The 57671-nt window shown below is 72.2% G+C and carries 49 protein-coding genes and 1 other RNA gene (1 of these 50 running past the window's edge); 28 read left to right on the top strand and 22 right to left on the bottom strand.

The window, feature by feature from the left end; genetic code table 11:
* On the bottom strand, window positions 1–264 hold the beginning of the coding sequence (locus tag AB0J72_RS30350; RefSeq protein ID WP_363404462.1) for an RDD family protein. 663 nt of this gene lie to the left of the window's left edge; the window shows 264 of its 927 coding nt (coding positions 1–264); it begins with the start codon at window positions 262–264; its stop codon lies beyond the left edge, outside the window.
* Window positions 265–362: 98 nt separating this feature from the next.
* Here AB0J72_RS30350 and AB0J72_RS30345 point away from each other — a divergent pair, with 98 nt between their 5' ends.
* Entirely contained in the window at window positions 363–1358 is a 996-nt protein-coding gene (locus AB0J72_RS30345; RefSeq protein ID WP_363404460.1) for a stage II sporulation protein M, read from the top strand.
* Here the strand turns inward: AB0J72_RS30345 and AB0J72_RS30340 are convergent.
* The 5 genes from AB0J72_RS30340 to AB0J72_RS30320 form a co-directional block, all read right to left on the bottom strand.
* Window positions 1355–2698 (bottom strand): DUF58 domain-containing protein, encoded by a 1344-nt coding sequence (locus AB0J72_RS30340; protein WP_363404589.1) that lies wholly within the window; start codon window positions 2696–2698, stop codon window positions 1355–1357. The two genes, AB0J72_RS30345 and AB0J72_RS30340, sit on opposite strands and share 4 nt — an antisense overlap.
* A 93-nt stretch (window positions 2699–2791) precedes the next feature.
* A complete protein-coding gene (locus tag AB0J72_RS30335) occupies window positions 2792–3787 on the bottom strand; it encodes a MoxR family ATPase (protein ID WP_363404587.1) in 996 nt (331 codons plus the stop codon).
* 17 nt (window positions 3788–3804) lie between these two features.
* Window positions 3805–5148 carry a DUF4350 domain-containing protein gene (locus AB0J72_RS30330; RefSeq protein ID WP_363404458.1) on the bottom strand — a complete coding sequence of 448 codons (1344 nt, stop codon included), beginning with the start codon at window positions 5146–5148 and terminating at the stop codon, window positions 3805–3807.
* Window positions 5145–5705: a DUF4129 domain-containing protein gene (locus AB0J72_RS30325; RefSeq protein WP_363404456.1), complete on the bottom strand. Its 561-nt coding sequence runs from the start codon at window positions 5703–5705 to the stop codon at window positions 5145–5147. Before AB0J72_RS30325 ends, AB0J72_RS30330 begins: the two co-directional genes overlap by 4 nt.
* Window positions 5702–6550: a hypothetical protein gene (locus AB0J72_RS30320; RefSeq protein WP_363404454.1), complete on the bottom strand. Its 849-nt coding sequence runs from the start codon at window positions 6548–6550 to the stop codon at window positions 5702–5704. The genes AB0J72_RS30325 and AB0J72_RS30320 overlap by 4 nt, the downstream gene beginning before the upstream one ends.
* A gap of 120 nt (window positions 6551–6670) precedes the next feature.
* Between AB0J72_RS30320 and mtrA the strand changes: the two genes are divergently transcribed.
* The 5 genes from mtrA to raiA all read left to right on the top strand — a co-directional run bounded on the left by mtrA (window position 6671) and on the right by raiA (window position 12580).
* Window positions 6671–7360, top strand: a complete 690-nt coding sequence (gene mtrA, locus AB0J72_RS30315; RefSeq protein WP_033364613.1) for an MtrAB system response regulator MtrA — start codon at window positions 6671–6673, stop codon at window positions 7358–7360.
* Window positions 7361–7446: 86 nt separating this feature from the next.
* Window positions 7447–9045, top strand: coding sequence for an MtrAB system histidine kinase MtrB (gene mtrB / locus AB0J72_RS30310; protein ID WP_363404585.1), 1599 nt, complete (start codon window positions 7447–7449; stop codon window positions 9043–9045).
* Window positions 9046–9074: 29 nt separating this feature from the next.
* Window positions 9075–10943 carry an LpqB family beta-propeller domain-containing protein gene (locus tag AB0J72_RS30305; RefSeq protein ID WP_363404452.1) on the top strand — a complete coding sequence of 623 codons (1869 nt, stop codon included), beginning with the start codon at window positions 9075–9077 and terminating at the stop codon, window positions 10941–10943.
* Between the two features lie 9 nt (window positions 10944–10952).
* Window positions 10953–11627 carry a phosphoribosyltransferase family protein gene (locus AB0J72_RS30300; RefSeq protein WP_363404450.1) on the top strand — a complete coding sequence of 225 codons (675 nt, stop codon included), beginning with the start codon at window positions 10953–10955 and terminating at the stop codon, window positions 11625–11627.
* Window positions 11628–11956: 329 nt separating this feature from the next.
* Complete coding sequence (gene raiA, locus AB0J72_RS30295; RefSeq protein ID WP_360559541.1) at window positions 11957–12580, top strand: ribosome-associated translation inhibitor RaiA; 624 nt, start codon at window positions 11957–11959, stop codon at window positions 12578–12580.
* 45 nt (window positions 12581–12625) lie between these two features.
* Here the strand turns inward: raiA and AB0J72_RS30290 are convergent, their stop codons facing one another.
* Genes AB0J72_RS30290 through AB0J72_RS30280 form a run of 3 tightly spaced genes read right to left on the bottom strand, consistent with a single transcriptional unit; the run spans window position 12626 to window position 15949 of the window.
* Window positions 12626–13711 carry a glycerophosphodiester phosphodiesterase gene (locus tag AB0J72_RS30290; protein WP_363404448.1) on the bottom strand — a complete coding sequence of 362 codons (1086 nt, stop codon included), beginning with the start codon at window positions 13709–13711 and terminating at the stop codon, window positions 12626–12628.
* A 40-nt stretch (window positions 13712–13751) separates the two neighbouring features.
* On the bottom strand, window positions 13752–14804 hold the full coding sequence (locus AB0J72_RS30285; protein ID WP_363404446.1) for a GNAT family N-acetyltransferase: 1053 nt from the start codon (window positions 14802–14804) through the stop codon (window positions 13752–13754).
* The gene (locus tag AB0J72_RS30280) at window positions 14801–15949 is read right to left on the bottom strand and encodes a GNAT family N-acetyltransferase (protein WP_363404444.1); all 1149 of its coding nucleotides are present in this window, start codon (window positions 15947–15949) and stop codon (window positions 14801–14803) included. Before AB0J72_RS30280 ends, AB0J72_RS30285 begins: the two co-directional genes overlap by 4 nt.
* A 172-nt stretch (window positions 15950–16121) precedes the next feature.
* Between AB0J72_RS30280 and secA the strand changes: the two genes are divergently transcribed.
* The gene (secA, locus tag AB0J72_RS30275) at window positions 16122–19028 is read left to right on the top strand and encodes a preprotein translocase subunit SecA (RefSeq protein ID WP_363404442.1); all 2907 of its coding nucleotides are present in this window, start codon (window positions 16122–16124) and stop codon (window positions 19026–19028) included.
* Between the two features lie 1168 nt (window positions 19029–20196).
* On the opposite strand, the gene AB0J72_RS30270 is transcribed toward secA, so the two are convergent.
* On the bottom strand, window positions 20197–20925 hold the full coding sequence (locus AB0J72_RS30270) for an Rv3235 family protein (RefSeq protein WP_363404440.1): 729 nt from the start codon (window positions 20923–20925) through the stop codon (window positions 20197–20199).
* Between the two features lie 164 nt (window positions 20926–21089).
* Window positions 21090–21323, bottom strand: a complete 234-nt coding sequence (locus tag AB0J72_RS30265) for a helix-turn-helix domain-containing protein (RefSeq protein ID WP_344501604.1) — start codon at window positions 21321–21323, stop codon at window positions 21090–21092.
* Between the two features lie 115 nt (window positions 21324–21438).
* Here AB0J72_RS30265 and AB0J72_RS30260 point away from each other — a divergent pair, with 115 nt between their 5' ends.
* On the top strand, window positions 21439–21945 hold the full coding sequence (locus AB0J72_RS30260; protein WP_363404438.1) for a hypothetical protein: 507 nt from the start codon (window positions 21439–21441) through the stop codon (window positions 21943–21945).
* 62 nt (window positions 21946–22007) lie between these two features.
* Here AB0J72_RS30260 and AB0J72_RS30255 read toward each other — a convergent pair whose 3' ends face one another.
* The gene (locus AB0J72_RS30255) at window positions 22008–22859 is read right to left on the bottom strand and encodes a hypothetical protein (protein WP_363404436.1); all 852 of its coding nucleotides are present in this window, start codon (window positions 22857–22859) and stop codon (window positions 22008–22010) included.
* A 106-nt stretch (window positions 22860–22965) separates the two neighbouring features.
* On the opposite strand from AB0J72_RS30255, the gene pruA reads away from it, so the two are divergent.
* Window positions 22966–24585, top strand: a complete 1620-nt coding sequence (gene pruA / locus AB0J72_RS30250; protein ID WP_363404434.1) for an L-glutamate gamma-semialdehyde dehydrogenase — start codon at window positions 22966–22968, stop codon at window positions 24583–24585.
* Here the strand turns inward: pruA and AB0J72_RS30245 are convergent.
* Window positions 24582–26177, bottom strand: a complete 1596-nt coding sequence (locus AB0J72_RS30245) for a hypothetical protein (RefSeq protein ID WP_363404432.1) — start codon at window positions 26175–26177, stop codon at window positions 24582–24584. The two genes, pruA and AB0J72_RS30245, sit on opposite strands and share 4 nt — an antisense overlap.
* A gap of 26 nt (window positions 26178–26203) precedes the next feature.
* Here AB0J72_RS30245 and AB0J72_RS30240 point away from each other — a divergent pair, with 26 nt between their 5' ends.
* From AB0J72_RS30240 to AB0J72_RS30190, 11 genes are all read left to right on the top strand, one after another.
* A complete protein-coding gene (locus AB0J72_RS30240) occupies window positions 26204–27025 on the top strand; it encodes a tryptophan 2,3-dioxygenase family protein (protein ID WP_363404430.1) in 822 nt (273 codons plus the stop codon).
* Window positions 27026–27157: 132 nt separating this feature from the next.
* Window positions 27158–29641 carry a protein kinase gene (locus AB0J72_RS30235; protein WP_363404428.1) on the top strand — a complete coding sequence of 828 codons (2484 nt, stop codon included), beginning with the start codon at window positions 27158–27160 and terminating at the stop codon, window positions 29639–29641.
* Window positions 29642–29723: 82 nt separating this feature from the next.
* The gene (locus AB0J72_RS30230) at window positions 29724–30239 is read left to right on the top strand and encodes a PadR family transcriptional regulator (protein WP_363404426.1); all 516 of its coding nucleotides are present in this window, start codon (window positions 29724–29726) and stop codon (window positions 30237–30239) included.
* A 43-nt stretch (window positions 30240–30282) separates the two neighbouring features.
* Window positions 30283–31398, top strand: coding sequence for a peptide chain release factor 2 (gene prfB, locus AB0J72_RS30225; RefSeq protein ID WP_363404424.1), 1116 nt, complete (start codon window positions 30283–30285; stop codon window positions 31396–31398).
* 229 nt (window positions 31399–31627) lie between these two features.
* Entirely contained in the window at window positions 31628–32308 is a 681-nt protein-coding gene (ftsE, locus tag AB0J72_RS30220) for a cell division ATP-binding protein FtsE (protein ID WP_344501596.1), read from the top strand.
* A gap of 67 nt (window positions 32309–32375) precedes the next feature.
* Window positions 32376–33251, top strand: coding sequence for a permease-like cell division protein FtsX (gene ftsX, locus AB0J72_RS30215; RefSeq protein WP_363404422.1), 876 nt, complete (start codon window positions 32376–32378; stop codon window positions 33249–33251).
* A gap of 153 nt (window positions 33252–33404) precedes the next feature.
* On the top strand, window positions 33405–34709 hold the full coding sequence (locus tag AB0J72_RS30210) for a M23 family metallopeptidase (RefSeq protein WP_363404420.1): 1305 nt from the start codon (window positions 33405–33407) through the stop codon (window positions 34707–34709).
* 95 nt (window positions 34710–34804) lie between these two features.
* Entirely contained in the window at window positions 34805–35284 is a 480-nt protein-coding gene (gene smpB / locus AB0J72_RS30205) for an SsrA-binding protein SmpB (protein WP_363404418.1), read from the top strand.
* 69 nt (window positions 35285–35353) lie between these two features.
* Window positions 35354–36766: an SRPBCC domain-containing protein gene (locus AB0J72_RS30200; RefSeq protein ID WP_363404416.1), complete on the top strand. Its 1413-nt coding sequence runs from the start codon at window positions 35354–35356 to the stop codon at window positions 36764–36766.
* 67 nt (window positions 36767–36833) lie between these two features.
* Window positions 36834–37207: a transfer-messenger RNA gene (gene ssrA / locus AB0J72_RS30195) on the top strand.
* A 1525-nt stretch (window positions 37208–38732) separates the two neighbouring features.
* Window positions 38733–39071, top strand: coding sequence for a hypothetical protein (locus AB0J72_RS30190; protein ID WP_363404414.1), 339 nt, complete (start codon window positions 38733–38735; stop codon window positions 39069–39071).
* A gap of 238 nt (window positions 39072–39309) precedes the next feature.
* Here AB0J72_RS30190 and AB0J72_RS30185 read toward each other — a convergent pair whose 3' ends face one another.
* The 6 genes from AB0J72_RS30185 to AB0J72_RS30160 form a co-directional block, all read right to left on the bottom strand.
* Complete coding sequence (locus AB0J72_RS30185) at window positions 39310–41202, bottom strand: carboxypeptidase-like regulatory domain-containing protein (RefSeq protein ID WP_363404412.1); 1893 nt, start codon at window positions 41200–41202, stop codon at window positions 39310–39312.
* Window positions 41203–41262: 60 nt separating this feature from the next.
* Window positions 41263–42018 carry a hypothetical protein gene (locus AB0J72_RS30180; RefSeq protein WP_363404410.1) on the bottom strand — a complete coding sequence of 252 codons (756 nt, stop codon included), beginning with the start codon at window positions 42016–42018 and terminating at the stop codon, window positions 41263–41265.
* A 98-nt stretch (window positions 42019–42116) separates the two neighbouring features.
* On the bottom strand, window positions 42117–42761 hold the full coding sequence (locus AB0J72_RS30175; protein WP_363404408.1) for a response regulator transcription factor: 645 nt from the start codon (window positions 42759–42761) through the stop codon (window positions 42117–42119).
* A gap of 12 nt (window positions 42762–42773) precedes the next feature.
* Entirely contained in the window at window positions 42774–44030 is a 1257-nt protein-coding gene (locus tag AB0J72_RS30170; protein ID WP_363404406.1) for a sensor domain-containing protein, read from the bottom strand.
* Complete coding sequence (locus AB0J72_RS30165) at window positions 44027–45346, bottom strand: ABC transporter permease (protein WP_363404404.1); 1320 nt, start codon at window positions 45344–45346, stop codon at window positions 44027–44029. The genes AB0J72_RS30170 and AB0J72_RS30165 overlap by 4 nt, the downstream gene beginning before the upstream one ends.
* Window positions 45343–46065, bottom strand: a complete 723-nt coding sequence (locus tag AB0J72_RS30160; protein WP_363404401.1) for an ABC transporter ATP-binding protein — start codon at window positions 46063–46065, stop codon at window positions 45343–45345. The genes AB0J72_RS30165 and AB0J72_RS30160 overlap by 4 nt, the downstream gene beginning before the upstream one ends.
* Before the next feature lie 319 nt (window positions 46066–46384).
* Here AB0J72_RS30160 and AB0J72_RS30155 point away from each other — a divergent pair, with 319 nt between their 5' ends.
* A complete protein-coding gene (locus AB0J72_RS30155) occupies window positions 46385–48394 on the top strand; it encodes a glycoside hydrolase family 6 protein (RefSeq protein ID WP_363404399.1) in 2010 nt (669 codons plus the stop codon).
* A gap of 53 nt (window positions 48395–48447) precedes the next feature.
* Here AB0J72_RS30155 and AB0J72_RS30150 read toward each other — a convergent pair whose 3' ends face one another.
* Together AB0J72_RS30150 and AB0J72_RS30145 are read right to left on the bottom strand one after the other, a co-directional pair.
* Window positions 48448–48957, bottom strand: coding sequence for a hypothetical protein (locus tag AB0J72_RS30150; protein WP_363404397.1), 510 nt, complete (start codon window positions 48955–48957; stop codon window positions 48448–48450).
* A gap of 66 nt (window positions 48958–49023) precedes the next feature.
* Window positions 49024–50022: a DUF5937 family protein gene (locus tag AB0J72_RS30145; protein ID WP_363404395.1), complete on the bottom strand. Its 999-nt coding sequence runs from the start codon at window positions 50020–50022 to the stop codon at window positions 49024–49026.
* 124 nt (window positions 50023–50146) lie between these two features.
* Here AB0J72_RS30145 and AB0J72_RS30140 point away from each other — a divergent pair, with 124 nt between their 5' ends.
* From AB0J72_RS30140 to AB0J72_RS30110, 7 genes are all read left to right on the top strand, one after another.
* Window positions 50147–50875 (top strand): metallophosphoesterase, encoded by a 729-nt coding sequence (locus AB0J72_RS30140; RefSeq protein ID WP_363404393.1) that lies wholly within the window; start codon window positions 50147–50149, stop codon window positions 50873–50875.
* Between the two features lie 11 nt (window positions 50876–50886).
* Window positions 50887–51492 carry a pentapeptide repeat-containing protein gene (locus AB0J72_RS30135; RefSeq protein WP_363404391.1) on the top strand — a complete coding sequence of 202 codons (606 nt, stop codon included), beginning with the start codon at window positions 50887–50889 and terminating at the stop codon, window positions 51490–51492.
* A gap of 1386 nt (window positions 51493–52878) precedes the next feature.
* On the top strand, window positions 52879–53400 hold the full coding sequence (locus AB0J72_RS30130) for a SigE family RNA polymerase sigma factor (protein WP_363404389.1): 522 nt from the start codon (window positions 52879–52881) through the stop codon (window positions 53398–53400).
* Window positions 53397–54587, top strand: coding sequence for a hypothetical protein (locus AB0J72_RS30125; protein WP_363404387.1), 1191 nt, complete (start codon window positions 53397–53399; stop codon window positions 54585–54587). Before AB0J72_RS30130 ends, AB0J72_RS30125 begins: the two co-directional genes overlap by 4 nt.
* Window positions 54588–54621: 34 nt before the next feature.
* On the top strand, window positions 54622–55605 hold the full coding sequence (locus AB0J72_RS30120; protein WP_363404385.1) for an aldo/keto reductase: 984 nt from the start codon (window positions 54622–54624) through the stop codon (window positions 55603–55605).
* A 42-nt stretch (window positions 55606–55647) separates the two neighbouring features.
* Window positions 55648–56136, top strand: coding sequence for a sigma-70 family RNA polymerase sigma factor (locus AB0J72_RS30115; protein ID WP_363404383.1), 489 nt, complete (start codon window positions 55648–55650; stop codon window positions 56134–56136).
* A complete protein-coding gene (locus AB0J72_RS30110) occupies window positions 56126–57409 on the top strand; it encodes a hypothetical protein (protein WP_363404381.1) in 1284 nt (427 codons plus the stop codon). The genes AB0J72_RS30115 and AB0J72_RS30110 overlap by 11 nt, the downstream gene beginning before the upstream one ends.
* Here the strand turns inward: AB0J72_RS30110 and AB0J72_RS30105 are convergent.
* Window positions 57399–57512, bottom strand: coding sequence for a PASTA domain-containing protein (locus AB0J72_RS30105; RefSeq protein ID WP_363404583.1), 114 nt, complete (start codon window positions 57510–57512; stop codon window positions 57399–57401). The two genes, AB0J72_RS30110 and AB0J72_RS30105, sit on opposite strands and share 11 nt — an antisense overlap.
* Window positions 57513–57671 lie beyond the last annotated feature (159 nt).

Here is a 57671-nt window from a genome sequence, read left to right as displayed (position 1 = left end):
CGGGTAGCCCAGGGCCGTGACGACCAGGATGACGGTGAAGATGGCCTGGCCGAGGCCGTCGTCGAAGAGGCCGGCGGCGTCGGTCACGAGGCGGAGGAACGAGGCCGCCACGAACAGGACCATGAACAGGACGGCCTGGCCGAAGGCGTCGATGATGAGCGCGACGGCCCGCGAGCCGATCCTGGCGACCCGCACGTCCAGCTCGACGGCCTCGCCGCTGACCAGGCGGTCTCCTGGACTTTCGGGGGCCGTGGCGATGCGCATGCGCAACAGTGTCCTACACGGCCGCACCACCGCGCGTCCCCGCGCGCACCCCGAAGGACCGGGCCACCGGGGGTGCCCGCGCCGTCTACGCTGCCGTCGTGGATCTGGACGCATACGTCGCCGAGCATTCCGCCGAGTGGAGGCGGCTGGACGAGCTGGCGCGCCGGCGGCGGGTCAGTGCTGCCGAGGCCGACGAGCTGGTCGCGCTCTACCAGCGGGCGGCGACGCACCTGTCCGCCGTGCGTAGCCGGTCGCCCGACCCGGCGCTCGTCGCCCACCTGTCCCGCCTGGTGCTGGCCGCCCGCAACGCGATCACGGGGGCGCCGGCGTTCTCGTGGCGGACCGTCGGGAAGTTCTTCACGGAGACGTTCCCGCTGGCGGTCTACCGGGCCTGGCCGTGGTGGTCGGCCGTGGCGACGGTGTTCAGTCTGGTCACGTTCGGGATCATGGCGTACGTGGTGGCCAACCCGGAGGTCGCCGACCTGTTCATGGACGACGCGACGATCACGAAGTTGGTCCAGAGCGAATTCGTCGGCTACTACAGCGAGTTCCAGGCGCAGAACTCGACGCTGCGCGTCTGGACCAACAACGCGGTGCTGACCGCGGAGTGCCTCGCCGGTGGTGTGCTGCTCCTGCCGGTGCTGATCGTGCTGTTCAACAACGCGCTGAACATCGGGCTGACCGGCGGCGTGATGATCACGTACGGGCGCGGCGACGTGTTCTTCGGCCTGATCATGCCGCACGGCCTGCTGGAGCTGACCGCCGTCTTCGTCGGTGCTGGGGTGGGGCTGCGGATCGGGTGGGCGTGGATCGTGCCCGGGCCGCTGCGGACCCGCGGCCGGGCGCTGGTGGCGGCGGCCCGGGAGGGGATGCTGGTCGCCCTCGGGCTCGTGGTGGTGCTGCTGGTCAGCGGCGTCCTGGAGGGCTTCCTGACGCCGTCCGAGCTGCCGATGCTGGTCAAGGACGTGATCGGCGCCGTCGTGTGGCTGGGTTTCCTGGCGTACGTCGTGATCCTCGGCCGGGCCGCGGAACTGCGTGGCGTGTCGACGGACCTGCCGGAGGAACTGACCGAGGCCGCGGTCCCGGTGGCCTAGAGCCGGCCGCTGGTCTTCAGGGCGAGGTAGTGGTCGGTGACCCGGGACGCGAACACGTCGGCCGGGGCGTCGACCACCTCCACGCCGTGGCGGCGCAGGGCGGCGCTGACCCGCTCCCGCTCGGCGAGGGTGCGCTGCGCCGCGGCGGCCGCGTAGACGTCGGCCGGGGTCGCGCCGGGCCGGACCTGGGCCATGCGGCTCAGCTCCGGGTCGTGCACCGCGGCGACGACGACCCGGTGCTTCGCGGCCAGCTGCGGCAGGACCGGCAGCAGGCCGTCGCCGAGCGCGCCCGGCTCCAGCGCGGTGAAGAGCACCACGAGGGCCCGCTTCCGCTCGCGCCGCAGCACCTCGCCGGCGACCAGGCCGAAGTCGGTCTCGACGAGCGCCGGTTGGAGCGGGGCCATCGCGGTGACGAGGCGCCACAGCAGCGTGCTCTTGTCGACGTTCGTCACCGAGGCGCGGACGGTGGTGTCGACGGCGAGCAGGTCGACCCGGTCGTCGGCGCGGGCGGCGACGGAGGCGAGCAGCAGCGCGGCGTCCATCGCCGCGTCGAGCCGGGGCTCGTCGCCGATCCGGGTCGCCGACGTCCGTCCGGTGTCCAGGACGCAGACGAGCCGGCGGTCGCGCTCGGGCCGCCAGGTGCGGACCACGACGTCGGAGCGGCGGGCGCTGCCGCGCCAGTCGATCGAGCGGACGTCGTCGCCGACGACGTACTCGCGGAGGGTGTCGAACTCGGTGCCCTGGCCCCGCCCGCGGGTCACCACCGACCCGTCCAGGACCCGCAGCCTGGCGACCTTCTCGGGCAGGAACCGCCGGGACGCGAACGCCGGGTAGACCCGGAGCCGCCACGACGGGGTCATGGCGTCCGCGGTCCGGCGCGTCGTCTGGCGGTACATGAGCCGCAACGGCCCATGGGAGCGCAGGGTCACCCGGACGGCGGGCCGGTCGCCGCGGCGGGTCGGGGTCAGCGACGTCGTCAGCTTCACCGCCCGGCCCGGCTCGATCCGGACCTCCTGCTCGGCGGGGAACGCGCCGGCGGACGGCACCCACGCGTCGCGGACGCGCCCCACGAACGGCCGGTCGGCGCCGTTGCGGATGGTCAGCTCGACGCTGCCGGTGTCGCCGAGCCACAGCGACTGGTGCCCGGACCGGGACAGCGTCAGCGCGCGCGGCGGCACGGCGGCGAAGTAGTCCACGGCGCACGCGGCGGCGACGCCGGCGAGCAGGACCGCGGCGCCGAGCCACAGCCAGCCGCCGCCGACCGCGTCCCCGGCGGCGATGCCGACCAGGGCGAGCAGGAGCGTGCCGGCGGCGACGAGCGCGGCCGGCCGCCAGGTGATCACGAATCCACCCCCACGCGAAGGCAGGCGGTCACGAAGCCGCTCCCGCACGGAAGACCGCACGGAAGACAGGCGGTCACGCGGACACCGCGTTCATCGCGGGGCCGGCACGGTCGCGAGGACCGAGTCGAGCACCGCGTCGGCGGTGACGCCCTCCAGCTCCGCCTCGGCCCGCAGCCGCACCCGGTGCCGCAGCGTCGGCCGGGCGAGGGCCTTCACGTCGTCGGGGGTGACGTAGTCGCGGCCGGTCAGCCACGCCCACGCCTTCGCCGCGGCGAGCAGCGCCGTCGCGCCGCGCGGCGAGGCGCCGAGCTCCAGCGACGGCGACACGCGGGTCGCGCGGCAGAGGTCGACCACATACGCGAGGACCCCGTCGGCGACCGCGACCCGCTGCACCGCGGCACGCCCGGCGGCGAGGTCGGCCGCGGTCGCGACGGCGGTCACCCCGGCGTCGCGCAGCCGGCGCGGGTCGAAGCCGCGGTGGTGCGCGCGCAGCACGCCGAGCTCCTCGTCGCGGGTCGGCAGCGGCACGGTCAGCTTCAGCAGGAACCGGTCGAGCTGCGCCTCCGGCAGCGGATAGGTGCCCTCGTACTCGATCGGGTTCTGCGTCGCGGCGACCAGGAACGGGTCCGGCAGCGGGCGGGCCCGGCCCTCCACCGACACCTGCCGCTCCTCCATGACCTCCAGCAGCGACGCCTGGGTCTTCGGCGGCGTCCGGTTGATCTCGTCGGCGAGCAGCAGGTTGGTGAAGACCGGCCCCTCCCGGAACTCGAACTCGGCGGTGCGGGCGTCGAAGATCAGCGAACCGGTGACGTCGCCGGGCATCAGGTCGGGGGTGAACTGGACCCGCTTGGTGTCCAGGTCCAGCGCCGCGGCGATGGTGCGCACGAGCAGCGTCTTCGCCACGCCCGGCACGCCTTCCAGCAGCACGTGCCCGCGGGCGAGCAGGGCGATCACCATGCCGGACACGACGGCGTCCTGGCCGACGACGACCTTGCCGACCTCGGCGCGCAGCCGGCCGAGGGCGGCGCGGGCCTCCTGCGGGTCCCCGACCGGCCCCGCTGTCGGCTCTGGCGCCGGCTGTGCCAGCGGGATAGCGGTGTCGGTCACCGTCGTGCTCCTTCTGCGTGGGGTTGTTCGTTGGTCACGGCCTCGGTGAGCATTTCCAGCCGGACGGCCGCGGCGACCAGCGCCTCGTCGTCCGCGGGCGGCGGGCCGAACAGCGTGTCGTCGACGACCTCGGGGGGCCAGCCGCTCCACGCGGCGACCGTGGCCACGAGCACCCTGCGGTCGGTGCCGGGCTCCAGCCGCAGCAGCCGCGCCATCCGGGCCACGGCGGCCGCCCGCAGCGTCCGTAGCGACTCGTCGCGCGCCCGGGCCCGCTGGTACAGCCGGCCCCGGCCGGTGACCGTCTCGCCGGCGCGCACGACCACCGGCAGCGGCTCCACCACCGGGCCGCCCATCCGGCGCGCCCTGGCCAGGGCGTACAGCAGCAGCGTGACGACGAGCAGCACCGCGACCACGTAGACCCACGCCGGGAAGGCCTCCCACAGCGGGTTGGCGGGTTCGCCGCGACCGCCGGCCTGCGTCGCGCCGGGGACCGGGCTGGGGGTCCCGCCCCTGGTCCGGCTGGGGCCGGTGCTGGGCAGGTCCTGGTCGCGGGTCGTCGTGGCGGTCGGCTCGGCGCTGGCGGTCCGCGTCGCCGTCGGCACGGGAGGGGCGGGGTCCCGCACCGGCTCCGGCGGCGACTCGTGCCGGTGCAGGTCGACCCAGACGAGCCGCGGCCTGGTGGTCAGCAGGCTGGTGGCGAGCCTCGCGTTGCCGGCCTCGCCGATGCGGTCGTTGCGGAACGGGTCCGCGGAGCCGGCGATCGTCGTGGTGGTCCAGCCCCGGCTGAACACGATGAGCGAGTCGTCGTAGCAGCGGGCGAACTCCTCCTCGGCGACCGGGTCGACGGGCCCGTAGCTGGTCCGGTGGATCCCCGCCGGGCCGGCGTCGGCCGCGGGCCGGTAGTCGCACCCCGGCGCGCTCACCGAGCCGGCGAGGGCCCGCCGGCCGGTGGTGAGCGGCATCTGCGCGCGCAGCAGGGTCTGCTTGCTGGGCTCGACGAGCACGACCCGGGTCGAGCCCGGCAGCAGCGCCATGCGCTTCAAGTACTCGGGGTGCACGAACTGCGGGGTGGTGAGCAGGATCGTCACGTCGCCGCGGTTCTCGGCCAGGAACGCGTCGGCGGTGCTGCCGACCCGGGCGATCGTGACCCCGGCCGCGCGGACGCGGTCGGCGAGGGTGCTCGCGCCGATGGCCGCCGTGCTGACCGGCGACAGGTAGGCGGCGTCCTCCTCGTCGGGCTGCTCCCACTGGTACAGCACCAGGCCGGTGATCACGACCAGCAGGGCGGCGACGGGTGGGACCACGACCCGCAGCCACCGCCGGGAGCGCGCCTTCTTCATGCGTCGACCTCCGCCGCGTACCGCCGCATCAGGGTGTCGTGCTCCTCGGTGGCGGGGATCTGCCCATACCAGATGTCGGAGAAGATCCCGGTCGCGCCGCGCAGCGCCGGCTCGGCGGCCGGCACCACGGCGGACGCGGCGTGGGCCACCTCGGTCACGGTCATGCCGGGCAGCACCTCGACGGCGCGCCTGTCGGCGAGCCCCCGCACGATCGCCCGGAGCCGCTCGCGGACCGCCTCGGCGTAGCGGCCCTCCGCGGCCAGCCGGTCGGCCAGGCTCAGGAACACCTTGGCCGGCAGGTCGGGCAGCGTGTCGCCGCTCGACGGCTCGGCGGTCTCGATGTCGACCTCCTCGGGCGCGGCCGTCTTCGGTTCCTCGGCGTCCCTCTTCTTCCGCTTCCGCAAGCGCAGCCGCGGGAAGCGCTTCGGGACCCAGCGCGGGAAGAAGTAGTACAGGACGCCGCCGACGACCGACAGCAGCAGCAGGAGGAACACCAGCAGCGGCAGCCCGACCGCCGCGGACAGCCGCTCGAGGAACTCGGCCCAGCCGCGGGTCATCGCTGCACCGCGCCGGAGAGGGCGGCCTGGGCCAGGTCGACGGGGCGGCCGAGCCGGCGGGACCGGCCGACCGCGACGTCGAGCCCCTCGACCCGCATCCGGCTCTCCAGGTACAGGACGGCGTCGACGCTGGCGAGCGCGGCATACACGACGGTGTTGGCCAGCACCCACACCGCCACCGTCACGATCTCGTAGACCAGCGCGTCGCTCGGCAGCACGGTGTCCAGCAGCGCGGCGGTGCCCATGCCGATCGCCACCCGGATCGCCGCCCACCCGCCGTAGCCGCCCAGCCGGATCGCCACGCCACGCATCCCGACCGGCGCCAGGTTCAGGGAGCGCACCAGCGCCGCCCCGGGCCCGACCCGGTCGACCACGAGCGCGGGCGCGGCCAGGCCGATCGCGCCGAAGAAGTAGAACCACGGCAGCGCCACGATCGCGCTCGGCAGCAGGATCAGGCCGACCGAGAGGGCGAGGAGGATCAGCGCCGGCGCCCGCCGCCCCCACGCGCGCAGCAGGTCGCGGGCCGGCGCGGGGGTCCCGAGCAGGGCCGGCCCGACGGCCGCTCCGGTCAGCCCGCCGAGCAGCGCCAGCACGACGCCCTCCGTGGCCAGGCCGCAGCAGAAGACCAGCCACCACATCCCGGTGTCGGCGTCGAAGATGTCCGTCGTGCCGTCCACGCCGGCGACGGAGCGCAGCGGGAACAGCACGGCCTGCTCGCACACCGCCAGCACGAACGCGGCGACCAGGAACAACCGGGCATTGGCGCGCAGCAGCAGCACCCCCGCGTCGAGCAGCTCACCGAAGGTGAGCGGACGCAGTGGGATCACCGGGCTGTGCTGGTCCACGCGGACACCGTAGTCGGCAGGCGCGAACCCGGCGGCCCGCCCTGACCAGATGGCCGGAAACTGACCAAGATCGGGCATCGGGTTCCCATCTTCGGGCGTCGAGGTGAAATATTGGACCGCATGAGAGCCCGCGTCCTGGTGGTCGACGACGACCCCGCCCTTGCCGAGATGCTCGGCATCGTCCTGCGCAGCGAAGGCTTCCTCCCGTCCTTCGTCGCGGACGGCGAGCGTGCACTCGGTGCGTTCCGGGACAGTCGGCCCGACATCGTCCTGCTCGACCTGATGCTGCCGGGCATGAGCGGCATCGACGTGTGCCGGTCCATCCGCGCCGAGTCCGGCGTGCCGATCGTGATGCTCACCGCCAAGAGCGACACGGTCGACGTGGTGCTCGGGCTCGAGTCGGGCGCCGACGACTACGTGATGAAGCCGTTCAAGCCCAAGGAGCTGGTCGCGCGCATGCGGGCCCGGCTGCGCCGCGGCGAGGACGTCGCCCCCGAGCTGCTGACCATCGGCCCGCCCGGCAACCAGATCACCATCGACGTGCCGGCGCACACCGTCATGCGCGACGGTGAGGAGGTCAAGCTGACGCCGCTCGAGTTCGACCTGCTGGTGGCCCTGGCCCGCAAGCCGCGCCAGGTGTTCACCCGCGAGGTGCTGCTCGAGCAGGTCTGGGGCTACCGGCACGCCGCCGACACCCGTCTGGTCAACGTCCACGTCCAGCGGCTGCGCGCCAAGATCGAGCCCGACCCGGAGAAGCCGGAGATCATCCTGACCGTGCGCGGCGTGGGCTACAAGGCCGGCACGGGCTGAGGTCTGCCTTGGTGCGTATCGACCCGATCGTCGTGCAGGTCCGCCGCTTCAGCCGCTTCCGGCCGAAGCGGCTGATCCCGCACGTCGTGAGCCGCCGCCTGCGCCGCTTCTACGCCGCCGCCCGACGGCAGTGGCGCCGGTCGCTGCAGTTCCGCGTCGTGGGCATCACGCTGCTGCTCTCGGCGATCCTGGTGTCGGCGTTCGGTTACACGGTCGCCTCCCTGATCAGCCAGGGCGTGCTGCGCACCCAGGTCGACACCTCCGAGGACCAGATCCTGCGCGGCGCCCGGGAGGCGACCAAGCAGCTGGAGGGCTACACCCAGGCCGACGATCCGGGGCTGCCCGGGAAGATGCGGAGCGTGGCGTTGGACCTGGCCACCTCCATGGACAACCCCGATTCCGAGGTCGTCATCCTGCGGCAGGGCACGCCGGGGGCCGCGTCGCCGGACAACGGCACGGCCACGGTGATGCAGCAGAGCTCGATGCGCCAGCTCCGCGAGTCGGTCGTCAGCGGCCGCAAGCCCGGCACGTGGCAGCAGATCGAGACCCTCGACGTCGGGCGGGGGCCTACCCGCTTCCTGGTCATGGGCACCCCGATCATCACCGGTGGCCAGCCGTTGGAGCTGTACTACCTGCTGCCGCTGAAGGCCGAGAACGACCTGGTCGAGTTCGTCGCGCTGGTGGTCACGGCGACCGGCGTGGCGCTCGTCGCGCTGCTCGCCCTGATCGCGGCGACCATGACCCGGCTCGTGGTGAAGCCCGTGCGGGTCGCGGCCCGCACCGCGCAGCGGCTCTCCGCCGGCCTGCTCGACCAGCGCATGCAGGTCAAGGGCGAGGACGACCTGGCGCGGCTGGCCGCCGCGTTCAACCAGATGGCGGCCAACCTGCAGCGGCAGATCGTGCGGCTGGAGGAGATGTCGCGCCTGCAGCGGCGCTTCACCTCCGACGTGTCGCACGAGCTGCGCACCCCGCTGACCACCGTGCGGATGGCGGCGGACCTGCTCTTCGCCTACCGCGACGACTTCGACCCGGCCGCCGCGCGCAGCGCGGAGCTGCTGCAGGCCGAGCTGGACCGGTTCGAGGACCTGCTCACCGACCTGCTGGAGATCAGCCGCTTCGACGCCGGGTTCGCCGCGCTGGACGCCGAGCCGACCGACCTCGCGCCGATCGTGCGCCGGGTCGCGGAGCGGCTCGAGCCGCTCGCCGAGCGCTGCAAAGTACCGTTGCGGGTCGAGGCGCCGGAGGACGGGGCGATCGCCGAGGTCGACCCGCGGCGCGTCGAGCGGGTGCTGCGCAACCTGCTGGGCAACGCCGTCGAGCACGGTGAGGGCAAACCGGTCGTGGTGACCCTGGCCATCGACGAGGCCGCGGTGGCGGTGACCGTCCGAGACCACGGGGTCGGGCTGAAGACCGGCGAGGAGAAGCTCGTGTTCAACCGCTTCTGGCGGGCCGACCCGTCCCGGGCGCGGCAGACCGGCGGCACCGGGCTCGGCCTGTCGATCAGCCTGGAGGACGCCCGGCTGCACGGCGGCTGGCTGGAGGCCTGGGGCGCGCCCGGCAAGGGCGCCCAGTTCCGCCTCACGCTGCCGGTGCGCTCCGGCGACCGTCTCGTCTCCTCGCCGCTGCGCCTGGTGCCCGACGACGCCCGCGCCGACGAGGCCGCGCTGATCGGGGAGACGCCATGAGCGGGCCGGAGCGCAGCGGAGGTGTCGGCATGACCGCCCGGTTCCGGCGGCTCACCGCGGGCGTGGCCGTGGTCGCGCTGGCGCTCGGCGGGTGCGGGCTGCCCGACCGCACCGACCCGAGATACGTGGGCCCCGCCGTCGAGCCGAGCCGCGCCCAGGACCGGGCCGACCCGCCCGAGAAGCCCGACGGCGCCACCAGCCTGTCCGACCTGGTCAACCGCTACCTGAAGACGTCGGTCGGCGGCAACATCACCAACTCGGACCAGCAGGACGCGGCGTCGGAGACCCAGACCCGCATGAAGACGTTCATGACCGAGCAGACCGCGGCGACCTGGAAGCCGACAGGAAACCTGACGGTCGTCGCGCAGGGGAAGAGCGAGATCGTCCAGGACGGCACCAGATCGACCTACAAGGTCGTTCTGACGCGCGTCGGTCAGCTCGACTCGTTCGGCCGGTTCACGGCCTGGCCCACCGACAGCGACCGGACGTTCCCCGCCGTGTTCGAGAGCGAGGAGGTCGGCGGACAGGTCCGGTTCTCCCAGGTGCCCCCGTACATGCTGCTGAGCACCGCAGGGCTCCAGGACCAGTACATCCGCCAGCCGATCTACTTCTGGGAGAAGGACGTCGAGAAGCCGAAGCTGGTGCCCGACCTGCGGTACATGCCGAAGGTGCTGCAGCCGTCGAAGCGGGTCGACGAGGTCGTGCGATGGCTCGTCGAAGGGCCGTCGGCGTGGCTGACCCCAGCCGTCGACAGGCTGTCCGGCATCGAGACGAAGGGCAGCGCCACGGTCAACGCCGACCAGAGCGTGAACGTCAACCTGATCTCGAAGGTGGCCGGCAAGAGCCCCGACGACCTGCGCAAGCTGGCGAGCCAGATCCGCTGGTCGCTCATCCTGCACCCGCCCGTGTCGCTGTCCTTCGAGAACGCCAGGGACACCACGAACGACTCCGGCGGCTACCTCGGCGACAACTCCGCCGTCGTGCAGGGGGACCTGGACCAGGAGAGGTTCGCCATCGTCAACGAGTCGGTCCGGCAGCTCAGCACGGCGACCGACGGTCCCGCGCTGTTCGGCCCGAGCGAGTGGAACAAGGCGGTCGTCTCGGCGACGATCAACCGGGCGCGCACGAGGGCGGCGCTGGTCCGCAAGGTCGGCAACAAGGAGCAGCTCTTCGTCAACGCCGACAACCGGGTGCCCACGTACGTCGAGGTCCCCGGCATGACCGCCGCGACGCTGAGCCGGCCGGTGTGGATCGACCGCCCGGCGCCGCGGTTCCTGATCGCCGACGGCGCCAGTCTGTGGGCGGTCACCCCGCCCGGCGCCGCGGGCGAGCCGCCCGTGCGGGTGGCGGTGCCCGGCCCCAACGACACGGAGCTGACCAACGTCTCGGCCTTCTCGGTGTCGCCCGACGGCCGGCGGGTCGCCCTGGTCATCGGTGGCAAGGAGACCAAGGTCGCGGCCCTGAAATTCGAGAACGGCAAGCTCACGCTCGGCGAGCAGCACGCGGTGCCCAACTCCCTCGGCGCGAACAGGGCCGTCGGCTGGCTTACCGAGACCTCGCTGGTGATCGGCGGCGAGCCGAACCCCGCCAACGGGCCGCCGGAGGCCAACTACTCGCTGGTGCGCACCAGCCTCGACGGCACCGGCGAGGAGCCCCTGCCGCGGAAACCTGAGAAGCCCAGCGCCTTCCCCGTCACCGAGCTGTCGGCGCGCACCAACGACGCGGCCAAGTCGCTGGAGCTGGTGCTGGTCATGTTCCAGGACAAGGATCAGGCGCGGGGCGTGTACGCCACGTCCGTCGACCCGATCGAGGTGGATGCCCCCGGCGGCGGGACCCCCAGCCCGTCGGCGACCCAGACGCCGAAGCTGATCGCCAAGTCGCCCTTCTACGCGGACTGACGGGGCGTCATGCTGCTCGCCGACCTGCTGGACCTGGTGCTGCCGGCGACCTGTGCCGGGTGCGACAAGCCCGCCACCGGGCCGCTGTGCGAGCCGTGCCGCGCGGCGCTCGCCGCCGTCCGGCCGGGGCGCACGCGGCCGGTGCCCGAGCCGCCGGGGCTGCCGCCGGCGTTCGCGCTGGCCGCGTATGCCGGCTCGCTGCGGCGGATGCTCATCCAGTACAAGGAGCGCAACCGCCACGAGCTGGCGCCGGTGCTCGGCGGGCTGCTCGCCAGGGTCGTCGCCGCGTCCGTGCCGGCCGGTGCCGGGCCGGTGACGCTGGTGCCGGTGCCGGCCACGAGCGCGGCGGCCAGGCGGCGCTTCGGCGACCACGTCGACCGGCTCGCGGTCGCCGCGGCCGCGACGCTGCGCCGGCGGGGCGCCGAGGTGCGGGTGGAAGGGCTCCTGCGGGCGCTGCCGAAGCGGGAGGACTCCACCGAGCTGTCGGCCACCGAGCGGGCCCGCGCGGCCGCGCAGGCCTTCGCGGTGCGGGGCCGGGGAAGGCCGGCCGCCGGTGCCGTGATCCTCGTCGACGACATCATCACCACCGGGTCGACCCTCGCCGCGTCCACGGCGCGGCTCGCCGCCGAGGGTGTGCGGGTCCACCGCGTGGCCGTTCTGGCCGCTACGCAGCGTGCCGCGTAGCTAACGCCCTTCGTCCCGGTTTGTGCGGAACGTTACTTCGTGCGCCACTCGGGGTAATCCGCGAGGAGGGATTCAGAAGTTGATCGGAGAGTTCTTGTGAACCGGGGGTGACTAGCGGCTGTCCTCGGTTTAACGTCGAGAGACGACCTGACCGAAGACCTTGCCGGCGTTCGCGAAGCGCCGGTTCGGAAGGGAGGACTCTGCCCCATCCGTTTCGGTCGCGTGCCGCGAAGGCTCAGCCTCTGGGGAGGCGCGATCCGGCCGAGCAGTCCGGACAACAACCGAACCCAAACCCGTTTCTTTTGTTAGACCCGTGGGGGAGGCCAGGAGTGGACATCGTCGTCAAGGGCCGCAACGTCGAGGTGCCCGACCATTACCGGCAGCACGTCGCAGACAAGCTGCAGAAGGTCGAGCGATACGACCACAAGCTCATCCGCGTCGACGTCGAGTTGTTTCACGAGCGCAATCCGCGCCAATCCGATCACTGCCAGCGTGTGGAGATCACGTGTGTCTCCAGAGGGCCGGTGATCCGGGCGGAGGCCTGCGCCGCCGACTTCTACAGTGCGCTGGACGCCGCCATCGCCAAGCTGGACAGCAGGCTGAGCCGGGCCGCCGACCGCCGGCGCGTCCACCGGGGGCGGCACGCGCCGGTCTCCGTCGCCGCGGCGACCGCGTCGCTGGCGTTCACACAACCTGAGCGCGCGAGCGTCGCCACACTCGCCGACGTCGAGGCCGAGTCCTTCGACCTGATCGACGAGCAGGACGACCAGCCGTGGCACATCGTCCGGGAGAAGGAACACCCGGGCGAGCCGATGACCGTGGACGATGCGCTGTTCCACATGGAGCTGCTCGGCCACGACTTCTACCTGTTCAACGACAAGGAGTCGGGCCGGCCCAGCGTCGTCTACCGCCGCAAGGCGTACGACTACGGGGTCATGAGCCTGGGCACCTGAGCCGTTGCCGAACGGCGGGCCGGTGCGAACCGGCCCGCCGTCAGCTCACAGGTCGCGGGCGAGGACCGCGGTGTCCGGGTAGTCGGCGAAGACGCCGTCGAGCCCGGCCGCCAGGAAGGTCCTGATCTCGCCGATCACGTCGCCCCACGCGTTGGGGTCGGTGCCCTTGCGCAGGTTGAGCGGCAGGAATTGGTTCTCGTTGCGGAACGTCCAGGAGTGCACCTTCAGGCCGCGCGCGTGGGCGTCGCCGATCAGCGCCGTCGGCTGCAGCAGGTTGCCGGCCGCGTCCCGCGCGATGACCAGGTTCTTCGTCGCGCCCACGCCGTTGGTGAAGGTCTTGAGCCAGTCCAGGCCGGCCGGCTTGGCGAGGTCCGCCCACGTGCGCGGGTCGCCGCTGCTGCGGAAGTCGAAGGGCGAGCCGACCGCGTCGAGCAGCACCACCGACGGCGTGTCCACCAGGCCGCGCAGCTTCTTGATGCTGGTCGGCTCGAAGGACTGCAGGAAGACGTGCGCGTTGCGGCCGGCCAGCCCGTTGCGCTTGAGGATCCGGGCGAGCAGCGGCTCCAGCGCGAGCCCGACGGACGCGAAGTACGTGGGGTGCTTCGTCTCCGGGTAGATGCCCACGCCGGCGGAGCGGGCGAGGTCGATGACCTCCTGCAGGGTCGGGATCTCGAAGAGCCCGTCGTAGATCGTGTTGTGCGGGCGGACCGCGGGCAGCCGCTCGACCGCGCGCAGCGTCTTGAGCTCGGCGAGGGTGAAGTCCTCGGTGAACCAGCCGGTGACGCTGACCCCGTCGATGGACTTCGTGGTCCGCCGGCCCGCGAACTGCGGCTTCGACGCCACGTCGGTGGTCCCCGAGATCTCGTTCTCGTGCCGGGCGACGAGCTGGCCGTCCTTGGTGGGCACGAGGTCGGGCTCGATGAAGTCCGCGCCCATCGCGATCGCCAGGCGGTACGCCGCCAGGGTGTGCTCGGGCCGGTGGCCGCTCGCCCCGCGGTGCCCGATGACGAGCGGCCGGGCCGGCCGCGGCTTCGTGGTGTGGGCGGAGGCCGCGGGGCTGACGAGGGCCTGTGGAAGGACCGCCGCCCCGGCGGCCACCGAGATGCCGGAGATCACTGCACGTCGACGCATGCCCAGACTGTCTCGGGCACACGGCAACGCCACATGACGCCTAGGTTGCCGCCGGGCGCAGCTTGGCGAACTGGATGTTGTCGATCCGGGTGCCGTCCGGCCCGGGCAGCCGGCTGCGCTGCAGGCCCTCGCGGTGATACCCGGCCGCCTCCAGGACCCGCTGCGACGCGACGTTGTCCGGGGCGGTGCCGGCGGTCATCCTCGCCATCCCGATCTCGAAGCCCCACGCGGTGACCAGCCGGGCGGCGCGGGCGGCGTACCCCTTGCCGCGCGCCTCCGGGGTGAGGCTGTAGCCGATCATCGCCTCGCGCAGGAGCGGCTCGAAGTAGAACAACGCGATCTCGCCCAGGTAGGTGCCGCCGGCGGCGTCCCGGATGGTCATCTCCGCCCGCTGGCCGGCCAGCCACTTCGACACCGACTCGGCGCATTGACGGGTCACGACGGCCGGGTCCATCGGGGTGCCGACGACGGACCTGCCGCTGACGTCCGGGCGGCTGCGCATCTGGTACGTGCTGGGCCCGTCCTCCTCGCCGATCGGGCGCAACGCGACGACGCCGTCGGTCAGCACGCCACCGGGCAGGTCCGGCAGGGCGCGGGCGCTGGGGCCGGGCGGGTCGCCGGCGGTCCTGGCCCACACGACCATGTCCTGCCAGCTGCCGTCCGCGGCCTGCGAGGCGGCCCGGGCGACGCCCTCCCGGACGTACCCGCCGGCGACGGCGACCCGCTGGCTGGCGCCGTTGGTCAGCGCCGTCACCAGGTACAGCCGCCGCAGCCCCTGCGCGAACAGCCCGGCGCTGAACTGCTCCAGCGCCGCTGACGCCACCCCCTGCCGGCGGGCCCACGGCGCGACCCAGTAGCCGACCTCCACGGTGCCGGTGCCGCGCGGCGTCGACCCGATCGCGCCGAGCACCCGGTCCGTCGCCGCGTCGACGATCGCGGGGTCCTCGGGCTTCTGCCGGAAGAACGCCAGGGCGTCGTCGCGGGTGTACGGCTGGGGCAGGAACGGCAGGTAGTGCGCGATGACGGGGTCACTGCACGCCTCGGCGACCGCGTCGGCGTCCTCGTCCCGGAACGGCCTGAGCGCGACGGTCACTTCAGGTCCCGCTTGAGCAGGGTCGCCACCCAGCCGTCGACCCGCGTGCCGCGCTGCTCGCAGCTGTCCCGCTGGACGCCCTCGATCACGAATCCCACCTTCTCCGCCACCCTCCTCGATCCGATGTTGCCCACGTGCGCGCGCCAGACGATCCGGCCCAGGCCGAGCCGGTCGAACCCGAAGCCGCAGATCGCGCGCGCCGCCTCGGTCATGAAGCCCTTGCCCCGCATCCACGGCGCGGAGGAGAAGCCCAGCTCCGCGCTGACCGGGTCCATCGGGTTGATCCGCAGGTCGATGGTGCCGGCGAACCGGTCGTCGGGGTCCGCGACCACGAACCCCACCCCCGTGCCCTGCAGCCAGCCGTTCGGGTAGCGGTGGTGGATGAAGTCCATGGCGTGCTCCGGGCCGTAGTCCAGCGGGACCGACGTCCACTGGACGGTCTCCGGGTCGCGGAACGTCATCACCAGGTCGTCCAGGTCGCCGTCGCGGGCCAGCCGCAGCGTGCCCGGCCCGGCCGGCAGGCGGACCGGCGGGGTGCAGAACGTGTGGGCGCGCAGCGAGCCCGGGCCGCCCGGAGCGACCCACGCCGGGGGTGTGTCGCAGACCTCGCCGGGCAGCATCACCCCGTGCCAGCCGTCGACGAACCCGCCCTCCTTCGCCGGCAGCAGCGCCCGCACCACGCCGTCGAACGTGAAGCCGATCCGCTCGGCGGTGAGCTTCGACGCGTGGTTGCCGACCTCGGCGCGCCAGACGAGCTTCGTGAGCCCCAGCACCTCGAACGCCCAGTGCGCGACGGCCCGGCCGGCCCGCTCGGCGACCCGCCGCCCGCGCGCCCACGGCGCCACCCAGGTGCCGAGCTCGCCCTGCCGGTTACGCAGGTCGAGGGTGACGAGGCCGGCGGAGGCGAGCAGTTCACCCGTGCGGGCGTCGAACACCCCGAGCGGCGCCGACGTCTCGGTGACCCACGCGGCCCGCGACATCTCCCGCACGTAGGCCGCGGCCTGTTCCCGCAGGTAAGGCACGGGCACCATGGTCCAGCGCTGAATCAGGGGATCCTGGCAGGCGAGGAAGACGTCCTCGGCGTCGTCCTCATGCCAGGCGCGCAGGACGAGCCCGTCGCCGGTGGTCAGTTCGATCGGCTCCATGACCGCCGATCCTGCCCCAAATGTGCCCGCTGTCGGCGGATATTTCTTCGGTACATCGAAGCGATTTGTACGGCTTTGTCCATCAGTGTCCGTAGAGTGGGTGGGCGGGGGCGGCAGTTCGGGCAAGAAGCCGCCTACGATGGGTCGCAGACGTTTAAGGGAGCGCTGACCCGTGTCGATTTTCGAGAAGATCCTCCGCGCCGGCGAAGGTCGCCAGGTGCGGCGGTTGAAGGCTGTCGCAGATGCCGTCAACTCGCTGGAGGAGGAGTACACCGACCTCTCCGACGAAGAGCTGGCCGACATGACGAACCAGTTCAAGGAGCGGCTCGCCGACGGTCAGACGCTGGACGACATCCTGCCCGAGGCGTTCGCGGTCGCCCGCGAGGCCGCCTCCCGGGTGCTCGGTCAGCGACACTACGACGTGCAGGTCATGGGCGGCGCCGCCCTGCACTACGGCAACATCGCCGAGATGAAGACCGGTGAGGGCAAGACCCTCACCTGCGTGCTCCCCGCATATCTCAACGCGCTCTCGGGCAAGGGCGTGCACGTCATCACGACCAACGACTACCTCGCCCAGCGCGACGCCGAGTGGATGGGCCGCGTGCACCGGTTCCTCGGCCTGACCGTCGGCACCGTGCTGCCCAACCAGCCGTCGTCGGCGCACCGGGCCGCGTATGACTGCGACATCACGTATGGCACCAACAACGAGTTCGGCTTCGACTACCTGCGCGACAACATGGCGTGGTCGCGGGACGAGCTCGTGCAGCGCGGCCACAACTTCGCGATCGTCGACGAGGTCGACTCGATCCTGATCGACGAGGCCCGCACCCCGCTGATCATCGCCGGCCCGGCCGAGCAGTCCGCCCGGTGGTATCAGGAGTTCGCCCGCGTCGTCGGCCGCCTGAAGCGCGGCAAGGACGGCGACGGCGACTACGAGGTCGACGAGTCCAAGCGCACGATCTCCGTCACCGAGCGCGGCGTCGGCAAGGTCGAGGACCAGCTCGGCATCGACAACCTCTACGAGTCGGTCAACACCCCGCTGGTCGGCTACCTGAACAACGCCATCAAGGCGAAGGAGCTCTACAAGCGCGACAAGGACTACGTCGTCAACGACGGCGAGGTCCTCATCGTCGACGAGTTCACCGGCCGTATCCTGCACGGCCGCCGCTACAACGAGGGCATGCACCAGGCCATCGAGGCCAAGGAGAGCGTCGAGATCAAGCAGGAGAACCAGACGCTCGCGTCGATCACCCTGCAGAACTTCTTCCGCCTGTACTCGAAGCTGTCGGGCATGACGGGCACCGCCCAGACCGAGGCCGCCGAGTTCAACAAGGTCTACGGCGTCGGCGTCATCAGCATCCCGACCCACCGCTCCATGGTCCGCGTCGACCACCCCGACGTGATCTACAAGACGGAGAAGGCGAAGTACAACGCCGTCGTCGACGACATCGTCGAGCGGCACGCCCTCGGCCAGCCGATCCTCGTCGGCACCGTCTCCGTCGAGAAGTCCGAGCTGCTGTCGCAGCTGCTGCGCAAGCGCGGCGTCGCGCACTCCGTGCTCAACGCGAAGTTCCACTCCAAAGAGGCGGAGATCATCGCGCAGGCCGGCCGCAAGGGTGCGGTCACCGTCGCCACCAACATGGCCGGCCGTGGCACCGACATCCTCCTCGGCGGCAACGCCGAGTACCTCGCCGCCGCCGAGCTGCGCCAGCGCGGCCTCGACGAGGACGAGACCCCGGACGAGTACACGGTCGCCTTCGAGGACGCACTCCCGCGCTGGGAGAAGCTCGTCGAGGACGAGTCCGACGAGGTCACCGACGCCGGCGGCCTCTACGTCCTGGGCACCGAGCGGCACGAGTCCCGCCGCATCGACAACCAGCTCCGCGGCCGCTCCGGCCGTCAGGGCGACCCCGGCGAGTCCCGCTTCTACCTGTCCCTGCAGGACGAGCTGATGCGCCGCTTCCGGGCCAGCGCCGTCGAGGCGGTCATGGACCGCTTCAACATCCCCGAGGACGTGCCCATCGAGTCCAAGATGGTCACCCGCCAGATCAAGAGCGCGCAGACCCAGATCGAGGCGCAGAACGCCGAGATCCGCAAGAACGTCCTCAAGTACGACGAGGTCCTCAACAAGCAGCGCAAGGTCATCTACGCCGAGCGCAAGCGCGTCCTGGACGGCGAGGACCTCAGCGAGCAGGTCCGCAACATGATCGACGGTGTCGTCGGCGACTACGTCACCTCCGCCACCTCCCTCGGCGAGACCGCCGAGGACTGGGACCTCGAGCAGCTGTGGACGAACCTCAAGCAGCTCTACCCGGTCGGCGTCACCATCGAGGACCTGGAGGAGGAGGCCGGCGGCTCGCTGGACCCCGAGTTCCTCAAGAACCAGCTCATCGACGACGCCCACGCCGCGTACGACCGCCGCGAGGAGGAGCTCGGCGCCGAGGCCGTCCGCGAGCTGGAGCGCCAGGTCCTGCTCAACGTCATCGACCGCAAGTGGCGTGAGCACCTCTACGAGATGGACTACCTGCAGGAAGGCATCACCCTGCGGGCCTACGCGCAGCGCGACCCCGTGGTCGAGTACCAGCGCGAAGGCTTCGACATGTTCCAGCAGATGCAGGAAGGCATCAAGGAAGAGGCCGTCGGCTTCCTCTTCAACCTGGAGGTCCAGGTCGAGGAGGCTCCGGCCCCGGTGCTGGACGTGGCCGCGGCCGCCGAGACCGGCGCCAACGTCCCGCTGCCCGAGCCGCACGTCGAGATCCGCGCCAAGGGCCTCGGCGGCAACCGCATGCCGCGTGCGCTGCAGTACTCCGCCCCGACCATCGACGGCGAGGCGGGCGTGCACATCGAGCAGCAGGAGGAGGCACCGGCCCTCGGCCTGGGCGGCGGCACCACCCGCCCGGCCCCGTCGTCGTCGCCGTCTCCCGGCGTGCGCCGCTCGGGCCCGGCCGCACCGTCGGCGGCCCGCAAGCCTTCCCCCGGCCAGGCGGTCGCCAGCAACGGCCCGTCCCGCAACGCCCCCTGCCCCTGCGGCTCCGGCAAGAAGTACAAGCGCTGCCACGGCGCCCCCGGCGGCGCCTGACCCGCGCAGCCACCCAGCCCCACCGGACGCCCGCCGCACTGCTGATTTCTTTCCGCAGCCCGGCGGGCGTCCGCCTGTCCGCACCTGAACCACCGCCCCTCACGAGCGCACAAGGGATCGGAGTCCCAGTGCGCCCGCCGCCGCCCAAGACGGGGACTTCGAGTTGGCGGATGAGTGGCGTCTGGTGCGCTCCGCCGCTGCTGAAGATGGGCGCACCGGGAGCTTTGGGTTGAGGGTGGGCGGTCGCCCGGTGTGCCCACTGCTGCTCAAGATGGGCGCGCCAGGACTTGGGATTGGCGGGTGGGCGGAGTCCGGTGCACCCCGCCGCTGCTCAGGTTGGGTGCACCCCGGGGCTTGGGATTGAGGGGTGGGTGGAGTCTCAGCGCGCTCGGCGCCCCTCCCGCGGGCGCCGGGTTGCGGGCCAGGGCGTTCGGTGCGCTCCGCCGCTGTTCAAGACGGGCGCCGGGTGCCTGGGGCTGAGGGGCGGGTGGAGTCCTGATGCGCTGGCCGTTGCCCAAGACGGGTGCCCAGGGCTTGGGATTGGTGGGTGGCGTTCGGTGCAGCCCCGCCGCTGTTCAAGGCGGGCGCCGGGGATCTGGAGTTGGCGGGCGAGTGGAGTGCCCCGTTGCGCCCGCCGCTGCTTGGGTTGGGTGCACCCAGGGACTGAGTGGGAGGAGTCCCAGTGCGCCCGCCGCCCCTCCCGTGGGCGCCGGGGCACGGGGTTGAGGGGAGTCCTGGTGTGCTCGCCGTTGCTCAAGGCGGGTGCCTGGGGCTTGGGTGGGTGGAGTCCGGTGCGCCTCGCCGCTCTCAAGACAGGTGCCGGGGATCTGGAGTTGGCGGGTGGGTGGAGTGCCCCGGGGAGCCTGCCGTTGCTCAGGCTTGGTGCACCCGGGGCTTGGGGTTGAGGGGTGAGTGGAGTCCCAGTGCGCCCGCCGCCCCTCCAGCGGGCGCACCGGGGGTCAATGTGGACCTCGGTGGTGGGTCTCGGTGGTGAGTGGGGTGCCGGGCAGCGGGAGCCGTACCCGGTCCGCGAGGTTGACCGGGTGAGGGGCTCCCGCTGCCCTGTCGGGGCCCGTCCTGCCCCGTGCCGGGACGGGCGGTGTGGCGGGGGGATCGGGGATTGGCCGGTGCCGCCTGCCGCCCTCCCTCGGCGGGCGGCACCGGGGCTTCAGACCACCTGGACCAGGGTGCACAGCCAGGTGGGGTGGCCCGTGGTCCGGTGGGGCAGGCGCTCCAGGCGGACGGCCATCGCCCAGGTGGCGGAGCCCTGCTCGAGGATGGCGACCAGCTCGGCGATGCCGGGCAGGGGTTCGGTGACGAGCATGCGCCTGACGCGGACCAGGTGGCCCTGGCGGGCGGCGTGCGACGGGGTCATGCGGACGCGGACGGTCCGGCGGATCAGCTGGTCGGTGATGGCGGTGCAGTGCTTCGGGTGGGTGACCTGGCGCAGGTGGGACGCCGGGCGGTAGCCGTTGAGGATCTCGACGCACATGCCGACGAACCGCTGGGCGGACGGGTGTGGTGGCGGCAGTGCGGGCGCGCCGGCCGAGAGTGGTGCCGGTGGCTGGCGGGCGGAGGCGGGGGGCGTCCTGGTGGGGAACGCCACCCAGTCGCCAGGCAGGAAGTCCATGCCACCGGTCGGCTGCGAAGGCCGGCGGACCACGGCCTCCTCGCACGGCGGGTCGAGCGGAGGGGCGGGACGGGCCAGGACGGCCGCATCGCCGGCCGCTGCCGCCGAGTGACCAGCGGCGTCACCGGCCAGAGCCGCCGAGCCGTCGCTGGGTGGGCGGGCGGCCGTGGCTGCGCGGCGGGACGGCGAGGTGGTGGCCGCGGTGCCGGGGCGGGACGCCGACGTGCGGGCGCGGCGTGGGCGAGCGGGCGTCGTGGTGGGCGCCATGACTTCCCCCGATCCTTGCGTTTGCCTACGTTTGCCTCCTCCTTTCTAAGACCCTACCGAACCTCGGTCAAGGCAAACGCAAGCAAACACAAGATCAACTCGACCACAAAGAGATGATAAATCCGGACAAGGGGCTAGCGTCGCTTTGCGCGGGTGGACCGGGGCTACAGCGCGTCGTCGAAGCGGTCGGTGAGCGGGTTCGAGCGCACCCATTCCGCCGTCTCCGCGTACTTGCGCTCGATGTATTCCTCCAGCTTGGAGCGCTCGATCCGCCACTGGCCCCGGCCGCCGACCTTGATAGCGGGCAGTTCGCCGCTGCGGACCATGTGGTAGACCTGCGACGTCGACACGTTCAACTGCTCGGCGACGTCGGCCATGAGCAGGAATCGCGGCTCCATGACCTCAGTTTGCCACCGTTAGGCCCCGACAGCCCCGGACGGCCCCCCACGAGCGCTGAAGGACACATGGGCGTTTCCGCACCGAAAACGCCGATGAGGGTGTAGTACAGGTGGCGTGACGAGTGACCTCACCCGTGTGTACCTGCCCGCGACCCTCGCCCAGCTGGCCGTCCTGCGGGAGAGCGGCGAGCTGCCCCCGCCGTCCGAGGCGCACGCCGTCACGCCCGCGCTGCGGGAGTGGTACGCGGAAGGCGACGAGGAGGAGCTGGAGTACGTCGCGTTCACCCGGGCGGCGCAGAGCGCGCTGCGGCTGCTGCGCCACGATCCCAAGGCGCCGCGGCGCAGGGTCGTGCTCTGCGTGGACCTGCCGGAGAAGACGCTGAAGATGGCCGGGCTGGACCTCGGGTCGAGCCAGGTCGAGGTGTCGGGCAAGGTGCCGCTGCGGGCGGTCGCCGCCATCCACGTCGACGGCCGCGACGCCGAGCCGGAGGTGTCGGCCGCCGCGGAGGTGGTGGAGGAGGCCGCGGCCGGCGACCCCGACGCGCAGTTCACCGTCGACGGCGCCGAGGACCACGAGCTGGAGTGGTACGACCCGTCCGAGCTGGACCAGCTCATCCAATAACAGCGAAGCCAACAAACAGCGAAAAGCCAACAAACAGCGAAAAGCCAACAAACAGCGAAAAGCTAAGCGCGCCGGATCGTCCGGCCGACCAGGATCATCGCCGTGAAGGCGCCCGCGAAGAGCACGATCATCCCGTGGTTGATCTGCTCCGGCAGCCGGCTGTAGATGATCTGCGCGTCGAAGGCGCTGTAGTCCTCGACGACGGCGGTCAGCGGCAGCCGCCCCAGCCAGCCCAGCAGCGTCGCGACCAGGGTGACGACACCGGCCGTGGCGCCCGCCGCCGGGTACACGGGCCACGGCAGGGCGGCACCGGTGCGCCGCAGGGCGATGAACGCGACCACGCCGGCCAGCACGCCACTGAGGATCGACGTGGTCAGCTGCAGGCGGGACGCGGCCTCGGCCATCGTGCCGACGGTCTCCTGGTTGCCGAAGAGGTCGACGAGGTCGTTCTGGAAGTAGGCGACGACCAGCCCCAGCGCGGTGGCCGCCACGCCACCGGCGATCCCGGCCGTGACCGCCTCCGGGAAGCGGAACGCGGCCGCCGCGCCGCCCAGCGCACCCGTCACGGCCACGACCGCCGCGACGTACGGCACGGCCGGCCCATGGTGATACGCCAGCAGCATCCCGCCCGTCGCGAGCAGCCCCACGACCAGACCACCGGCGGCGCCCGCGAACAGCCGGCGCCACGGCAGCAGGCCGACGGCCAGGACCCCGGCGGCGCCACCGGCGAGGGCCGTGGCGAGCAGGATGCTCGGCAGCACCAGGGCGGCCAGGGTGGTGACGAGGAACTCACTCGCGGCGTTGGCGATGACGCTGTAGGTCGACCAGAGGGTCAGCGCGAGCAGCATGAGCGCGACGACGAGCACCGTGTAGGGCCGGCGTTCCACCTGAGACGAGACGACCTTTGTTGCCACGAGCTAGCAGCGTACGCGGAAGCGACCCGAACGACGGTTCAGGGGACCGTGGGAAGATGAGAGGAAACCTCGCCGACGTTGCCGAGTAGAGATCTGGAGTCCCGTGATGGATGGCCTGTTCGCTGTGCCTGACCCGACCAACGAGCCGGTCCGCGGCTATGCGCCGGGGTCGGCGGAGCGCGAGAGCCTGCAGCGCCGCCTGGCCGACCTGGCGGGCGAGCGGTTCGAGCTGACGATGACGATCGACGGCAAGGAGCGCATGGCGTCGGGCGAGCCGATCGACGTCGTCCAGCCCCACAACCACCGGCATGTGCTCGGCGTCACCCACAACGCGACGACCGCCGACGCCGCCGACGCCGTCGAGGCGGCGAAGCGGGCCGCGGCCGGCTGGCGCGACCTGCCGTTCAGCGAGCGGGCCGCGGTGTTCCTGCGCGCCGCCGACCTGCTCGCCGGCCCGTGGCGCGACACGCTCAACGCCGCGACCATGCTCGGGCAGAGCAAGACCGCGATCCAGGCCGAGATCGACGCGGCCTGCGAGCTGATCGACTTCCTGCGGTTCAACGTCCACTTCGCCCAGCAGATCCTCGCCGAGCAGCCGAAGTCGTCGCCCGGGGTGTGGAACAGGTTCGACCACCGGCCCCTGGAGGGGTTCGTCTACGCGATCACCCCGTTCAACTTCACCGCGATCGCCGGCAACCTGCCGTCCGCGCCCGCGCTCATGGGCAACACCGTCGTGTGGAAGCCGTCGCCGACGCAGCAGCTGGCGGCGCACCTGACGATGCGGCTGTTCGAGGCCGCCGGCCTGCCCGCCGGCGTGATCAACCTGGTGACCGGCGACGGGCTCGCCACGTCCGAGGTCGCGCTCGCCGACCGCGACCTGGCCGGCATCCACTTCACCGGCTCGACCGCCGTGTTCCGCACCCTCAACCGGACCGTCGCCGAGCGGGAGTACCGCTCCTACCCGCGGATCGTCGGCGAGACCGGCGGCAAGGACTTCGTGATCGCCCACCCGTCCGCCGACCCGGCCGCGCTGACGACGGCGCTGATCCGCGGCGCGTTCGAGTACCAGGGCCAGAAGTGCTCGGCGGCGTCCCGCGCGTATGTCCCGGCCAGCATCTGGGCGAAGATCAAGGACCAGCTCACCGGCACCGCCGACGAGCTGGTCTACGGCGACGTCACCGACTTCAGCAACTTCGGCGGCGCCGTCATCGACCGGCGGGCGTTCGACCGGCACGCCCAGGCGCTCGACCGGATCAAGAACTCGCCGTCGTGCACCGTCGTCGCCGGCGGCACGACCGACGACAGCGAGGGCTTCTTCGTCAGGCCGACGGTCGTCGAGTCCACGGACCCCACGCACGAGGTCTTCACGACCGAGTACTTCGGCCCGATCCTCGGCGTGCACGTCTACCCCGACGCCGACTACGACGCCGTCGTCACGCAGGCCGAGTCGGTCGCGCCCTACGCGCTCACCGGCTCGATCTTCGCCACCGACCGGCAGGCCGTCGAGCGGGCGACGCACGCGCTGCGCTTCGCCGCCGGCAACTTCTACGTCAACGACAAGCCGACCGGCGCGGTCGTCGGGCAGCAGCCGTTCGGCGGCGGGCGCGCCTCCGGCACCAACGACAAGGCCGGATCGTGGCACAACCTGCTGCGCTGGACGTCGCCGCGGACGATCAAGGAGACGTTCGTGCCGCCGACCGACCACCGCTACCCGCACATGGGCTAGACCCGCACGGGTGCGACCGCGACGATCTTGTCCAGGGTGAAGGCACGGTCGTCGCGGCGCAGCCGGCACCACGCGTCGATGGTGGAGCCGGACAGGTGCGCGTTGTCGATGACCCGCTCGGAGGCGCGGCCCTGCGCGTCGACGTAGCGGATCCACACCGGCGAGCCGTCCTCCACCGCGGTCGCGAGGAGCTGGGCCTGGTCGGCGCGCAGCTGTGGCGCCCGCTGCCGGATCAGCTCCAACGGATCGGGCGTCCGCTGCGTCGGCACGAGCAACCGCGCCGCCAGCTCACCCGGGTCCACGGTGGCCCGCGCGGGTGGGCGGCGCGCGTGGTCGACCCGCGCGCGGTGCAGCCGGACCGGCCCCGGGCCGGCGTCGCGGGCCGGACGGTAGCCGGCGGCCCGCAGCGCGGCGAGGGTGTCCACGGGTGACAGCGCCGACCCGGCGACGGTCGGCGCGACCCGGCGCAGCTTCAGCGCCGCCAGCGTGCCGTCGGCGACCAGCGAGTCCAGCAGGTCGGTGTCCTCGCTGACGATCACGCTGCCGACCCCGCGCACGTGCAGGGCGTCCGCCGGCGGGCCCGCGGGCAGCAGCCGCGCCGCGACCTCCGCGACGCCCCGCCCGTCGGCGAGCGCCCGGCCGAGCGGGCTCAGCGCCCCGGCCGCGCACACGCCCAGCAGGGTGGCCTCGTCGACGATGCCGGCCACCACGGACCCGAGGTCGTCCAGGGCCCTCGTCTGCAGCGGCGCGGTCCATCGTACGAGCGGCGCCAACGACACCACGTCGGCGACGGCCGTGTCCGGGGGCAGCTCGTGCAGCGCCCGCACGACGACCTGCCGCAGCGGCTCGCCCGACCACCACTGCGTCAGCAGCCTGGCGAGCCGGTCCGCGGGCGCCCGGTCGGCCCACTCGTCGTAGGCGAGCGTCGGCACGAAGCGCACCCCGTCCGGCCCGAGCAGCCGCGCCGCGACCGCGAGGTCCGCCAGCAGCGCCACCGTCGGCTCGTCGAGGCCCGTCGTGAACGCGAGCCGGCGTCGCTCCCGCACCGCGACCTCGCCGGAGCGCTGCCGGCTCAGCGGGCGCGCCGCCGCCGCGTCGAGGAGCACCGGAAGTCGCTCCAGCAGCAGCGTCGCCGCCTGTACCGCCGCGTCGCGCACCTCGGTCCGGTCGGCGGGCCGCAGCGACGGCGCCGGCGGCACCGGCTCGAACGCGTCATGCCCGGAAGGGGCGGGCAGCTGCGCCGCGGTGAACAGCGCGGTGTCGTCCTCCGACGGCCACACCAGCGCCCGCTGGAGCAGCACCTGCAGGGTCGCGTCGAGCGCCGGGTCGTCGGCGGCGACGCCGAGCCGGTCCGCCAGCTCCGGCAGCGGTACCGGATTCGGTCCGCCCAGCGCCTCCAGCACCTGCACGGCCGGCAGCGGCAGCCGCGCCACCACCTCGTCGACGCCGGTCCGGGCGGTCAGCCGCGCGGCCAGCTGCACCAGGTCCTCCGGCGGTGGCGCCCCGAGCGCGTCGGGACGGCGGCGCAGCACCGCGCCCAGCTCGTCCGCCGCCAACCGACCCAGCCAGCCGACCAGTGCAACTCTCGTCACGACTGGTGACCTTATAGGTTTGGGAGGTGACCAACCCATCGCCCGGCAACGTTGCCGGCAACTGGCAGGACACGCATTTCGGGGAGCAGGGCGGCCGCCTCACCTACGGTGACTACCTGCAACTGGCAGGCCTGCTCGACGCGCAGGTCCCCGAGTCGGACCCGGCCGCGCACGACGAGCTCCTCTTCATCACCATCCACCAGGTGTACGAGCTGTGGTTCAAGCTCATCCTCCACGAGCTCACCGACGCCCGCGACCGCCTCCTCGCCGGCGAGACCTATCTGCCGAGGGTGCGCCTGGAGCGCTGCCTGTCGATCCAGCGGGTGCTGGTCGGGCAGGTGGACGTGATCGACACGATGACCCCGCAGGACTTCCTGCGCTTCCGCAACAAGCTGTCCCCGGCCTCGGGGTTCCAGTCGGCGCAGTTCCGGGAGATCGAGTTCCTCTCCGGGCTGAAGGATCCGACGTACCTGCAGCGCTTCCGCGGCCTGTCCGACGCCGAGCAGGCGCGGCTCAACCGGCGCCTGGAGGAGCCGAGCCTCTGGGAGGCGTTCCTCGCCACCCTGGAGAAGGCGGGCTTCGCCGTCGCCACCAAGGAGGACCGGATCGCGTCGCTGCTCACGATCTCCCGCGACCGGGAGCACCACGGCCCGTTCTGGGACCTCGCCGAGACGATGGTCGCGCACGACCAGGCGTGGGGCATGTGGCGGGCGCGGCACGTCCTCATGGCCGAGCGGCAGATCGGCACCAAGGCCGGCACCGGCGGCAGCGCCGGCGGCGCCTACCTGCGCTCCCGGGTCGAGCTGCGCTTCTACCCGGAGCTGTGGGAGCTGCGCTCACACATGTAGCACCGGCGCCGGGGGAGCCGCGTTCGGAATATGTAGTCTGGCTACTCCTTTCTTTGTGCCAACCGGCCCACCCGGGCCGTCCAGCCGCATCGATGCGGGCCTACCGTCCTAGGTGATGGGGAGGGGTCCGCAATGAAGACGAAGACCATGCTCGGCGACCGGTACCGGCTGGAGACCGAGGTCGCCCGCGGCGCCATCGGCGCGGTCTGGCGGGCGTACGACGAGCAGACCGGCCGATGGGTCGCGGTCAAGGTCATGCGCGCCGAGGCCGCCGAGGTGCCCGAGCTCGTCGACGGGTTCCTCGGCGAGGCCGAGCTGCTCGCCGGCCTCGACCACCCGTCCGTCATCCGGGTCCACAACCTGATCACCGGCAAGGGCCTGCTCGCCATCGCGATGGAGCTCGTCGGCGGGCCCGACCTGCGGCGCCGGCTGCGCGCCGACGGCCCGCTGCCGCCCGCCGCCGCGGCCGAGGTCGTCGCCCAGGTCGCCGACGCGCTCGCGTACGTCCACGCCGCCGGCATCGTCCACGGCGACGTCAAGCCCGGCAACCTGCTCGTCCCGCTCGACGGCGGCCCGGTGCGCCTCGCCGACTTCGGCGTCGCCCGCCGCCTCGACCAGCCCGCCGGGCCGACCCACGCCACGCCCGAGTACGTGGCGCCCGAGGTCGTCGCGGGCGGCCTGCCCAGCCCCGCCTCCGACGTCTACGCGCTCGGGGTCGTGCTCTTCGAGCTGATCTGCGGCCGGAGCCCGTACCGCGGCGGATCCCCCAACGACGTCCTGCGCCGCCACGCGGACTGCGTGCCCGTGCCACCGCCCGGGATGCCGGCCGCGCTGTGGCCGATCATCGAGGGCTGCATGGAGCTCGACCCGCGCATGCGCCCGGCGGCCGCCTCGATCATGGGCCGGCTCAGGGTCGCCGAGGGCGCGCTGGACGGCTTCGAGCCGCTGCCCCGGCTGCCCGCCGAGGCGGTCACCTTCTGGGCCCGCTCCGCCGAGCAGACCGCGCCCGTGTCCGCCCCGGTCCGCCGGGTCGACTGGGTGCCGCTGCCGACCGCCCCGACCTCACCGGCCGCGGCCTCGGCGGCGCTCATGGTGGCCGTGCCGATCAAGGACCTGCCGACGGAGCCGAACGGGCTGCCGCTCTCCGAGCTGCCCACGCAGGCGCGGGGGGCGGGCGCGTTCGCCGCGTCGGTCCGCCAGGACGTCGCCGAGCTGCCCACCGTGCCGTCCCAGCTGCCGGCTGCCGATGTGCCGGCTGCCGATGTGCCGGCTCCCCAGCTGTCGGCTTCCCCGCCGGAGGAGCCGCCGGCGGACGCCGTCCCGCCGGCCTCGGACCCGGAGCCGCCGACCGAGGTCATCGCGCTCGCTCCCGAGGTGGAACCGCCGACCGACGTCATCGCGCCCGTTGCCGAACTGGAGCCGCCCACCGAGGTCATCGCATCTGCGGCCGAGGTGACATCGCCCAGCGAGGTCGTCGCGCCCACTTCCGCGGCGGAACCGCCCACCGAGGTCATTGCGGTCGCTCCCGAGGTGGAACCGCCCACCGAGGTCGTCGCGCCCGCTGCCGAGGCGGCGGAGGCGGAGGCCGTGGTGCTCGCCAAGCCGGCGCAGAGCGTTCCCGGCGGAGCCCTTGCGGCGCTGCAGGAGGCCCTCGCGGCGCCGGCCGAGTCCGCCACGCCCGTGGAGGCCGCCGCCGACGTCGTCGCCGAGGATGCCGCGGTACCGGCTGAGACCGAGCAGTCTGAAGACTCCGACGAACCGGTCGATACCGGAAATGCCGGACCCGAACTGGTGACCGACGTCCCGCTCTGGGGCGGCGACACACCCGGCGGGGGTGAGCCCGCCGCGCCGCCGGTCGAGGAGGACCCGAACCCGGACGCGTTCACCGTGGTGCTCACGCCCGCGGTCCCTCAGCAGCGGGAGGCCTCCGCCGAGGCGGCCCCCACCGCCGAGGGGGAGCGGTCCACCGATGTCGTCGTGCCCGCGGCCTGGCCCGTGCTCCCCGACCGGCCCACCGGCCCCATCCCCGGCCCCTCGCTCGTCAAGCCCGACGCGCCGGTGGACCTGGTGGACCCGGTGGACCTTGAGGATGCCGCCGAGCCGCCGACCGAGGTCCTGGCGTCCGCCGCGGACGCGCCGCCGGCCGCCGCCGACCCCGACTCCGGCGCGCTGACCTGGCTGCGTGCCCCCGACGACGCGTCCGACGCCGCCGCGCCGCCCGCCGGCGAGCGCCGGTCCGACCGCCGGGTCCTCGCCGGTGTCGGCGGGGCGGTGCTGCTGCTCATCCTGCTCGGCGTCGGCGCCGTGCTCATGAGCGGCGCGTTCGACGGCGGCGGGCGGCAGCCCACGCGGGTGAACGGCACCACGCCCGCGGTCGTCCCCAGCGACTCGCCCGCCCCCTCGGGCGCCACGTCCCCGGAGCCGTCCAGCGCGCCGCCGGTCGAGGAATCCACCGCACCGGGCGGCGGGGACAACGGGGGCGGTGGCGGGAAACCGCCCACGAAGCGTCCGACAGCGGTGCCGTCGCCGGGGCGGAGCCTGCCGGGCATCGGTGATCCGCTGCCGCCGTTCCCGACGATGCCGTCCTTTCCTTCACCGCCGAAGTTTCCGTCCTAACTCGACAGTCGCGAAGCGACAGTCGACAGTGGATTTGTCGAAATCCTGGACTGAGCCGGAGAAAGATGACAGCGTAGGGTTCATGGCGGAATCTGGAGTCAACGCGACGGCGGCGGCCCTGCTCGGTCTGCTGCACGAGGGGCCGATGACCGGTGGGCAGCTCATGGCCGCCGCCCAGCGACGCCTCGGCGCCTACTGGTCGATGACCCGCAGCCAGGTCTACCGCGAGCTCCCCGCGCTCGCCGCCGCTGGCTATGTCAGGCTCGGCAAGCCCGGCGCGCGTTCGAGCCAGCCTTATGCGATCACTCCCGCCGGCAAGCGGGCATTCACCCGATGGCTGTCGGAGCCCGCGGGCCGGGAGGCGCTGCGCAATCCTGTCGCATTGCGTGTCGCCTTCGGCGTGCAGCAGACGGGCGCGCAACTGCAGCAGGTGTATGCGCAGGCGATGGAATACCACAATGCGGCGCTGACCGAGGCCCGGGAAATGGCCAAAGAGGCGAAGAAGTCCGGCGACGAGTTCTTCGCCGCGTCGCTGGACTTCGCGGTCGGCTATCACAAGGCCGCCCTCACGTGGCTCAAGAGCGCCCCCACCAAATAGCGCCCGCCCGTTAGCGCCCGCCGGTTCGGCGTAGTCTTTGAGGGTGACCGCTCTCGACCACGCCGAATCGCTGAAGCACCTTGATGGCATCCTGCGCAACATCGAGGCCGTCCTCGACCTCAACCGGCTCCGCAAGGAGAAGGCGGACCTCGAAGAGGCGGCGGCCGTGCCCAACCTGTGGGACGACCAGGCGGCCGCGCAGAAGGTGACGTCCCGCCTGTCCTACGTGCAGGGCGAGATCGGCAAGCTGGAGCGGCTGCGGGCCAGGCTCGACGACGCCGTCGTCCTCCTGGAGCTCTCCCAGGCCGAGGACGACGCTGGGTCGCTCGGCGAGGTCGCCGACGAGATCACGGCGCTGACCAAGTCGATCGAGGAGCTCGAGGTCCGCACCCTGCTCTCGGGTGAGTACGACGCCCGTGAGGCGCTCATCACGATCCGCGCCGGCGCCGGCGGCGTCGACGCCGCGGACTTCGCCGACATGCTCCTGCGCATGTACCTGCGCTGGGCGGAGCGGCACGGCTACAACACCGACGTCTACGACACCTCGTATGCGGAGGAGGCCGGGATCAAGTCGGCCACGTTCGCGGTGAAGGCCCCGTATGCCTACGGGACGCTGTCGGTCGAGTCGGGCACGCACCGGCTCGTGCGGATCAGCCCGTTCGACAACCAGGGCCGCCGGCAGACGTCGTTCGCCGCGCTGGAGGTCGTGCCGGTCGTCGAGCAGACCGACGACGTGGAGATCCCCGACGACGAGCTGCGCGTCGACGTGTACCGCTCGAGCGGCCCCGGCGGCCAGGGCGTCAACACGACCGACTCCGCGGTGCGCCTCACCCACCTGCCGACCGGCATCGTCGTCTCGTGCCAGAACGAGCGGTCCCAGATCCAGAACAAGGCGACCGCCATGGGCGTGCTGAAGGCCAAGCTCCTCGCCGTGAAGCGGGCCGAGGAGACCGCGAAGATGAACGAGCTCCGCGGCGACGTCCAGGGCTCGTGGGGCGACCAGATGCGCTCGTACGTGCTGCACCCGTACCAGATGGTGAAGGACCTCAGGACGGAGCACGAGACCGGTAACCCCACCGCGGTCTTCGACGGCGACCTGGACGGCTTCATCGACGCGGGCATCCGGTGGCGCAAGCAGCGGGAGCTCAATCCGGCGTAACCCCCGTTCGGGTGACCCCCGGGGGTGTGATCATCGCATTGGAGTGCGGCGATCACCTTCGGTAATTAGGCGATCAAGGCCGCAAGTGAGGTGTACGTCACACTTGCGGCTGGAATCCCGCGTCTCCCTGCGGTTGGGGTCAGCTCTTCGGGTTCGCATTTAGGGCAAACGGCACGCGACGCACTTCGCGTACTTGGCGTGGATGTCACACCGCGTAGACTCACGTCCCGTGATTCGGCTTGACCACGTGACGAAGACGTATCCGAAGGCGTCCCGCCCCTCACTCGACGATGTTTCCGTCAACATCGAGAAGGGCGAGTTCGTCTTCTTCATCGGACCTTCCGGCTCAGGCAAGTCCACGATCATCAAGCTGCTGCTGCATGAGGTCACGCCCAACAAGGGCAAGGTCGTCGTCAACGAGCGCGACGTGACCTCGATGCGCTCGTGGCGCATCCCGGCGTTCCGCCGGCAGATCGGCTGCGTGTTCCAGGACTTCCGTCTCCTGCCCAACCGCACCGCCTACGAGAACGTCGCCTTCGCGCTCGAGGTCATCGGCAAGTCGAAGGGCGTCGCGCGCCGCGTCGTCCCCGAGGTGCTGGAGCTCGTCGGCCTCGGCGGCAAGGAGCACCGTTACCCCCATGAGCTGTCCGGTGGTGAGCAGCAGCGCGTCGCCGTGGCGCGCGCGTTCGTCAACCGGCCGCTGATCCTGCTCGCCGACGAGCCGACCGGAAACCTGGACCCGGACACGTCGATCGAGATCATGCGTCTGCTCGACCGGATCAACCGGACCGGGACCACGGTGGTCATGGTCACCCACGACTCCAACATCGTGAACCAGATGCGCCGCCGGGTCGTCGAGATCGAGAGCGGCCGGATCGTGCGGGACCAGTCGCGCGGTGTGTACGGCTGACGATCGCCAGATCTCGTCGTAGCCACCCCTTGACGTTGCCGGGTCCGCTGGGAAGGAACCCCACCCGATGCGCATGAAGTACATCCTGTCCGAGGTCCTGACCGGACTTTGGCGAAACGTCACCATGACCATCGCGATGATCATCACGATGACGGTGTCGCTGACCATGCTGGGCGCGAGCCTGCTGCTGTTCTTCCAGGTCAACAAGATGGAGGACTTCTTCTACCAGCGGGTGGAGGTGTCCATCTTCCTGAAGAACGACGTCACCGACGATCAGCGGGCCAGCCTGAAGAGCGCGTTGGAGGGCAACGCGCTCGTCAAGCAGGTGACGCACGAGAGCAAGTCGGAGGCGTACGCACGCTTCAAGACGCAGTTCCGCGACGCGCCCGACCTGGTGAACGCCACCAAGGAGGACTCGCTCCCGGAGTCGTACCGCGTCAAGCTCAAGGACCCGAAGACGGTCAAGCAGCTCCAGGAGGAGTTCATCTCCCAGCCTGGCGTCAGCGACATCGTCGACCAGCAGGAGCTGCTGAAGAAGGTCTTCGAGCTGCTCGGCGCGTTGCAGACACTCGCCTTGACCGTCGCCATCATCCAGGGCGCCGCAGCGTTGCTCCTGGTGGCCAACACCATCCAGGTGGCCGCCTACAGCAAACGCCGCGAGGTCGCGGTCATGAAGCTCGTCGGCGCGTCCAACTGGTTCATCCAGCTGCCCTTCGTCCTGGAGGCGGTCTTCGCTGGCCTGATCGGCGCCTTGCTGGCCTTCGGCGGCCTGGTGGCCGCGAAGTTCTTCTTCATCGACGGGTCGCTCAAGGCCCTGGCCAACGTCCTGCTGCCGATCGACTGGAGCAGCATCTGGCTGATGCTGCCGGTCCTCGCCGGCGCCGGCGGCCTGGTCAGCGCGGTCACCGCCTGGATCACGCTGCGGTTCTACGTGCGGGTCTGACCCGCAAGCTGTTTCCACGAGGGGTGGGCCGGTTTCCGGCCCACCCCTCGTCGTATATCCGAAGTGCACCACGATAGGGGCATTTCGCCAAAATTCCGGACTTATGGGTCTTTCACTGCGTACGGTAACCCTCAAGTGGTACTGGAGGGTTACGTGAACCGGATCAGGATCTTCTGCGCCATCGGGGCTTTCGTCGTGCTGCTGGGCAGCGGCACGGCCGGGCACGCAGACGCCCGCGACGACAAGGCCCGCATCGACCGCCAGATCCAGGAGACGCAGGCGACCCTCGAGGCGGCCACCGAGCGGGCCCAGCAGGCGGCGACCGACCACGCCGCCGCGACCGCCGCGCTGCCCGGCGCCGAGGACGCCCTCGAGGACGCCAAGGGCCGGGTCATCGCCGCCGACGCCGCCGCCCGCCAGGCGGAGCGCGACCGGGACGCCGCCGAGGCCGTGCTCGACTCGGCCGACGACGACTACGACGCCGCCAAGGCCGAGGTCGAGCAGGGTCGCGCCGACGTGTCCGTGTTCGTCGCCGCCACGTACAAGGGCAGCGGCTTCGCCATGTTCAACTCGATCATCGAGTCCGGCTCGCCGAACGACCTGGCGCTGCGCATCTCCTACCTCGACCGCGTCGCCGCCGAGAGCCAGCGGGCGCTGGACGACCTGACCCGCGCCAGGATGTCGGCGAAGCAGCGCTCCGACGTCGCCGAGCTGGCCCGCGACAAGGCCCGCCGGGCCGCCGAGCAGACCCAGCAGGCGCTGCAGGACAGCAGGACCGCGCAGGCGGGCGCCGAGCAGGCCGCCGCCGACGTCCGGGCCCTCATCGACAAGAGCGCGCAGGCCGAGGCCGTCGCCAACTCCGAACGCACCGCCGTCCTCGCCCGCTACCAGCAGCTCAAGGTCGACAGCGACCGCGTCGCCGGCGAGCTGCGGGCCGCCGCGGCGGCGGAGGCGGCGGCCGCGGCGAAGGCGGCCAAGGCGGCCGGCAAGACCGGCAAGACCGGCACCGGCGGCGCGCCGCTCACCACCGCGATCCCGCCGAAGACCGGTGCCTTCTTCCTGATGCCCGTGCACGGCTGGAAGTCCAGCAACTACGGCATGCGCTTCGACCCGGTCTACAAGGTGTACCAGCTGCACGCCGGCATCGACGTCGCCGCCGGCGGCGGCCAGCCGATCGTCGCGGCCGCCGACGGCAAGGTGGTCAGGGCCGGCTGGGCGGGCGGCAACGGCAACTACACCTGCATCTCCCACGGCCTCTACCAGGGCAAGGGGCTGGCCACCTGCTACGGGCACCAGTCGCAGATCCTCGTCCACGTCGGCCAGACCGTGCACCGCGGCGAGCTCATCGGCCGGGTCGGCACCACCGGCGCGTCGACCGGCAACCACCTGCACTTCGAGGTCCGCCTCAACGGCAGCCCCATCCAGCCGCTGAACTGGCTGCCGGGCTGCCTCTGCTGACCGCCTGCCGGCCGCATGCTCGCTTCCGCTCCGCCGGAAACGTCCTTGCTCAGCGCGATACGCTGATACTCCTGTCAAGATTTGTGGAGGGGTCGATGCCGCGCGAAAAGGGACGCAAGGTCGTCGCGTCCAACCGGAAGGCGCGCCACGACTACGAGATCCTCGAGACGATCGAGGCCGGCGTCGTGCTCACCGGCACCGAGGTCAAGTCGCTGCGCGCCGGGCGCTGCTCGCTCGTCGACGCGTTCGGGCAGATCTCCGACGGCGAGGTGTTCCTCCACGCGATGCACATCCCCGAATACACGATGGGCACCTGGACGAACCACCCTCCCCGTCGCGTCCGGAAGTTGCTGCTGAAGCGGCAGGAGATCGGCCGCATCGGCAACAAGGTCCGCGAAAGCGGCCTCACGCTGGTGCCGCTCTCGGTGTACTTCTCCGACGGTTGGGCCAAGGTGGAGATCGGCCTCGCCCGGGGCAAGAAGTCCTACGACAAGCGCCAGTCGCTGGCGAAACGTGACGCCGAGCGGGAGATCTCTCGCGTCATGGGCAGCCGCAACAAGGGCAGAACCGAGTAAATCGTCTCGCGTGGCTGAGTAGTGCTCGTCGGGCGAGCGAGCAATGCGTACAAGCCATATAGTCCGTGCGTGACCGAGATTCGGGTCGATGTCGACCTCGAGCACCCACCGTCCGCGGTGTGGCGTGCGCTCACCGAGGCCCACCTCGTCACCGAATGGCTGCCCACGACCCGGTTCATGGTCCGCGACGACGGCACGTTCACGTTCCAGGCGACCGCCCTCGACGGCCTCGAGGACCCGATCGAGGGCGAGATCGTCACCACCGAGACGGCGCACCGCCTGGTCATGCGCTGGTCGGGGGAGAACCTGCACACCGTCGTCGCGCTGACGCTCGACGAACTGGCCGACGGACGCACCCGGCTCACGATGACCCAGAGCGGGTTCCTCGGCCCGCAGGGGACGATGCGGCGCAGGGTGCTGCGCAGGACGTACCAGCAGCTGTTCGAGGGCCCGCTCGCGGCGACCCTGCAGAAGCACGCCCAGCCGCCGTCCACCCCGGTCACCGCCGTCGACGCTCCGGCGGCCGTGCGGCGCAACGACGGCGGGCCGTTCAACCGGCTTCCGCGCCAGCCCAACGCGCCGAGCCGCTCCGCGCCCGGGCTCAGCTCGCACACCCGCTCGACCGCCGGCCCGCGCTCGACGACCACCATGCCCGGCTTCGCCGCCGCGGTCCTCGGCGCCCGGGCGACCGGGGTCGCGGCCGTGCCCGTCGTCGCGGAGGCCACTGCCGCGACCGACGCGTCGCCCGCCGCCGCGCCCAGTCACCGGTCCACACGGCCATCAGGCATCGCGGCCGGCGTGCGTCGGCTGGGCTCCCTCGGTACATCTGCCGCAAACGCCATCATCTCGCCGGTACGACGCGTCGCGGCCGCTCGGGACTGGTCCGCCGACCGTCGCAGCCAGGCCGTGGCGGCGGCGGCCGCGATCCTGCTGCTGCTCGCGATGATCGCCCTGCTCGTCGGCAAGGCCACCGCGCCGCACCCGGCCAAGCCACCGCGCACCGGCGGCGGCGTCGAGGGGCCCGTGCAGGCCACGTTCCCGGGCACGCCGGCCGAGCGGTCCCCGCGCCCCGCCCTGGTCGCGGCGAGCTCCGCCGCGGCGACCGCGCCGCCGTCGGTCACGGCCGCGCCCAGCGTGGTGGCCGCGTCCGGTCCGCAGCTCACCGCCAGCAGCCGCACCGAGAACCTCACGCTGACGTCCTACCGGGTCACCGTCACCGTCACCAACCCCGGCCCCGCCGCCAGCACCGACTGGACGGTCGCCGTCGTCCTGCCCCTGCTCGACCTCACCGTCCGCAACGTCGACGGCGCCGTCATGACCCGCACCGGCCTCAAGGCGATCTTCACCCCGGTCGACAGCACCCGCACCGTCCGCCCCGGCGGCACCGCCACCCTCCGCTTCGAGGTCGAAGGCCTCGGCGTCCGCAACGCCCCCCTCACCTGCACCATCGACGGCCGTCCGTGCACCCAGGTATCGGGATGAAAAGCTGGACGGAAGGAGTTACTCTGGATCAGTCGCTCGTGGGAGCGGCAGCCAACACCACCCGCGCGGGGGTGACTGGTTTCGACTTTGTGCGCCGCGTTAGGGGAAGCGAGCCGAGGAAGCCGACGTTGTCTCGCGAATCAGTCGTCGGAAAAGTATAAGCGCCAATTACAAGCGCTCCGATCTCGCTCTCGCTGCCTAAGCAAGGGTAGAGATCTGTCGGTCCGGGTTCGCCTTCGACCCGATCACCGGCATCAGCTAGAAGGCTGGCCAACCGAGTCCTGTCGCGGGGCTCGTGCGGCGAGATCAATCGCGACTGGACCCGTCATACCGACTCGCTCGCGTGATCGGTAGGGCCGAGTAGAGACACAGCGAGCTGCGCTCGGAGAAGCCCTAACAAAGCAACGAAGGACCCGGGTTCGATTCCCGGCACCTCCACCGCCGAACGCCCCCTGCTCACGCAGGGGGCGTTCGCCGTTGGCGGTTCCGGATTCCCCGCGCACCGGCTGCGCCGGTGCTCCCCACAGGGGGAGCTTCGCTCCACCCTCGCCCCCTCAAGATCCGTCGCCGCGGCGACGGATCGGCAAGGGGCGCTCCCGTGGGTGTCTCGATCGGGCTCGGACTGCATTTGTGCAGTTGTCCGTTCGAGGTCTGCCGTCGCGCCGGGGGTCGGCAGGGGCGCTGAGGACGTGTGCCGATCGCCCGTGGTGCGCTGCACGGCTATGTCGGGCCACGACCGATCAAGGCGTCCGTTTTCGCGGAGGACGACGGTGGATCGCCACGATCCGTGGAGGACGTGAGCGAGGCCGACATGCCCGCCGTTCGTCAATGCCTCCATCAGCGCGACCCGGTTCTCGTCGAGCTCTGCGTAGTGCTTCGCCAGGTTCGGGCCGGTGCCGTTGATCCAAAGCGTGATCTCCGCGCCGTGCCTGAGCGCGGCGGCCACTCATCTCGTAGCGGCCCAGACTCCGCGGTCGTGATCGCGGCGTGGAGCCGTTCCTGGGCACCTGGTCGCGTGGGGGCCGCGGCGGCGCGTTCGGCGCAGCGGGAACATGCCGATCGGTGCTCCGCCGCGTACTGGCCGGCGGACAATCACCGGACGCGAGGTCATGGGAATGATCGCGACGAACCGCCACGAATCGGTGACCACCTCCGCCATCCCGAACGGACCCTCGGTCTGCAAGGCCGCGTGGGCTTGACTGCCACCCTCGATCGCCTCATGGAGCCTGGCTGATGACCGGATGCCGTCAGCAGACACCCCAAGAATCCATGGGTGGACCGGTGCGCCCTTCTTAGGGCCTCGATCAATTCGTCGCGCAGTGGCCCGGCATCCGCAGTAACGAAATTGCCGTACAGCATCTCCTGCGGGGACGGTCGGGGCGGTGTCGCGGCGGCCCGCTCCACGCAGCGTGCGCACGCCGACTCGGTGTCGGGAGCGAAGAAGCCGGGCGCCTGGTCCACGCGACGCAGGGGGATGCCGCACAAGGTCGCCTTGCGGGACGCCGCGTGCGCCATCTCGCCTGAGGGGCTCGACGTGACGCAGTTCAAGAAGGCAACCGGTATGCGCTCCCACACATGCTCACCGACCACGCGGCGACACTTGCCCGGCCGCCGCGAACGGACCATTCCGACAGCAGGCCGCATCAAGCCGCCGGGTTCAAGTAGGCCATCGTCAGCTCCACCATGGAGGGCGTCATCGAACCCGCGCCAGCAAGAGCGGCGCGGAGGAGATCGCCATCAGAGGCGGGGTCACCGACATCGGTGACCCCGCCTCTTGCGAACTCAGCTAGGGGCCTGACCTGGGCGCCGAGGTCATCGGACGACACGAACGGCCCCTGGTCCTCGGCGTCGTTTACCGAACTGGTTCTGTCACGTACATTGCCGCTGGTGGCTTCAGGTCTCTTGTGATCCACCTGTCCCCGCCGAGATGGAGACCGCCTTGGAAGCAGGCTGGACACTCTCAGACGTGTGGATTCTGCGGTCGATCAGCGGGGTGGACCCGGCGCGGGGGTCGTCGTTGCGTGGGGTGATCGCCGCCGCTGACTACCTCAACCATGCGATTCCGCGGGAGGACGAGCTTGTGGCGGCGCTCGGCCGGCTGGCCGCGGCTGGGCTGGTCGAGTTCGACGTTGCCGCTGACCGGTACTGGCTCACCGCGGCGGGCCAATCGTCGGCGGCGCACCGTGGGACGTTCATCGCCGGGCTGGCCGCATTGCCCGAGCCGCCACCGGTGAGTCCGCCGCTGGCATTGCCCACTGGGGTCTTCTCGTCTGCGGTGGGCCAATATCTGCACGACTCGACATGAAAATCTCGGCTCCATCGCGGCCGTCACGGGTTCAAGTAAGCGAGCGCTACCTCCACCTCTGGACGGCCCCTGCTGACGCAGGGGGCGTTCGCCGTTGGCGGTTCCGGATGCCCCGCGCACCGGCTGCGCCGGTGCTCCCCACAGGGGGAGCTTCGCTCCACCCGCGTCCCCTCAACACCGTCCGGGCTCCTACGGGTGTCGGGGCCGGGGTCCGCTGTGGCGGCCCCGGCCGGGGTCGCTACGGGACGATGACGTCGACGGTCAGGGTTCTGTTGTTTCGGATCTGGTACGTCTGGGCGTGGGCGAGGTCGGCGCCGCCGAGCCAGCCGCTGCGGCCGTCGGGCAGCTGGTAGAAGATCTTGATCTGTTGCGGGGCGATGTTCGGGATCGTGAATGTCATGGGCGGGGTGCTGTACTGGTTGTTGCTGTCTCCGGAGTGGAGCGCCTCGCCGGACAGGGCGTCGTACGCGACCACGTACGCGTTGAGCGGGTTGCCGGCCGGGTCGTGGACCGTGCCGGTGAGGGTGCCGCCGCCGGTGCGCAGTTTGATGTTCGCGGCGGCCTTCTTGCCGGCGGGCACCGTCACCTTCGTCGCCTCGGGGCGGTTCACCGCGTTGCCGGACCAGCGCCACTGGTACCCGCGGCCGATGAACTGCACCGGCCATGCGTACGGGCCGACGCCCGGGATGCTGTACGTGCCGTCGGCGCCGGTCGAGAACGCGCAGCCGCCCTGGGGGGCGAAGCCGTGCGACAGGGCGACGACCGAGACGCAGACGCTTGCGACCGGGGCGGCGGTGCTGACGTCGGTCACCTTGCCGCGGACCGTGCCGGCCCGGTCGAACTGGATGGTCGGCGTGGTGATCGCGTCTCCGGACGCGACCGTGAACCGCTGGGCGGCGTCGCGGTCGCCCGTGCCGCCGGCCGCGCCGACCCACTGCAGGCCGAGTGCGTCGCCGCGCGGGTCGGCGAGCAGCTGGTACGTGCCCGGCTCCAGCGGACCGATCACCACAGAGCCCGGCGTCGGGCCCGGCCGCTCGTCCGAGCAGAAGCCGTACGGGTCGTAGCCGTAGGGCTGGTCGATGTTCGCCACGCCGATGCAGCCGTCGACCGCGGTGCCGCCGTCGCGGCTGACCATGGTGGCGGTGATCGACGCGCCCTGGCGCATGGCCACGTCGATCGTCGCGGTCTGCCCGGCGGCGATCGTGACCGGCGCGTAGGGCACCGTCAGGTGGAGGTGGTCGTCGATGTTGACGTTGAGTGTGTACGTGCCGACGAAGAGGCCGGTGATCAGCAACTCGGCACCGGTGGCGCAGCCTCTGACGTTGTCGGTGTTCGTCGCCCACACGCAGAAGTTCTCCAGCGGTTCGCCGGTCGTGGCGTCGTGCGCGACGACCCGGAGCGAGCCTGTCGGCAGGAAGGTCTCGTCGACCGTGGTCAGCTGGCCGTCGGTCACCGTGAACCGGTCGGCCGCGGCGCTGTCGAGCGTGCCGTGCGCGTACTGCGAGACCCCCGCGGGCCCCGAGAACGCGACGACGTAGTCGCCGAGCGTCAGGTCGTCGATGCGGTACCGCCCGTCGGTGCCGGTGCTCGTCCAGCCCGAGCCGCTACCGCCCGGCTGGCTGGCGGTGACGCCCACGTTGGCCGCCGGGCTGCCGTCGGCCTTGGTCAGCCGCCCGCCGACCGAACCCGTCGGCAGCACCGTCTCCACGACCTGCACCGCCTGGCCGGCGGTCACCTCGACGGGCACCGCGGTCTCGTAGGAGGTCTTCCCGCCCGACCACTGGTCGAACGCGTTGCGGACCCGGTAGTTGAGCTTGTACGAGCCGGCCGGCAGATCGAGCGTGAACGCGCCGCTGGACGGCACGGTGACGCTGGTGACGAAGTTCTGCTCGGCGCTGTCGAAGACCGTGAGGTATGCCCAGGTCGGCGTGCCGTCCCGGTTCAGCAGGCGGCCGGAGATCGTCCCGGTCGGCAGCTCGTCGTCCACCATCATCGTGGCTCCCGCGCCCACGGTGATGACACTTGTGCCGGTCGCGGCGTGCGCCGGCGTGGTGGAGACCGCCGCGCCGGTGATCGTGGCTGCCGTCACCGCTGCGTAGAGCAGGGTACGGCGCAGTGCATGCTGTCGCATGTCCGCTCCTGAATGGATGGGGTGGTCATGAACGCCCCCTGCTCACGGGGCGTGGTTGTGTCAGTGCCGGTCGCGGATGGCGAGCAGGTCCTGGTCCGGTGAGGGCTCCAGGCTGCTCTCGTCGATGATGCTCATGACGGTGAGCGCGATGGCTCGGATGCCGAATGCCACGGCGGTGAACACGCCCAGTTGGATCGGGTCGATTCCGGCGTTGCTGTCGACCTGGATGGACGGGTCCGTGGTCACCACGCTGGCGATCCGGTACTGCGCGATCGTCAGGCAGATGGCCAGCACGGTGACGGCGGTCGCGACGGCGGACCGGCGGGTGGCGCCGGTGCCCAGCCACACCGAGACGCCGGTCGCGACGCCGAGCCCGGCGGCGACGACCAGGGCGTTGACGGTGTCGATCGACAGGGCCGAGCTGGTGCGCCCGGCGAGCGCGGCCTGCAGGCTCATCACGCCCAGCAGCAGGCCGACCGCCGTGCCCGCGCCGGCTGTCCACACTGGATGAGGGTGCTTGGCGACCAGCCACAGGACGCCGGCCGTGAACACCACCGCTAGCACGGTCAGGGCCATGCTCGGGGCCAGGAAGAAGTGGACCTGGTAGTCGCTCATGTGGATGGCGGTGGCGGCGACGAAGAGCATGTCGTCGCGCGCGGTCTCGACCAGCGCCCACGACGCCACCAGCACCAGCAGGAGGCGGCTGCGCGCCGAGCGTCGTTGGTCGGTCATCCGGACCAGGCAGAACACGGCCAGCAGGCACCCGACGGCATTGCCGAGGAGGACGCCGAGGACGAACAGGATCTGGTGGTCCACAGCGTGCCCGGCCTCCTGTCGAGTGGTGCGGCTGAGCCAGCCAGCTGACTCGATGCCACCTGGCAAGCGCGCATACCGTACCTTGCCGTCGCCGCGCGTCAGGACCTCAGGTAACGCAGGACGGCCAGCACCCGGCGGTGGTCGGTGCGGGCCTGCGGCAGGTCGAGCTTGGTGAAGATGGCGGTGACGTGCTTCTCGACGCTGCGCTCGACCAGGTGCAGGCGTTCGGCGATGGCGACGTTGGAGCGGCCCTCGGCGAGCAGGCCGAGGATCTCCCGCTCCCGGTCGCTCAGCCGGGCGAGCCCAGCGTCGGCGGCGGGCGTGGCGAGCAGCTGCCGGACGACCTCGGGGTCCAGGGCGGTGCCGCCGGCGGCGACGCGTTGCAGCGCGCCGACGAACTCGCCGGTGCTGACGATGCGGTCCTTCAGCAGGTAGCCGACGTGACCGGCGTTCTCGGAGAGGAGCCGGCGGGCGTAGCCGGTCTCGACCCACTGCGAGAAGACCAGCACCCCGACCTGGGGGTGCGTGGCCCTGATCGCCAGCGCCGCCCGCAGTCCTTCGTCGACGTGGCCGGGCGGCATCCGTACGTCGACGACCGCCGCGTCAGGTGGGTCCGCGGCGACCGCGGCGAGCAGTGCCTCCGCGTCGCCGACCGCGGCCGTCACCTCGATGTCGTGCTCGGCGAGCAGCAGCGCGATGCCGTCCCGCAGCAGCGGGTTGTCCTCGGCGATGGCCACGCGCATCGACAGGTCCTCTCAGGGCCGTTCGGGAAGGATCATGGTGACCGTCGTCGGGCCGCCGGCCGGGGAGTCCACGGCGAGCGAGCCGTCCAACGCGGCTGCCCGGCGGGTCAGCCCCGCCAGCCCGGTGCCGGCGGCCGAACCCGCCGAACCCTGCGCGCCCGCCGGACAAGCCGCGCCGCCGCGGCCGTCGTCGGTCACGGTCAGGCGCAGGCGGCCGGACGCGGCGCGCAGGTCGATGCGCACCCGGGTGGCGCCGGCGTGGCGGGCGACGTTGGTCAGCAGCTCGGCCACGGCGAAGTACACCGCCGACGCCGTCGCGTCCGGCGGGCGGGTGGCCAGCGACACGCTCACGTCCGCGGGGACGGCGCTGCGCGCCGCGAGGGTGGCCAGGGCGACGTCGAGGCCGTCGTCCAGCGCGGGCGGGTGCATGCCGCGGACGATGTCGCGCAGCTCCGCGAGGGCCTCCGTGACCGTGCCCCGCGCGTCGGCCGCCAGCTCGCGGACCGTCTCCTGGGTGCTGCGGTGCTCGATCCGCGCCAGGGTCAGGCCGAGGGCGACGAGCCGGGCCTGCGTGCCGTCGTGCAGGTCGCGCTCCACCCGGCGCAGCAGCGCCGCCGCGTCGGACTGCAGGGCCGCCCGCCCCGCCTCCAGGTCGGCGATGCGCCGCTGCGAGCGGGTGGGGTGCAGCAGCCCGCGCACGAGGAGCCGGTCGAGCAGCACCATCAGGCGCAGCCACCAGGGCGTGGCGAGCAGGACCGCCGCGCCCTGCAGCGCGATCCACCAGGTGCCCGCCCAGGTGGTGGTGTCCAGGGCGCGCCAGCCGTCCGGCACCAGCGGCCACCACAGCGGGCAGGTGACGGCGACCGGCGCGAGCACCAGGCAGATCAGCCCGGGATACGCCCCGGCGAGCATGACTGGCCAGTGGGCGACGCCGTACATGAGCGCCCGCCAGGCCGTGGGGTCGGCCGGCAGCGCCCGGATCCGCCGCCACACGGTGCGGCCCGGCAGCGGCGGCGGGTCGCTCCAGTCCCAGCCGAGCAGCCGCCGCGCCGGCCCCCGGAAGTACCGCGGGAGGCGCCGGGCGACCGCCAGCACCCCGACCAGCAGCGGCAGGCCCACGGTCAGCACCGACGCGGCGGTGGCGACGACGCCGACCAGGGCGAGGACGACCGCCGGCAGACCGGCGAACACCCCGGAGACCAGGTACGCCAGCTCCCGCCAGGCCCGGCGGGTCAGCCAGGCCGTCAGCACGGTCGTCAGCACGGTCACCGCACCGTCTCGATCGGCGGCCGGCGCATCGCCAGGGCGGCGGGCAGCGCCGTGCCGGCCAGGACCAGGGCGGCCGTGCCGAGCACGCCGGTCAGCAGCCAGCTCGCCGGCAGCCACGGCCGCCAGGTGCCCAGCCCGGTGTGCAGCAACGGCAGGGTCGTCGTCGCGGCCACCGCCGCCCCGACCACCAGCGCCGTCCCGGTCACCAGCAGAGCCTCGCAGACGACGGCCGCCAGCGCGCGTCCGCGGGTCGCCCCGGCGAGCCGGGTGATCGCCAGGTCCCGGCGGCGGTCGAGGATCACCGTGACGAGCGTGTTGACCGCCGCCACGGCCGCGAAACCGACGTAGACGGCGGTCCCCGAATACTCCAGCCATCTGTCGGCGTCTGCGGCAGGTGTACCGGTGAGCCGCTCGGCCGTCTTGAACATGACCACCTTGACGGCGGTGAACGCGATGGCGAGGGTGAGCGGCACCAGCGCCCCGGACAGCGCCTTCGCCCGGACTGCGATGGCGTCGCCCGCGAGCCGGCCGGTGTCGCCGAACAGCCGTCCCGCCAGCGCGGTGACCTTGAGCAGGACCGGGCCGAGCAGTCCCGCCCCGACGCAGAGGGCGAGCATGACGAAGAGCCCCAGCGCGTCGGTGGTCTCCGCGTCCAGGCCGGCGATCGCGACGGACAGCCCCGCGCCGCCCGCGACCAGGACGAGCCCGGCGGCGGTGCGCACGACGCCGGTCCGGCGCCGCGGCGCGCCCGACTCCGCGAGGGCCGCGGCGGGCCGGATCTGGGACGGCCGGACCGCCGCGACCAGCGCGCCGAGCAGCGACGTGCCGACCGTGACCGCGAGGGCGACCGGGAGCGCGGCCGGGTGCGGGTGGAACGTCACCGCGGGCGGGGCGAAACCGTGCGAGACGACGCCGTCGATCCAGGCGCGGCCGCCGGCGCCGCCCAGCGGCACGCCGAGCAGCGTGGCGGGCACGGCGACGACCGCCGCCTGGGCGGCCACCGAGCGGCGGACCCTGCCCGGGGTGGCGCCGATCGCACGTACCAGGGCGATGTCGCGGGCCTGCTGGGCGATGGTGGCGGTCATCGTCACGCCGACGATGACGACCGACAGGTAGATCGCGATCATGACGAAGATGACCGCCATGTCGGCGATGCCGCTGTCGGCCAGCGCCCGCCGGCCGGCCGCGTCCAGCGGCGCCCGGTCGATCGAGGCGGTGATGCCCAGCCCGGCCGTGACGAGGGCGGCGGCCAGCAGCTGGGTCGTGAACGGCCCGAGGAACGACCACGGGTTGGCCCGCAGCGCCTGCCGGATCATGCGATCGCCCCCGCCGACACGCTCTGGAGGCGGCCGGCGATGGTGAGCGCGTCCGGGGTCACCGTGTCGGCGGCCACCGTGCCGTCGCGGAGCAGCACGAGGCGGTCGCTCCACGCCGCGGCCGCGGGGTCGTGGGTCACCATCAGCACGGTCACGCCGTCCCGGTCGGCGGCCCGGCGCAGCAGGCCGAGGATCTGGCCGCCGGTGGCCGGGTCGAGGGCGCCCGTGGGCTCGTCCGCGAAGATCACCGACGGCCCGGTGACCAGGGCGCGGGCGATCGCCACCCGCTGACGCTGGCCGCCGGAGAGCTCGCCGACGGGCCGCCGCCCCGTGCCGTCGAGGCCGACCGCCGCCAGCACCTCCTCGACGCCGCGCCGGCGGGGCGCGCCGAGCCGCCCGGGCAGCGCGAGGTTCTGCCGGACGGTGAGCTCGGACAGCAGGTTGTACGACTGGAAGACGAAGCCCACCCGGTCGCGCCGCCAACGGGTGAGCGGCCGTTCCCGCATCCTGCTGATCTCGCGTCCGGCCAGCCGGACCGAGCCGGACGTCGGCCGGTCCAGCCCGGCGGCGCAGTGCAGCAGCGTGCTCTTGCCCGAGCCGGTCGCCCCCATGACGGCGACGAACTCTCCGGCGCCGACGGTCAGCGACACCTGCCGGAGCGCGACGATGCCGCGGGGGAAGACGCGGGCGACGTTCTCGAGTGCCAGGACGGGTTCCATGCCGTCGAGCCTGGTCGAGGCGGGTCCCCGGGGCATCGGTGCTGCCGCGAGCCTCCGGGTTCGGGTAACCGCACCTTCCGTACAAAGGAATCCATGAAACTCGATGCGGAACCGTCGTGGCGGTCGTCGGCGGGAGCCCGGACCGTGCCCGCGTCGGCCATGAACGGGCTGGTCGGACGGGGGTTCGCGGCGAAAGTTTCAGGCCTCTTTCCGATTCCGCACGAGGTGGGCGGCACCCCGCGATCGATCGCCTTGACGGGGTGACGGGCCGATGCGGACCGTGTGACGCATCAGCCGCAACACCAAGTAAGGAGACTCGATGAGGCGCAAGCTCGCCCTCATATCGGCCGCCGCAGTCGTGGCGGCCGGGGGTACCGTTTTGATCGCCAACCAGGCGTTCGCGGCGGCCGGATGTTCGGCCAAGTACACGATCACCAACCAGTGGCCCGGCGGTTTCGGTGCCCAGGTCGACGTCACGAACCTCGGCGACCCGCTCACCAGCTGGAACGTCGGCTGGGACTTCGGCAACGCGTCCCAGACCATTTCGCAGATCTGGAACGCCAACAAGACCCAGACCGGCACGCACGTCAGCGCCACGAACCTGAGCTACAACGGCACCGTCGCCACCGGCGGGGTCATCTCGTTCGGGTTCAACGGCAACTGGAGCAGCGCCAACCCGGCCGGCACCAACTTCACGGTGAACGGCGTGGCGTGCACGGGCAACCCGACGAGCCCGTCGCCGTCGCAGTCGCAGTCCCAGTCGCAGAACCCGACCGCTCCGGTCGTGTCGCTGACCAGCCCGTCGTCCGGCTCCTCGTTCACCGCGCCCGCCACGGTGAGCCTGGCCGCGACCGCGACCTCGTCCGGCAGCACGATCAGCAAGGTCGAGTTCTACAACGGCTCGACGCTGCTCAGCACCGACACCAGCTCGCCGTACACCTACAGCTGGACCAACGTCGCCGCCGGCTCGTACTCGCTGACCGCCAAGGCGTACAACGCGGCGAACCTGTCGACCACCAGCACCGCGGTCCCGATCACCGTCACCACCGGTGGCAACGACCCGACGCACGTCGACAACCCGTACGTCGGCGCCAAGGTCTACGTGAACCCGGACTGGTCCGCCAAGGCCGCCGCCGAGCCCGGTGGCAGCCGGGTCTCCAACCAGCCGACCGGTGTCTGGCTGGACACGATCGCCGCCATCACCGCGCCGGCGGGCTCCGGGTACACGACGAGCATGCGCAAGCACCTCGACAACGCCCTCGCCCAGGGCGCCACGCTCGCGCAGTTCGTCATCTACAACCTGCCCGGCCGTGACTGCGCCGCGCTGGCCTCCAACGGCGAGCTCGGCCCGACAGAGATCGACCGGTACAAGACCGAGTACATCGACCCGATCGCCGCGATCGAGGCCGACCCGAAGTACAAGTCGATCCGCATCGTCAACATCGTCGAGATCGACTCGCTGCCCAACATCGTCACCAACGCGGGCGGTGAGGCCGGCGCGACCGCGGCCTGCGCGGTCATGAAGGCCAACGGCAACTACTCCACGGGCATCCAGTACGCCCTGAGCAAGCTGCACGCCGCCGGCACCAACACCTACAACTACATCGACGCCGCGCACCACGGCTGGCTCGGCTGGGACAGCAACTTCGGCCCCGCCGCGCAGCTCTTCGCCCAGGTGGCGCAGGGTGCCACCGGCGGCTTCGCCACCGTCGACGGCTTCATCACCAACACCGCGAACTACTCGGCCCTGGTCGAGCCGTTCGTCACCATCAACGCCACCGTCGGCGGCCAGTCGGTCCGCCAGTCCAAGTGGGTCGACTGGAACTTCTACACCGACGAGCTCTCCTTCGCGCAGGCGTTCCGCACGAAGCTGGTCTCGCTCGGCTTCAACAGCAACATCGGCATGCTGATCGACACCTCCCGCAACGGCTGGGGCGGCTCCGCCCGGCCGACCGCGGCGAGCACCTCGACCGACATGAACACCTGGGTCAACGCGTCCCGCATCGACCGCCGCATCCACGCCGGTAACTGGTGCAACCAGTCCGGCGCCGGCCTCGGCGAGCGTCCGCGGGCGACCCCGGCCACCGGTATCGACGCGTACGTCTGGATCAAGCCCCCGGGCGAGTCCGACGGCTCCAGCTCGCTGATCCCCACCGGCCCGAACAACCCGGGCGGCAAGGGCTTCGACGGGATGTGCGACCCGACCTACACCGGTAACGGCCGCAACGGCAACAGCATGAGTGGCGCCCTGCCCAACGCCCCGGTCTCCGGTGCCTGGTTCTCGGCCCAGTTCCAGCAGCTGATGACGAACGCCTACCCGGCGCTCTAGTTCCTCCCAGAAGGGCCCCCGCCACACGGCGGGGGCCCTTCGCTCGCTGTGCTCTACGCGAGGGTCCGGCAGAGGTTCTCCATCGTGCCGAGCTGGACCGGGACCTCGCGGTTGCCGTCCGGGTGCCTGATCACGACGAAGTCGCCGTGGGTGATGTAGTCGCCGCCGGGGAAGCCGACGTTGGCCGCCTTGATCGGCAGTGCGTTGTTGCCGTGCAGCTGCAGGATGCGGGTGCCGTCCTCCAGGTAGTACACGCGGATCGTGCCGGTGGCGTCCCGCACGACCGACTTGTGGTTGCTCGTGTTCGTGTAGCGGATCACCAGTACACCGGCGAAATCCTGCACCTTCGGCGAGCCGTCGGGATAGGTGGCGGGCGTGCGCATCCGCTCCTTGTCCCGGACGATGTCGCCCTTCACCTCGAACTGGCACACCTCGCCGGCCGGGATGACGAACGGCGGCGTGCTCGTCGGCTCCCAACCACCGGTGCCGCTCGACGCGGCCGCCGTCCCCGCCGTCATCGCCACGATCGCCGCCGCCATGACCAACGTCTTCACCACACGCATGTGGGCCTCCTTCATGTCTTCCGACATGGTGGGCGCGGCCGCGGCGGCGGCTCCACGATTCGGTCGTCACCGAATCGTCGCGGCCCTGTCGTCGCGACCCGTTGTCGCGGCTCCCAGGAGGTCGGTGCCCAGAGCCGTGCGCTGGTAGAGGACCTGCCGCCCCGACCGCCTGGACGTGACCAGCCCCGACCGGCGCAGCACCGACAGGTGCTCGCTGACCGACGCCGCGCTCAGCCCCAGATCCCGCGCGACCTGCGTGGTGGACAGCGGAAGGTCGAGCTTCACCAGCAGCGCCGCCCGGCTGCGCCCGAGCAGGTCGGCGACCGGTGGCACCGTCACCCGGGCCGTGCCCTCCCACACCTGCCCCACGCCGCGCGGGCTGTAGATCAGCGCCGGGCACTCCGGGCTGGTGTCTACCAGCAGCGACGGCCACGCGAACACGCACGGCACCAGCAGCAGCCCCGCGCCCTCCAGCCGGTTCCGCGACTGCCACGTCGGCCAGAGGATCCGCAGCGCGTCCTCGGCGTACTCCAGCTCCGGATGCAGGTTTCCCAGCAGCCGTACGATGCCGCCCGACGTCAGCTGATCCGCGCGATGGCCGATCTCGGCGTCGAGCAGCCCGGCCAGCCGCGACCAGATCGGCTCGATCGCGACCTGCCAGTACGCCTGGATCTCCGCCGCCAGCCGCCCCAGATGGCGCTCCGGGTCCTCGTACAACGGCAGCAACGCCTCAGGCAGCGGCTTGCCGAGCAGGTCCAGCTGCGCCCGCACCACCTCACCCGGCGTGCTGCGCACCCGCGCCAGCTCGTCGCCGAACCTGGTGTCCATCCGGTCCGGCGCCGGCGCCAGGAACTCCGGCACGTACCGCCGATCGCCCAGCAGCGCCCGCAGCAGGTCCAGCCGCAGCGCCGACACGCCCCCTCGCACCGACCTGACCCACGGCTGATGCATCCGCACCCGCCCGGCGTGATCAGCGACCCGCACGCTGCTCACGAGCTCCTGCATGGGCGAGCGCGCGAACCGCAGCCGCGCCAGGTCCCCCGGCTCGAACAACAGCTCGATCACCCAAACCACGATACCGAGGAATCCACCGATCTCCGGCCCGTCCGGCGGCGGGCGCCACGGGCGTGGGCCGCGCCGGTGCGATTGGATCTCGAAGGAGGGTCGGCGGCGGTCGTACCGTCGGGCGGTGACCCTCATCGCGCACGTCAGCGACACCCACTTCGACGACGGTGACGGCGGGCGCAGCGCCGAGCGGGTGGAGCGGGTGCTCTCCTACCTGGAGCGCCTGCGCCGGCCCGTCGACGCCGTGCTGGTCACGGGCGACGTGGCGGATCACGGGCGGGCGTCGGAGTATTCGGCCGCGAAGGTGCTGCAACGGCTCGGCGTACCGCTGCTGCAGACGCCGGGGAATCACGACTCGCGGCCCGAGTTCCGCCGCTACGTGGCCGCCGGCGGCGCCGGGCCCGTGGACCAGGTCGCGCGGGTCGGCGACCTGGTGTTCGCGCTGTGCGACTCGTCGATCCCGGGGCGTGACGACGGATGGCTGGCGGACGAGACGCTGGCGTGGCTCGACGACGTCCTGGCGGAGGGCGCACCGTCCCTCGTGTGCTTCCACCACCCGCCGGTGACGATCGGCCATCCGGCCGCCGACCGCGTGCGCCAGTTCGGGGCCGCCCGGCTCGCCGAGGTCATCGCCCGGCACCCCAACGTCCTCGCGCTGCTGTGCGGGCACATCCACAGCGCCACCGCCAGCGTCTTCGCCGGTGTACCCGTGCTGTCCGCCCCCGGTGTGGCATCGACGTTGGTCCTTCCGTGGGAGGGCGACGGCGGCCTGGACCTCTCCGCGCCACCCGCGCTGGCCTTCCACCTGTACGACGGCGGCCGCCTGACGACGTTTTTTGTCGTACCAAGGTGAGAAGGTGAGGCATGGCTGAGCGGCGAGCACTGACCCACACCACGATCTACGACGACGACTGGACCGACCACCACGCCGTCGGACTGGAGCACTCCGGGGTCGCGTTCGTCGACGTCGACATGTGCGAGGCGACCAACGAGCGGTCGGTCTTCACCGAGTGCACGTTCACCAACGTCAGGTTCAACTGCTCCGTGCAGACCGACGTCGCGTTCCTCAACTGCACATTCGTCGGCTGCAACTTCTTCGACGCCACCTTCACCCGCTGCAAGCTGGTCGGCAGCGCCTTCGACCGCTGCACCTTCGAGCTGCTGAAGGTCGAGGAGGGCGACTGGTCGTTCGTCGCCCTGCCCGCCGCGAAGCTCAGCAGCGCCGAGTTCACCGGCGTCCGCATGCGCGAGGCCGACCTGACCGCCGCCCGCTGCGAGGGCGCCACCTTCCGCGACGTCGACCTCTCCGGCGCCGCCCTCCAGAAGGCCGACCTCACCCGCTGCGACCTGCGCGGCAGCGACCTGTCCGGCCTCGACCCCCTGACCACCGAGCTCCGCAACGCCATCATCACGACCGACCAGGCAGCGATGATCGCGGTCGCCTTAGGCCTCGACGTCCGCCCCGCCTGACCCCAGCCGCCCCGCGCCCCTGGCACGGTCTGGCCCACCGCGACGCGGCCCGGCTACTGGCGTGGTCTGGTTCGGCGGGGCTGGGCTTGACGCGGTCCGGTTGCGGCGAGGGCTGGCTCGGCGTGGGCCGGTTCGGGTGGGGCTGGGCGTGGTTTGGCATGGGTCGCGGCGAGGGGTAGTCCGGCGTGGCTGGGCATGGGCTGTTCGGCGCGGCTGGGCTTGACGTGGTCCGATCGCGGCGCGGGCTGATTCGGGTAGAGCTTGGCGTGGTTCGGTTGCGGCGGGGTCTGCGCGGTCTGGCATGGCTGGGCTCGGTGTGGGCGGTGTGGTCTGGTTCGGCTGGGCGTGGTTCGGCCCGGGTCGCGGCGAGGGCTGGTCCGGCTGGGCTTGGCGTGGCCGGGTGGGGCCTGGTTCGGCGGGGCTGGGCTTTGATGCGGTCCGGTTGCGGTGCGGTTCGGCACGGGTTGGTTCGGTGTGGCAGGGCTCGGCGCGGGCGGTGTGGACTGGTTCGCCCGGGGGCTGCGCTCGGTGCGGTCCAGCTCGGGGTGGTCCGGCGCGCGGGGTGGTCTGGCTATGAGGCGGCTCGGGTGCGTCGGTCGCAGTGGTGGATGAGCTTGAGGGTGCCATCGCGAGCGGAGCAGTTCTTCGACAACGGTCCTGGTGGGCACCGCGCCATGGATGTGGGTGGTGGCCGGCCGGTCGACCGGGTTTGCGGCAGCGTTCGAGTCTGCGGTGGCGGGTCCAGGCGTCGACCGTGGTCTGCTCGGCGGCGAGGCAGCGCTGGACCTGGCGCACCGAGAGCCACTGGGCGTCTGTCCGCGCGGCGGGCAGGTCGTCGCTGGCCACGCTGGTCAGGGCCGCACCCATTCCCCGAGCGTGACGATGTTGCCCACGCACCAGAAGGTCGCGAGCCGGAGGTCCCCGCGTCAGAAAACTGCGCACCAGAAGCCCGTGAGCCAGAGGTCCTCACGTTGGAGGCCCGCGAGCGCAGGAGGCCGCGCGCCGGGAGACCGTCACTTGTGGACAAGAAGGTCGTCGCCGGCGTGCAAGACAGCGGGGCTGGCCAGTACAGGCGCGCCGTCGAGCAGGCCGTCGCGGTCGCCGGCGGCGGGATCGTCGGGGTCGGGCCGGGACAGGTCGCCCGCCGGTGCCTCGACGCGGGACTGCTGGACGAGTTGCGGATCAACCTGATCCCGGCGGTGTCCGGGTGCTCCGTGAACTCGTACGCACCGGAGAGGCCGCCAGGTTTGAGGAACCGACGGTCATCGCGGGGGCAGGGCGTCACCCGTCTGTGCTGCCGGCTGCGGGGCTGAAATTTCCGGCGGAAACCGTGCAACCGCGGACCGGGCGGGATGCGTTGAAGTCGCGACACCAGGGAGGGTGGGCATGCGGGCCGAGGCGAAGCGCGAGTACGTCGAGTACGTGAGCGGCGCCATGCCGTCGTTGCGGAGGCTGGCGTACATCCTGTGCGGGGACGAGCACCGGGCCGACGATCTCGTGCAGCAGGCGATCACCAAGCTGTACGTCAAGTGGCAGCGGATTCGGGACGTCGAGCATCTGGACCAGTACGTGCGGACGATGGTCGTCCGTGGGTTCGTCGACGAGCGGCGGCGGACCTGGTTCCGGGTCGGGTTGACGGCGGAGCCGCCTGACGCGCCGGACCCGCGGAGCGCGGCGGCGGAGCAGGTGGCGGAGGCCGTCGTGCTGCGGGCCGCGCTCGCCCGGGTGCCGCGCAGGCAGCGGGCGGTGCTGGTGCTGCGGTTCCTGTGCGACCTGCCGGTGGACGAGGTCGCCGCGATGCTGGACTGCTCGCCCGGCACGGTCAAGAGCCAGACCGCCCGCGGGCTGGCGACGTTGCGCAGGTACGTCGAGGAGGCCGAACCGGCCGAGATGCGGAGAGGACGATGACGGTGCACGAGCACGAGCACGAACAGGACGGTGCGGCGCTGCTGCGGCCGCTGGCCGGTGGGCGGCCGATGGGACCGTCCACGGTGGACGTCGCGCGGGCGATGGCCGACGGGGACCGGCACCACCGGCGGGTGCGGATCGCGGGCGCCGGCGCCACGGCCGTCATCGTGGCGGTCGCCGGATGGGCCGCGGTGGCGGACGGCGGGGCGGACAAGCCATCCGTGACGGGAGCGAGCCCCAACCCGGAACCGAGCCGGAGCACCGGCCCGAAGGGGTGCGAGGTGCAGAAGCTCGCGGAGGGGAAGGCGGTCGTCAGCGGGTCCGACCCGACCGGCAGGTACATCGTCGGCCGCACCTACGAGAGCGGGCACCCGTCGACCGTCGTGTGGGAGGACCGGCAGCTGCGGAAGGTGCCCATGCCGGGCGACGACCCGACGCTGTACGACGCCACCTCCAAGGGCGTGCTCGTCGGCGCCAGCTTCACCACCGCCGACACGACCACGGCGTGGGTGTACAAGGACGGGAAGTTCAGCAAGCTCGCCGGTACCGACGCCCAGGCGTTCGCGATCAACGAACGGGAGGTCATCGTCGGGTCGGTGCAGGGCAGGGCGGCGATGTGGGCGTCGCCGGACGCGCAGCCGACGATGCTGGCGACGCCGGCGAAGGGCATGACCGGCAAGGCGACCGGCATCGACGAGGACGGCACCGTGGTCGGCGCCCTGGTCGGCGGCGAGGTGAAGGCGGACCTGGGCTACGTCTGGTCGCCGGCGGGCACCGTCCAGCAGCTGCCGCTGCCGCAGGTCAACGGCAAGCCCGCGACCACGTACACCGCCAAGGGGATCCGGGACGGCTGGGTGGTCGGCTGGGCCGGGCACGACGAGCCGGCCCGCGGCGGCAGGTTCATCGGTGCGCCGCGGTGGAACCTGCGCACCGGCCAGCTCGACACGGCGGACGACCTGATGTGGGTGGTCAACGCCCAGGGCCGGATCGCCGGCGAGCAGACGATCGCCGCGCCCGACGGCACCACGCAGAAGCTGCCGCTGCCGGCCGGGTACGACGAGAAGACGGCGATGCTGACCGTCGAGGTGCTCAGCGACGACGGGACGGTCGTCGCCGGATACCTGTCCAGCCGGGGCAGCGAGATGAGCGCGGAGCCGGTCGCGGTCACGTGGAGCTGCACGAGTTGACCTGGAGCGCGCTCCAGCTGGCAGCCTGACGACCATGACGGAAACGAGGAAACTGGGCCGCAGCGGCATCGAGGTCAGCGCGCTGGGGATCGGCTGCTGGGCGATCGGTGGGCCCTTCTGGGCCGGGGACCAGCCGCTCGGCTGGGGCGAGGTCGACGACGACGAGTCGATCCGGGCGATCCGCAGGGCGCTCGACCTGGGCGTCACGTTCTTCGACACCGCCAACGTCTACGGCGCCGGGCACAGCGAGAAGATCCTGGCCACGGCCCTGCAAGGACGACGGGACCAGGCGGTCATCGCCACGAAGTTCGGCGGCACGTTCGACGAGCAGACCCGCCAGGTCGGCCCCGACGACGGCACGCCCGAGGGGGTCGGGCGGGCCGTCCGGGAGTCGCTGCGGCGGCTCGGCACGGACTACATCGACCTGTACCAGCTGCACATCAACGGCCTGCCCATCCCGCAGGCGCTGGACCTGATCCCGGCCCTCGAGGCGCTCGTGGAGCAGGGCCTGGTCCGCGCGTACGGGTGGAGCACCGACTTCCCGGAGCGGGCGACCGCGTTCGCCGAGGCCGGCGTCCACTGCACCACGATCCAGGCGGACCTCTCGGTGCTGCGGGGATCCTTCGGCGTGATCCCCGTCGCCGACCAGCACGACCTCGGCGTCATCATCCGCGGGCCGCTCGCGATGGGTCTGCTCGGCGGCAGGTACACCGCCGAGTCGAAGCTGCCGGAGGACGACGTCCGCGGGCTCAGCCCCGAGTGGATGACCTACTTCAGCGGCGGGCGGCCGGCGGCGGAGTTCCTGAACAGGATCGACGCCGTCCGTGACGTCCTGACGTCCGGCGGCCGGACCCTCGCCCAGGGTGCGCTCGCGTGGCTGTGGGCGTACAGCGGCCGGACCGTGCCGATCCCGGGCTGCCGCACCGTCGCGCAGGTCGAGGAGAACGCCGGCGCGCTCGCCCACGGGCCGCTCACCGCGGCGGAGCTCGCCGACGTCGAAAAACTCATGGGAAGGTAGCCGGAACCGACCCGGCACCTCGTGCGCCTGCACGATGTGACCGTGGTGACTGACGATCCCGCCCCGGAGGGCCTCGACCAGGAGGACTTCCGGGAGGTGTACGCCGCGCACTACCCGGCGCTCGTCCGGCTGGCGTATCTGACGACGGGCAGCCTCGCCGCGGCCGAGGACGTCGCGCAGGAGGCGTTCATCGAGTGGTTCCGCCGCGGCGACCAGGTCCGCGAGCCGGTGCCGTTCCTGCGCCGGGCGGTGGTGTCGCGGTGCACGTCGTGGGTGCGCCGCCGCCGGCTGGAGCGCCGCCACGCCACCGCTTCGTGGGAGCTGACCGCCGAGACGACACCCGACGCCCAGGTCGTCCGGGCCGCGCTGCGGAAGCTCTCGCCGCGGCAGCGGGCGGCCGTCTTCATGCGGTTCTACCTCGACCTGCCGGAGGCGCAGATCGCCGCCGCGCTCGGCTGCCGCCCGGGCACGGTCAAGTCGCTGCTGCACCGGGCGCTGACCGCGATCAAGGAGGACCTCGATGTCGTCTGACCCGCAGGCCCGCATCGGCGCGGCCGTCCGCTCCATCGCCGACGCCGTCCCCGTCGACCCTCCGGACCCCGCCGCGCTGATGGCGCGGGCCACGGCGAAGCCGGGCCGGTGGCGTCCGCTGCTCAGTGCCGCCGGGGTGCTGGGTGTACTGGCAGCGGCGGCGCTCGGCCCGGGGCTGCTGGCGCAGCCGGCGGCGCCCACCGACGGGACGGTCCTGCCGACCCGCCTCGCGGGCCTGTCGCTGCTGACCGCCCCGGTGTCCAAGGCACCGCCCGGCCCCGCGCTCCTCATGTACGTGCAGGGCAGCAACGGCCCGCGCTGGCTGCACACCCTGCAGACGGTCGTGCTGAGCACCGACGGGCACACGTACCGCCGGCTCGACGAGGCCGAACGGCGCGGCGGCCCAGTCGAGCTCGGGACCTGGCAGGACGCGCCGGCGCTGCTCGCCCCCGACGGCACGCGGGTCGCGGTCGGCAGCATCGGCGCCGCCACCGACGTCGCCGTCGTCGACCTGCGCACCGGCGTGACCGCCACCAGCGCGACCTCCGGCACCGGGGCGGTCCAGCCGCTGGCCTGGTCACCTGACGGGACCCGCCTCGCGTACACGGTGGGCGACACCGAATCGGCGGTCCTCGACCTCACAACCGGCACCTCCACCAGGCTCGCGACGGTGGCGACGGCCGCCGCGTTCTCGCCCGACGGCCGGCGGCTCGCCGTGCAGGGCGCCCCTGACACGGAGGTCGAGCCGCGGCGCGCGATCCGCATCCTCGACCTCGCCGACAGTGAGGTCGTCACCGGACTCGACCCCGTCGGCTTCGGCGTGCTGATCGCCGGGCAGGCCGCCTGGTCGCCGGACGGCCGGTGGCTCGCCGTCGCCGACAACGCCGGCGTGGGCAAGCTCGACTGCACGATCAGTTTCCTGACCACCGACGTGCGTGACCAGGGGACACCACCCGCGCCGATCGTCACGAAGGAGCAGATCGCGCTGGTCGGCTGGGCGGCGCAGGACCGGCCGCTGGTCACCCAGGGCGGCGCCACCGAGCACCGCACGGTCAGCGGACCGGACCTGCGCCCGCTGACCACCGCCGACGGCTCCACCACCTACGACCTGCAGGCCGCCTCCGCGCTGCTGCCGTCGGCGCGGGTCGCCCCGGGCGGCGACCCCGACCGCGGCCCGTGGCCGGTCTGGCTCCGCCTCACCGTCGCCGCGGCCGCCCTCGCCGCGGTCGGCCTCGGCTGGCTGCTGTGGTCCCGGAGAAGAGCTACCAGGTGACCTCGCAGCCCTTGGCGGGCGCCTTGCCGACGGTCAGGTTGACCGCCGAGCCGCGCAGCACCAGCGTCTCCGCCGCGGGGTCCTGCTTGACGACCCGGTCCAGGTTGCGGCAGTCCTCGACGCCGGTGACGGTGTGCGCAGCGGCCCTGACGCGCCCCTGACGCGTCGCTGACCTGCTGAAGCGGCGGCTTCACCGACCCGAGCCACAGCGGCTCGTCGCGGCCCTGACCGTAGGTGGCGAGCAGCGCCTGCGCCTCGATCG

Origin of the sequence: Dactylosporangium sp. NPDC049742, assembly GCF_040674675.1 — a bacterium.
Classification (GTDB): domain Bacteria; phylum Actinomycetota; class Actinomycetes; order Mycobacteriales; family Micromonosporaceae; genus Dactylosporangium; species Dactylosporangium maewongense.
The sequence above is the reverse complement of the archived record's forward strand: the minus strand, read 5'-3'. Positions and strand labels throughout refer to the sequence as shown.

What these genes read in the sequence shown, in the direction of transcription:
- ftsX (WP_363404422.1), top strand. Translation starts at nt 32,376, where the DNA reads ATGCGCATGAAGTACATCCTGTCCGAGGTCCTGACCGGACTTTGGCGA.
- AB0J72_RS30305 (WP_363404452.1), top strand. Translation starts at nt 9,075, where the DNA reads ATGACCGCCCGGTTCCGGCGGCTCACCGCGGGCGTGGCCGTGGTCGCG.
- AB0J72_RS30110 (WP_363404381.1), top strand. Translation starts at nt 56,126, where the DNA reads ATGTCGTCTGACCCGCAGGCCCGCATCGGCGCGGCCGTCCGCTCCATC.
- AB0J72_RS30175 (WP_363404408.1), bottom strand. Translation starts at nt 42,761, where the DNA reads ATGCGCGTGGCCATCGCCGAGGACAACCCGCTGCTGCGGGACGGCATC.
- AB0J72_RS30120 (WP_363404385.1), top strand. Translation starts at nt 54,622, where the DNA reads ATGACGGAAACGAGGAAACTGGGCCGCAGCGGCATCGAGGTCAGCGCG.
- AB0J72_RS30130 (WP_363404389.1), top strand. Translation starts at nt 52,879, where the DNA reads ATGCGGGCCGAGGCGAAGCGCGAGTACGTCGAGTACGTGAGCGGCGCC.
- AB0J72_RS30135 (WP_363404391.1), top strand. Translation starts at nt 50,887, where the DNA reads ATGGCTGAGCGGCGAGCACTGACCCACACCACGATCTACGACGACGAC.
- AB0J72_RS30265 (WP_344501604.1), bottom strand. Translation starts at nt 21,323, where the DNA reads ATGGAGCCGCGATTCCTGCTCATGGCCGACGTCGCCGAGCAGTTGAAC.
- AB0J72_RS30280 (WP_363404444.1), bottom strand. Translation starts at nt 15,949, where the DNA reads ATGGAGCCGATCGAACTGACCACCGGCGACGGGCTCGTCCTGCGCGCC.
- AB0J72_RS30235 (WP_363404428.1), top strand. Translation starts at nt 27,158, where the DNA reads ATGAAGACGAAGACCATGCTCGGCGACCGGTACCGGCTGGAGACCGAG.
- AB0J72_RS30150 (WP_363404397.1), bottom strand. Translation starts at nt 48,957, where the DNA reads ATGCGTGTGGTGAAGACGTTGGTCATGGCGGCGGCGATCGTGGCGATG.
- AB0J72_RS30300 (WP_363404450.1), top strand. Translation starts at nt 10,953, where the DNA reads ATGCTGCTCGCCGACCTGCTGGACCTGGTGCTGCCGGCGACCTGTGCC.
- AB0J72_RS30325 (WP_363404456.1), bottom strand. Translation starts at nt 5,705, where the DNA reads ATGACCCGCGGCTGGGCCGAGTTCCTCGAGCGGCTGTCCGCGGCGGTC.
- AB0J72_RS30160 (WP_363404401.1), bottom strand. Translation starts at nt 46,065, where the DNA reads ATGGAACCCGTCCTGGCACTCGAGAACGTCGCCCGCGTCTTCCCCCGC.
- AB0J72_RS30270 (WP_363404440.1), bottom strand. Translation starts at nt 20,925, where the DNA reads ATGGCGCCCACCACGACGCCCGCTCGCCCACGCCGCGCCCGCACGTCG.
- AB0J72_RS30230 (WP_363404426.1), top strand. Translation starts at nt 29,724, where the DNA reads ATGGCGGAATCTGGAGTCAACGCGACGGCGGCGGCCCTGCTCGGTCTG.
- AB0J72_RS30165 (WP_363404404.1), bottom strand. Translation starts at nt 45,346, where the DNA reads ATGATCCGGCAGGCGCTGCGGGCCAACCCGTGGTCGTTCCTCGGGCCG.
- smpB (WP_363404418.1), top strand. Translation starts at nt 34,805, where the DNA reads ATGCCGCGCGAAAAGGGACGCAAGGTCGTCGCGTCCAACCGGAAGGCG.
- AB0J72_RS30290 (WP_363404448.1), bottom strand. Translation starts at nt 13,711, where the DNA reads ATGCGTCGACGTGCAGTGATCTCCGGCATCTCGGTGGCCGCCGGGGCG.
- AB0J72_RS30185 (WP_363404412.1), bottom strand. Translation starts at nt 41,202, where the DNA reads ATGCGACAGCATGCACTGCGCCGTACCCTGCTCTACGCAGCGGTGACG.
- mtrA (WP_033364613.1), top strand. Translation starts at nt 6,671, where the DNA reads ATGAGAGCCCGCGTCCTGGTGGTCGACGACGACCCCGCCCTTGCCGAG.
- pruA (WP_363404434.1), top strand. Translation starts at nt 22,966, where the DNA reads ATGGATGGCCTGTTCGCTGTGCCTGACCCGACCAACGAGCCGGTCCGC.
- AB0J72_RS30155 (WP_363404399.1), top strand. Translation starts at nt 46,385, where the DNA reads ATGAGGCGCAAGCTCGCCCTCATATCGGCCGCCGCAGTCGTGGCGGCC.
- AB0J72_RS30330 (WP_363404458.1), bottom strand. Translation starts at nt 5,148, where the DNA reads ATGAAGAAGGCGCGCTCCCGGCGGTGGCTGCGGGTCGTGGTCCCACCC.
- AB0J72_RS30125 (WP_363404387.1), top strand. Translation starts at nt 53,397, where the DNA reads ATGACGGTGCACGAGCACGAGCACGAACAGGACGGTGCGGCGCTGCTG.